Genomic DNA, 51,014 nt, shown 5'->3' with positions numbered 1-51,014 from the left:
GCGCATCTCAGCCTCTCCGGGCTGTGGACTTACACCACGCGCCGGGACATCACCTTTCAGCATGATGTTTGAATGAGAAAAGAGTGACGGACCCAGCTCGGGCCCAGGCATGCGGAGAACTGCTCAGGGCAAGGCACCCGAACCGGTATCAACGCAAAGAAAAGACGGATGAAGTGATCGCGGGCAGCGCTGGAACAAGGAGATGCCAGCTGAGGCAGCCGATATTGCGATCGATCAGGCGTACTCGCCTGCGGGCATCAACACATTCGTGAGACGGCCGAAATGAGTCGCGAAGACTGGGTGGAGGAAGAAACAGAGTTCAAAAGAAACTCAGAGCGCGACGGGGCGGCGGTGGCCCGGGTCGGCGAGAAAGCAGGGTTCATTGCGAAAGGTGTTTTCAACTGCACGCTCTTGTTGGCGCCTTCGCAATGTAAGTGTTAACCCTATATTTTCTAAACAATGCTTTCTTGTTTGCTTATGCGCTTTTCAACAGTTGCGCTTCAAAAACGCTCAGGCTGCTGGGCCGATGCTTGCAGGGCCGCGTCTTTTTCAGCTGAAGCAATCAAGGCCAGCAAGACCGCCGTGCCCACCGGCACCAAGATGACCACAAAAGGCAACCACAAGAGCAAAGGCCGGCCGGTGCGCTTGACCACGATGCCCATAAAAGCCCAGTGAGCTGCCAAGCAGCCCGCCAAGCCGAAGGACAAGAGCACGATCAGCGGCACCTGCGGCTCCGGCTCTTGAGCCGCTGAGATCAAAAACCAGATGCAGCAGGCAGCGGCCAACAAGGCAACCAGGCCCGATTCAATGGTCGACTTCAGACTTGCGTTCATGGTCGGTGTTCCAAAAATGTGACGCGGCTCAAGCCTGAATCATCTTTTTCAAGGGCGCCGGCAAGGCATAGTCCGCGAGGCGTTCGCGGGCGACCCATTGTCCATGGAACTGAGCGTCAGCAGGCCGGCGCTGCAATTCGGCCCGCTGGGTATGCAAAGTCCAGTCGAAATGGGTCAAGGCATGCTGGATGCGCGGCATGGTTTCCAGACCCTGTCCCGGACCTTGGCCGAGATCCAAGCCTTGGGCTGCAGCCTGCAGCGCCGCTTCGTCATCAAACAAGGGCAAGCTCCACAGCCCGGCCCAGACGCCCTTGGCCGGACGCTGCTGCAGCAAGACCTGACCCTCATGTTCCAGCCAGAGCCACCAGTTCTCGCGCTGGCTGCGCTTGAGCTTCTTGGTCTTGACCGGGAACTTGGTCGGCTCGCCCTGCTCACGCCCCCGGCACAACTCGCTCACCGGGCACAACAAGCATTGCGGCGCACGCGGCGTGCACACACCCGACCCCAGGTCCATCACGCCCTGGGTGTAAGCCACCATATCTTGAGACTGCGGCAGCAATTCGGTGGCCAGGCCCCAGAGTTTTTTCTCCTGGGCACTGCTGGCCATATCGCCGTCAAAAGCCAGCAAGCGTGTCAGCACGCGCTTGACGTTGCCGTCCAGAATCGCCACCCGCTCGGCAAAACAAAAAGCCGCAATCGCCGCCGCGGTCGATCGCCCAATGCCGGGCAACTCCTGCAGCGCAGCGGCCGTGCGAGGGAACGCGCCGCCATGCTGCTCGCGCACGGCCTGAGCGCAGGCATGCAGATTGCGCGCCCGGCTGTAGTAGCCCAGGCCCGCCCACATGGCGAGCACTTCGTCTAGCGTGGCCGCCCCCAAACCACTGACGGTTGGGAAGCGCTGCAGAAAGCGCTGGTAATAGCCCAAGACTGTCGTGACCTGGGTCTGCTGCAGCATGATTTCCGACAGCCAGACCCGATACGGGTCGCGGGTGTTCTGCCAGGGCAAGCTGTGCCGACCATGGCGGCGCTGCCAGGCCACCAAGGTAGGCGCAAATTGCAAAGGAAGCTCTATCTCTTTTGACATTGGGGGCAGAAAAAGGTGGACCGCTGGCCCTGAACAATGCGCCGAATCGGGCTGCCGCAAGTCAAGCAAGGCTGGCCTTCGCGACCATAAACACGTGCCTGCATCTGAAAGCTACCGGCCACGCCATGGGCATCTTTGAAGTCGCGCAGCGTGCTGCCGCCAGCGTCCAGCGCTTGCGCCAAGACGCCACGCACCGCCCGGGCCAAGCGCTCGGCACGTGGCCGACTGAGCTTGCCGGCCGGCAGGCGCGGGTCAATGCCGGCCAGAAACAAGGCTTCACAAGCGTAGATATTGCCGGCACCCACCACGATGTCGCCGGCCAGCAAAGCCTGCTTGATCGCCACTTTGCGTCCGCTCAGGCCCGCATGCAGATGCGCGCCATCAAAGCGCGCATCAAAAGGCTCCAGTCCTAAGCCCGCCAGGAGTTTGGCCGCGGCCGGCGCCTCCAAAGCCTCGGACCACACGACCGCGCCAAAACGGCGCGGGTCGGTCAGACGCAGCAAGCCGCGGTCAGTCAATAAATCAAAGTGGTCATGCGGCCCGGCTTCGCCCGCCACGCCGGGCGGAGTGAAGGCCAGCGAGCCCGACATGCCCAGATGCACAAGCAAACCACCGCCGCTCACGGGGCGGGACAAAGGCAACCACAGATACTTTCCGCGCCGAATCACCGCGCCAACTCGCCCGCCCATCAGCCGCTCGGCTTGCACACCCAAAGGCCAGCGCAAGGGCTTGCCCAGGCATGCCTGCAACACCGTGGCGCCCTCAATGGCATCGGCAAACGAGAGACGGGTGACTTCAACTTCGGGCAGCTCGGGCATGGCCGGATGATATCGGGGCAGAATGCTCCCTCGCCCCGCCAACGAGATGCGCAGGCAAGAAGTATTGATGCAGGAGCTTTCATGCCCGATTTTTTCCGCCGCAGCCCGCCCCTGGCGATTGCCACGCTGGCTGCAGCCTTGTTCAGCCCAATAGCGCCAGCCAACCCCGCGCCCAAGGTAGAAACAGCAGCCGGTGCCGCCGGCGCAGCAAGCGCGAGCCCGGCACCGGTGCGCAATTCCGCGATGGATGCGCCGCTGTTTTATCAGTTGCTGATCGGCGAATTGGAGCTGCGCAGCGGGCAGCCCGGTGTGGCGTTTCAAGTCTTGCTAGACGCGGCGCGCCGCACCGGGGATGAAGAACTGTTTCAACGCGTGATCAGTATTGCACTGCAAGCGCGCGCCGGCGACCAAGCCCTGATCGCGGCCAAAGCCTGGCGGGACACCAGCCCCAAGTCGCAAACAGCCCATCAAACGGTGATTCAACTGCTGGCTCTGCTGAACCGACCGAGTGAGGTCAGCGACGTGCTGCGCGCCCTGCTGGACATCACGCCGGTCGAGCAGCGTGCCGGCGTACTGGCCTCCCTGCCGCGCCTGTTCCAACGTGCAGCCGAACCTCGACAGGTCCTCCGCGCTTTGGAGCCGGTACTGCGCGCCAGCGCCAAACGTGTCGAAACGCGCGAGATCGCTCAGGTGGTGCTGGCAAGGTTCTATCTCGCTGCAGGTGATAACCGGCGCGCCTTGGACGCTGCGCGAGACATCGTCAAACTGTCCCCCGAATCGGAAGACGCGATGCAACTGGCGCTCGACCTGATGCCGAGTGAGCCCGACGCGGAACTGCTGGTTCAAGAACGCCTGAGCACTTCACCCGACAACCATCTGCTGCGCCTCGCCTACGGCCGGGCGCTGGCGCGAACGCAGCGCCCGGCCGAGGCCGCACGAGAGTTTCGCGCCGTCACGCTGGGCTCACCGCAAACCGCCTCGGCTTGGTTCGCGCTGGGCACCCTTGAGTTGGACTTGAAGCATGCTGAAGCTGCAGAAAAAGCCTTGCGCGAGTACCTGCGGCTGCTGGAGACCAAGCCCGGCGACAATGCCACAGGCGAAGGCTCGATCAGCAATGAGGCGCATCAACAAGCATGGCTGATGCTGGCCCAAGCGGCTGAAATGCGTGGCGACCTGAAAGGAGCAGAGGCTTGGCTGATTAAGGTGGACGCGCCACAACGCCAGTTGGAAGTCGGCTACCGCCGTGCCTCCTTGATGGCCCGGCAAGGCAGGTTGGCCGAGGCGCGCAAGCTGCTACAAGCCTTGCCTGAAGCCAGCCCAGAAGAGCTCAGAGCCAAGCTGATGGCCGAATCTCAATTGCTGCGCGATATGCAGCAATGGAAGGCTGCACATGAAGTGCTGGCGAAGGCCAATGAGCGGATCCCCGAGGATCCGGACCTCATTTACGAACAGTCGATGATGGCGGAAAAGCTCGGGCGCTTGGACGAAATGGAAACCCTGCTCAAGCGCGTCATCGTCCTCAAACCTGATCACCACCACGCTTACAACGCGCTCGGCTACTCCTTGGCCGATCGAAATATTCGACTGTCTGAAGCAAGGGAATTGATAGCCAAAGCGCTCAGCTTCGTGCCAACCGAGCCATTCATCCTCGACAGCATGGGCTGGGTGGAGTACCGACTAGGCCAAATCCCGGAGGCCCTGCGCCTGCTGCGCCAAGCCTATGCCTCTCGGCCCGACGCAGAAATCGCCGCTCACCTCGGGGAAGTCCTGTGGGTCAGCGGCGAACGATCAGAGGCCCAGCGTATCTGGCAAGAAGGCCTCGCCCGCGACCCCAAGAATGAAGCCCTGCGCGAGACGCTGAAGCGTTTGAAAGCGGCCCCATGATCAGACTGCAAGCCCTGCGACTCACGCTGACTCGCCTGCTTTGCCTGCTCATGGCCATTAGCTTGGTCGCCTGCGCGAACTTGGCACCCAAGCCTGCCCCCGCGCTCAGCGAAGGTGATGTGCGCCTGAGTGGCCGCCTCAGTGTGCAAGTCGCTGGCAGCAGCGGCCGCGCCTCCGGCGGTAATGCCGGATTCGAACTGACTGGCAACCCTGCCGCCGGTCAACTCGAACTGAGTACGCCTCTCGGCAGTTTGATGGCTCGCGCCAGTTGGCGAGACGGCGATGTCCTGCTGCAAACCCCTGAAGGTGAGCGCAACTACGCCCATCTGGACGATTTGACCCGCGAGTTGCTGGGCGAATCGATCCCTGTCGCGGCCCTGTTCGACTGGCTGCGCGGTCGCCCCTGGCCCCAAGCTCCCAGTCATGACCTGAATTCAGGTCCCGGCTTTGAACAGCTGGGCTGGCGCATTGACCTGTCCAAGCAAAGCGAAGGGCTGATCCTCGCGCATCGCCCCAGCGAGCCCGCAGTGACGCTGCGCGCTCGCATCGAATCGTCCAACTGAAACTCTTTTCTGAACCAAAAAGCCGCAATGCTTGCGATCTACGATGTCCCGGCCCCGGCCAAGCTGAATTTGTTTTTGCACGTGGTAGGCAAGCGCCCGGATGGCTACCACCTCTTGCAATCGATCTTTGCCCTGATCGACTGGGCCGACACCTTGCACTTCGAGCGCCGCAGCGATGGCGCGCTGGCTCGCCATGACCAAGGCGACGCCCTGCCCCCCGATGATTTGTGCCTGCGCGCCGCCAAGCTCTTGCAAAGCGAAAGCGGCTGCAGCTTCGGCGCCGACATCCACATCGAGAAGCGCCTGCCTGCGGGCGCCGGCATGGGCGGCGGCTCATCGGACGCCGCGTCCACCTTGCTGGCCCTGAACCGTCTGTGGCAATTGAATTGGCCGCTTTCTCGACTCTTGCCGCTGGGCTTGAAGCTGGGCGCCGATGTGCCGTTTTTCTTGGGCGGCAGCCACGCCTTCGTCGAAGGCATCGGAGAAATCTTGCATCCGATCGAGCTGCCCGAGCTGCGCCTTGCGGTGCTCAAACCGAGCGAAAGCATTGCCACTCAGAAAATATTTTCGAGTCCCCTCTTGGCAAGATCAAATTCTGTGGCTATAGTAGCGGGCTTTCCTGCACACAAATCAATTCGCAGCAACGCTCACAAAAACGAGCAAGACAAAGCAGACAATGCTGAGTCAAACAAAGTTGAAGCAATTAGTTTGGATGCCGAAGGGATCGCAAGACTTGTTGAAAGCGATGAGGGAATTTGGGGTCGAAACGATCTTCAAAAACCTGCCGAAGCAAGCTGCCCTGAGGTACTGCAAGCACTGCAAATGTTAGAGAACACATTTGGCAACAGCCGAATGACAGGATCAGGCAGCGCGGTGTTTGCCCGAGTGAATACTCGGAATCGTGAAGGAAAAAATTTAGGTGGTTCGCACCAGTCAATAGTCGCACAAACGACCTTGCCCTTCGAAATTCCGACGGGGTGGACTGGTAGAATATGCCGCAGTTTGGACAGGCACCCGCTTCAGGGCTGGGCCACAAACTGAGTCAGAAATGACATGCAAGGAATAACGCGTCAGTCAATGACACGTGAAGTTATAGGGTGCTGCAGCTCTGCAGTGTCCTGTGTAGGGGAGTCGCCAAGTTGGTTAAGGCACTGGATTTTGATTCCAGCATGCGAAGGTTCGAATCCTTCTTCCCCTGCCAAAATTTCTCGAATGGTTTTTCGTCGTAAGACATCACCCGGACACGCTGGCTGGCCACGGGTCCTTCTCAGATAAAGGGATGGCCCGTGCTGCTCAATACCGTCCTGTTCACCGGCAACTCCAATCCGGTTCTTTCCCAAGAAATCGCTACGCACCTGGGTCTTGACCTGGGCAAGGCTGTGGTCGGTCGTTTTTCCGACGGTGAAGTCACCGTCGAGATTCAACAAAACGTCCGCGCTCGCGATGTCTTCGTGGTCCAGCCCACTTGCGCGCCGACCAACGAGAACCTGATGGAACTGTTGATCATGGTCGATGCCCTGAAGCGCGCCAGCGCTCGCCGCATCACCGCCGTGATCCCTTACTACGGTTACGCCCGTCAGGACCGCCGCCCCCGCTCGACCCGGGTGCCCATTTCGGCCAAGGTCGTTGCCGACCTGCTGGAAAAAGTCGGCGTCGAGCGCGTGCTGACCATGGACTTGCACGCCGACCAGATCCAAGGTTTCTTCAACATCCCGGTCGACAACATCTACGCCTCGCCGGTGCTGTTGTCGGACCTGAAGGCCCGCAACTATTCCAACCTGGTGGTGGTCAGCCCCGACGTCGGTGGCGTAGTGCGCGCACGCGCCCTGGCCAAGCAACTCGGTTGCGATCTGGCCATCATCGACAAGCGTCGCCCAGCCGCTAACGTCTCGGAAGTGATGCACGTCATCGGTGAAATCGATGGCCGCAACTGCGTCATCATGGACGACATGATCGACACCGCCGGCACGCTGGTGAAGGCCGCTGAAGTTCTGAAGGATCGTGGTGCCAAGAGCGTGTTCGCTTACTGCACCCACCCGATTCTGTCGGGCCCAGCGATTGAGCGTATTTCCAAGTCGCAGCTCGACGAAGTGGTGATCACCAACACCATTCCTTTGAGCGACGCCGCCAAGGCTTGCGGCAAGATCCGCCAGCTATCGGTGGCCTTCTTGTTCGCCGAGACGATCCGCCGCATTTCCGATGGTGAGTCGGTCACCTCGCTCTTCTCTGAGCAAAACAACAATTTTTAAAATTTGCGATCGCAAGATCGCAATTCACCGAGCAGCCTGGTCGCGGGCGCTCAAATCCATGAGCAGCCGCAAGGCTGTTCAGCCTTTTTGGAGTCACTATGAAATTCACAGCTTTTGACCGCAAGTTGCAGGGGACCGGAGCGAGCCGCCGCCTGCGCATTGCTGGCCGCGTTCCTGCCGTCGTGTTCGGCGCAGGCGAGCCCGCCAATATCGAACTGGACCACAACGCCCTGTTCTACGCGCTGAAGAAGGAAGCCTTCCACAGCACCATCCTCGAGATGGAACTGAACGGCGTGGTCTCGCAAGTTCTGTTGCGCGACTTCCAACTGCACCCCTACAAGCCGCAAGTTCTGCACGCTGACTTCCAACGCGTGGACGGCACCACCAAGATCACCAAGAAGGTGCCTTTGCACTTCAAGGGTGAAGAGACTTCGCCTGCCGTCAAGACCGACTCTTGCACGGTCAACCACGTCATCACCGAGCTGCTGATCACCTGCCTGGCCCAGCAACTGCCTGAGTTCATCGAAGTGGACCTGAGCGGCCTGACCAAGGGTCACTCGGTGCACGTGAACGACCTGAAGCTGCCTTCTGGCGTGAAGGTTGTGACTCACGGCAAGCCGAACCCCGTGGTTGCCACCCCGGTTGAGCCTGTCACTGAAGAAGTGATCGTGGCCGCTGCGGCTCCTGCTGACGACGGCAAGGGCAAGAAGAAGGGCAAGAAGTAAATCTTCCGCTCCTCCCTGATCGACGCGACGGCCTCGACTCAGAACAAAAAGGCCCTGCGATGCGGGGCCTTTTTTTATGCTTTGCCGCAAATGTGTGAAAGACGGCAAGCGGCACTTTGCGGAATTCAGTGTTCCTCTTGCCGAGGCCATCGGGGGCACGGTTCCGCTCATGCTCAGGCCAAAGGCCTGAGCCCTCGGCAGGCACGAACAGTCCTCAGGACTGTTCATGTCCGGCCTCAGTCCTCCGGCTCTGGCGGCGCCAGACCCTCCCCCTTTACTTCGCTTCACCGTACCCCCGACGCCCTCGGCGTTTGTTCTTACGCAAGGACCAATCCTGCGGGAGCAGGACGGCTGGGCGCTCTGAAACGCGAGGTAAAGGAGGAGACCCGGGCGCAAGCCCGGGGCGGGGGACAGGAGCGGGGCAGAGCGCCCAGTCGGCCTGCTCAACCACAGCCTTTGCTCTTTTGCTAAGGCCGGCAAGCAGTCGATCCAAGTCGGATGTCCGCAAAGTGCCGCCTCCAGCCCAGCAATACCTCAGCTGAGGTCCAAATTTTCAGCCTCAACGAATATGCCAAGCCCTTTTGCTCCACCTAAACTCTGCACATGATTCGACTTTTTGTTGGCCTGGGTAACCCAGGCCCTGAATATGAAGATACCCGGCATAACGCCGGCTTCTGGTGGATAGACACGCTGGCGCGCAAGCTCGGAGCGTCGCTGCAGGTGGAGCGCAACTACTACGGCCTGTGCGCACGCGTCAACAATGCGCCGGGCGCAGCAGGACCGATCTGGCTCTTGCAGCCGATGACCTTCATGAACCTGTCCGGCAAAGCCGTGGCACCGCTGGCGCGATTTTTCAAAATTGCGCCCGAGGAAATCCTCGCCGTTCACGACGAGCTCGACCTCTTGCCCGGCGAAATGAAGTTCAAACAAGGCGGCGGCAATGGCGGGCATAACGGCTTGAAGGACATGCAAGCCCAGCTGGGTTCGGCCAACTTCTGGCGCCTGCGCCTGGGCATTGGCCACCCGGGCATCAAGAGTGAAGTTGCCGGCTATGTGTTGCGCAAACCACCGCTGAAAGAGCGCCAGGATGTGGAAGACTGCATCGCCAAATCCATGGACGCGGTAGAGCTGATGCTTTCGGGTCAGATGGACAAGGCGCTCACCAAAATTCACGCCAAACCCCCGCGCCCCAAGCCGCCAAAGCCTGCGCCGCCGGCACCTAACATTTCTACACCCAACTCCCCCATCGAAGCGCCCAAGGTCAGCAGCACACCATGAAGTCCAGGCCGACACTGATGACACTGCTCACCCTGCTGATGATCTCAGCAGGGTGCAGTCATTCATGGGCCCAGACTCAAACACGCACCAGCACCCTCTACCGCTGCGGGCCAGACGGCCGCGACCTGCGCGACTCCCCCTGCCCGAGCAGTTTGCGCGCCAGCGAATCCACGGTTCAGTACGACCAGCCCAGTGCGGCCCAAACCCAAGCGGCGAAACAACAGGCGGCAGCCGAACTCAAGCGGGCGCTGGCCATGGAGAAAGCGCGGCTCAAGCAAGAAGCCGAGGCTCGCCGCCATCTCAGCAGCCCGACCGGCATCGACGGACTGAAGCCCATCCCTGCGGTCATCCCGGCCAGCGCGCCCAAGGCGACCAACTCAGCAAAGCCCCCCAAGCCTCCAAAAGCCCAACAGGTGCCCAAACCCAAGCCCCAGCCAGCACAACCGAAGGGCAGCGAATCAACAAATCCGGGCAAAACTCCCAAGTCGCCCGCAGCCGCCGGCTAGAATCGCGCCCTGTTGGTGCTCGTACAAGCATTCATGCTTGTGCAGTTAAACGGGAATCAGGACGGTGCGCTTCCACGAAGCAAACCCAACCTGAGCTGTCCCCGCAACGGTAAGTGGACGGATCGCCTCCAAGCGTTCCAAGACCTGTCATCGCTCCACTGGCGCTTTTCATGCGCTGGGAAGGACACAGGCCTCGCCTCCACCAGCCCGGATACCGGCCAACAACGTGGTGCGCCGCTCACTCCACAAGAGCTTGCGGCAATCCGTTCCACAGGAATTCAGCGGGTGAGCTGAATCCTGGTTGTCTTTGGTTCCTGCATTTTCATGACCTCTCCTATCAGGCGCTCCGTTCGCCCCTCCGCATTCGCGACCTCGTTTGCCGCAGCACCCTTCACCTTGGCCCTGATTGCCAGCCTGGTTCAGGCATCGGTCCAGGCTCAAACCGTCCAGCCGCCCAGCAAGCTCGACTCGGTCGTGGTGACCGCCACACGCTCCAAACTCAGCCTCGACCGCGTGCTCGCCGATGTCACCGTGCTGACTCGCGTCGACATCGAACGTCAAGCCTTTGGCGGCTTGGCCAATCTGCTGCGCACGGCGGCTTGCTTTGACATCGTTCAGAACGGTGGCCCTGGCAACCAAACCTCGGTGTTCTTGCGCGGCGCCAACACCCAGCACACCCTGGTCTTGGTGGACGGCGTCCGTATGGACACGCAAGGCGGCTCCGGCGGTGCGTCGTGGGAGAACATCCCGCTGGCACAAATCGAGCGGATTGAGGTCGTGCGCGGCGCCGCCAGCGCGGTCTATGGCTCCGACGCCGTCGCAGGCGTGGTGCAGGTCTTCACCCGCAAAGGCTCGGGCGCACCCTATCTTGAATTCGGCGCCGGTATCGGCAGCCTGGGTACGGTCAAGGCCGATGCCAGCGTGAGTGGCGCGCAAGGCGCGTTGGACTATGCCTTCACCATGGCCACCGAGTTCAGCGAAGGTTTCAATGCACGCCCGGTGGCCTTCAATCCCAGAGACCCCAGCTATCTGGCCGACCTCGATGGCTGGCGCAGCCACAGCCAGAGCGCACGCCTGGGCTATGCCTTGAACGCTCAGCACCGCGTGCAGGTCTTGGCCCTGGGCAGCCAGATGAACAGCGGCTATGACGCCAGCGCCAAGCCAAAACCAGGTGTAGACGACCGAAACCTGCGCAACAGCCAGGCCCTCAGTGCCAACTGGTCCGCGCAATGGTCAGAGGCGCTGCAAAGTGAACTCAGTGCCAGCCAGGCCACCGATCGCTACGAGACCCGCCCCAGCCCCTATCTGACCGAAACTCAGATTCGCAGCTATGCCCTCAACAGCAGCCTGAAACTGGGCCCCGGCCAGCTGAACATGCTCTTGGAACGCCGCGAAGACAAGCTCATCAACTCCAGTCTGATGACGGGGGACGAAGCCGATCGCAGCCAGAATGCCATCGGTGCGGCCTATCTGCTGAGTCTGGGCGCTTGGGACGGCCAAGCCCATATCCGCCGCGACGACGACAGCGAGTTCGGCGGCATCACGACCGGCACGCTGGCCACCGGCTACCGCCTCAGCAATGAATGGCGCGTCTGGGCCAGTGGCGGCACCGCCTTCCGTGCGCCTACCCTGTATCAAAGCTTCAGCCAGTACGGCCCCATGCCGGGCAAGCCAAAACTGCAGGCCGAACGTGGCAAGAACGCCGAAGTGGGGCTGGAGTTCAAGCGTGGCGCCCATCAGTTCGGCCTGACCGTTTATGACAACAAGATCGACGATCTGATCAGTTGGGACAAGCAGTTTGTGGCCAACTGCCCGCCATCCAAGAACCCCCAACCTTGGGACGGCTGCTACGGCAATCTGGCCAAGGTAGAACTCAAGGGCGTGAGCCTGAAGGGCGCCACCGAGTTGATGGGCCTGCGCTTGTCCGGCAATCTGGATTGGCAATCGCCCAAGGATGCAAGCACTGGCCTGTTCTTGGGCCGCCGCGCTCAAAAACATGGGGGCCTGCGCATCGACAAGAGCCTGGGGGATTGGGCACTGGGCGGACAAGTGCTGGCCTATGGCTACCGCTTTGACTTCAATGACAACAGCAGCAAGCTGGGCGGCTACGCCCTGCTGAACCTGGATGCGCGCTACCAAGTCAACAAGGCTTTGGCCCTGCAGCTGAACCTGGACAACGCCTTCAACAAGACGTACCAGACCGCCGGCGGCTACGCGCAAGCGCCGCGCACCGTGTTCATGAGCCTGCGCTTCACGCCTGCGCTCTGAGGCCAAGGCGAGGCTGCACATGCAAAGCGCCGCGCATCATTTGATCGTCGGGGGCCAGCGCAGCGGCAAGTCCCGCCAGGCCGAACGCCTGGCGCAAGGCTGGCTGCAGCGTGACCCTGCGCACCGGGTGACGGTGCTGGCCACGGCGCTTGCTTTTGACGAAGAGATGCGCGCGCGCATTACCCGCCATCAAGCCGACCGGCCGGCGGGCTTTGAAACTGTCGAAGTCCCGCTGAGCCTGTCGCGCGCTTTGCAGGCTAACGCAGCGCCTGGGCGGCTCCTGCTGGTGGACTGTCTGACGCTTTGGCTGACCAATTGGCTGATGCCGATGAGCAATCAGCCCGATCTGGAGGGCTGGCAGCGCGAGCTGCAGTCCTTGACTGCGCTGCTGCCCAAGCTCAGCTCCCCGGTGCTCTTCGTCTCCAACGAGGTGGGCTGGGGTGTCTCGCCGATGAGCCGCGAGGCGCGCTTTTATGTAGACGAACTGGGACGCTTGAACCAAGCCGTGGCGGCGCGCTGCGCGCAGCTGACGCTGATGGTCGCAGGCCAAGCCTGGACGCGCCCTGTTGACGCCCAGGCTCGGCTTCAAGAGCCTCGCCTATGAAGATCAAAACCATGACGCTGATTCAACAAAGTTTGGCTTGGCTGGCTTGCGCCCTGCTGAGCACGGCTGCGCTGGCGCAAAGCCGCATCGAAATCAAGGACGACCAGGGCCAGACCACCCAATGGACAAAGGCCCCGCAGCGCATCGTCACCCTGCTCCCTTCGCTGACCGAAACGGTTTGCGAGCTGGGCGCCTGCGACAAGCTGGTCGGCGTGGATCGCTACTCCAACTTCCCCGCCCAGGTGAACCGCTTGCCCAAGCTGGGCGGCCTGGACGACACCCAGGTCGAGACCATCGTCTCGCTCAAGCCCGATGTGGTGCTGCTGGCCCCGTCCTCACGCGTCAGCGACCGGCTGCGCAGCCTGGGCTTGACCGTGGTGGCGCTGGAAACCAAGTCCTATGCCGATGTGCAAAGAGTGCTGGGCAAGCTCGGCCAGCTCTTGCAGATCAGCGATGCCCAAGCGGTTTGGCGCCGCATTGATGCCACGGTGGGCGCCGCCGCGCAGAGCATTCCGCCGCAAGTCCGTGGCACCCTGGTCTATTACGAGATTGACCGTTCGCCCTATGCCGCCGGCCCGAGCTCTTTCATGGGCGAGACGCTGACGCGACTGGGCGGGCGCAACATCATCACGCCGGAGATGGGCCCCTTCCCCAAGATCAACCCCGAGTACGTGGTGCGCGCCAAGCCGCAGCTGATCATGATCGGCAAACGCAATGTCGAGGGCCTGTACCAGCGCCCCGGCTGGGACCGCATCCCGGCCATCGCCAACAAGCGCGTTTGCGTCTTTGACGCGGAGCAAAGCGATGTGATGGCAAGACCTGGCCCCCGCATGGGCGAAGCGGCTCAGATCATGGCCCGCTGCCTGCGTGAGCTGGACAGCGGCAACTCGGCTCAGCCATGAGCACGCAGCTCGGCACGGCCCGTTTGCAAGCCTGGCCTTTGCTGGCCGGCTTGGCTCTGTGCAGTGTCTTGGCGCTGATGCTGGGCGTGGCCGTGGGCAGCACCGGCCTGGCCTTCAATTGGGTGGATGTGGATGCGGCCATGGCCGACCAAATCCTCTGGCAGATTCGCCTGCCGCGCTCCGCCGGCGCCTGGACGGCCGGGGCTCTGCTCGGCCTCTCGGGTGCCATCACCCAAGGCCTGTTTCGCAATCCGCTGGCTGACCCCTATTTGCTGGGCAGCGCCGCCGGCGCACGGCTGGGCGTGGGCATCGCCCTGGCCTTGCTGGGCGGCTCGCCCATGGGCATGGCTTGGCTGGAGCGCTTGGGCCTCACCGGCGCGGCTTTCATCGGCACGCTGGCGGGTGTCTCCCTGGCGCTCTTGATGGCGCGGGGCGTTGAGCACACCTTGCGCTTGCTGCTGGCCGGCGTCGTGGTCGGCGTGGTGCTGGGCGCCATCACCGACCTGATCAATCTGAGCAACCCCGACATCCTGCGCACCATGCAAGCCTTTGTTTTGGGCACCACCGGCTTCTTGGGCTGGAACAGCGTGATCCTGATGAGCGCGGTCTTGGCTTTGAGCTTGGCCGTGGCTCTGGGCGGCAGCCAGGCGCTGGATGCGTTGACGCTGGGCGAGTCCACCGCGCAGTCGCTGGGCGTGCGCCTGAGCCTGGTGCGGGTGGTGCTGATTCTGGCCTTTGCGCTGGCGACCGGCACCGCTGTGGCGCAGACCGGCATGATCGCCTTCGTCGGCCTGGTGGCCCCACATTTGGTTCGCAATCTCTGCCCAGCCACCCATGGCAAATTGCTGCTGCTGTCGGCCTGCGCCGGCGGCCTGCTGCTATTGAGCGCCGACATCTTGTCGCGCTGCTTGATTGCGCCGCAAGAGCTGCCGGTAGGCGTCATCACCGCAATCCTGGGCGGCGGCTATCTGCTGCGCCTGATGCACCGCCAACGCGGACGGAGGTCTTGATGAGCACCCGCCCCAAGCAACACACCGAAGCCGGCGCCAGCGCTGCCCTGCGCTGCCATGAACTCAGCGCCAGCTTGCAAGGCCAGCCAGTGCTGCACCGCATCTTGCTGGACTTGCCGCTCGCGCGTTGGACCGCCATCGTCGGCCCGAATGGCGCGGGCAAGTCCACCTTGCTGCGCGCACTCACCGGGCTGATCCCCAGCCTGGGCCAAATCGAGTTGCTGGACCGCCCGCTGCACGCTTGGCCCACCAAGGCACGAGCCCGTGCATTGGCTTGGTTAGGCCAAAACGAGGCCAGCGGCGAGGACCTGAGCGCCGAAGACGTGGTGATGCTGGGCCGCCTGCCGCACCGCGCCTGGCTGGCGCCGCCCAGCGCCAGCGACCATGCCGCCGTGCGCCAAGCCATGCAACAAACCCAGTGCTGGGATTGGCGCTGCCGCTCGCTCGGCCAGCTCTCTGGTGGCGAGCGGCAGCGGGTGCTGCTGGCGCGGGCGCTGGCGGTGCAGGCCCAAGTCTTGATGATGGATGAGCCGCTGGCCCATCTGGACCCGCCGCACCAAGCCGACTGGCTGCAGATCGTGCGCGGCGAAGTCGCCCAGGGGCACAGCGTCATCAGCGTGCTGCATGAGCTCAATATCGCCCTGCAAGCCGACTGGTTGGTGGTGATGAGCGAAGGCCGCGTCCGCCATTGCGGCCGCCCGGCCGAGGCCGCCACCCGAGAGGCTTTGCAAGAAGTCTTTGACCATCGCCTGCAACTGATCGAACTGCAAGGCCAATGGCTGGCCCTGCCCGGTGCCCCCGCGCCTTCGGCATCGGCAAGCGCGGCCATCCCCACTCCACAGCCGGCCGCCAAGGCCAGCAATGTCTTGCCCCTGAAAGCTCGCTCCCATGACTGAATGCCAGGCGCTGATGATCAGCGCGCCCTCCTCCGGCTCCGGCAAGACCAGCGTCACCGCTGCCATCGCGCGCTGGCAGCGCCGCTTGGGCCGCAAGGTGCGCGTTTTCAAGACGGGCCCCGACTTTCTGGACCCAATGATTCTGGAGCGCGCCAGCGGCCATCCGGTTTATCAGTTAGACCTCTTCATGGGGGGACTGGACCATTGCCGATCCCTGCTGGCCGAAGCCGCCGCCAGCGCCGACCTGATCTTGGTCGAAGGGGTGATGGGTCTGTTCGACGGCGACCCCAGCAGCGCCGATCTGGCCGCCGCTTTTGGCCTGCCGGTGCTGGCCGTCATCGACGCCTCGGCGATGGCGCAGACCTTCGCCGCCCTGGCCACCGGCCTGCAACGCTTCCGCCCCGATGTGAAGGTCTGCGGCGTGATCGCCAACCGCGTCGGCAGCGTCTCACACGGCAAGATGGTGGCGCAAGGCCTGCCACCCGAGTTGCCCCTGGTGGCCGCGCTGCCTCGCGATGCCAACCTGAGTCTGCCGGAACGCCACCTGGGCCTGGTACAGGCCTTGGAGCTGCCTGAATTGGAAGCCCAATTGGATGCCTGGGCCGATCAATTCGCCCGCGCGCTGGAGCCCGAGTTTGAGTTCCCGCGCGTCAGCTTTGAGAACGCGGCATCTCCCTACGCTGAAGCCCAGCCGCAGGCTCTGGCTGGGCGCCACATTGCGGTGGCCCAAGACGCTGCCTTCAGCTTCATCTACCCGGCGAACCTGGACTGCTTGCGAGCGCTGGGCGCCGAGCTGGAGTTCTTCTCACCGCTGCAGGGTCAGGTCTTGCCTGAATGCGACGCGCTCTGGCTGCCTGGCGGCTACCCAGAACTGCATGCGCAAACCCTGCGCCAGCATCCCAGTTTCTTTGCCGATCTGCGCCAGCATGTGCAAGCCGGCAAGCCCTTACTAGCCGAATGCGGCGGCATGCTGTGCCTGCTCGACCAATTGATCGACACCGAGGGGCAAACACAGCTGATGGCGGGCGTGATGCCCGGCACGGCCCGCATGCAAAGCAAGTTGGCGGCCCTGGGTCTGCAAGCCATTGCCTGGCCCGAAGGCTTGCTGCGTGGTCACAGCTTTCACTACTCGACGCTGGGCACACCGCTGCACCCCATCGCCACCGCCGAGAACCCGAATGCCGGCCGCACCGCCGAGGCGCTTTACCAGCAGGGCTCGCTGCGAGCCAGCTATATCCACCACTACTTTGCGTCCAATCCGGCGGCGGTGGCCGCGTTCTTTATTGGTGATCGCACCAAAGACACTCATGGAAATTGAAAAGCCCCCTGTCGACCGCGAACGCGTCATCCCCACGGCCGAACGTCGCGGCCTGATCCTGGTCCACACCGGCGACGGCAAAGGCAAAAGCACCGCCGCCTTCGGCCTGGCGCTGCGCGCTCACGGCCGCGGCAAAGCCGTCAAGATCTACCAGTTCATGAAAGTGCCCAGCGCCCGCTTCGGCGAGCACCGCATGTTCGAGCAGCTCGGCGTGCCGATCGAAGGCCTGGGCGATGGCTTCAGCTGGAAGAGCAAGGATCTGGAGCACAGCGCCCAATTGGCCCGCGATGGCTGGGCACGCGCGGCCGCAACGATTGCTGCGGGCGAGCATTTCTTGGTGGTGCTGGACGAAATCATGTACCCGCTGCGCTATGGCTGGCTGCCGCTGGAGCCAGTGCTGCAAGCGCTGCGCGAACGCCCCGCCCATGTACATGTGGTGTTGACCGGACGTAACGCGCCGGACGAGCTGATCGAGTTGGCCGATACCATCACCGAGATGACACTGATCAAGCACCACTTCAAGGCGGGCGTGCCGGCACAACGCGGCATCGAAGATTGAGAAAGAGGGCCTGGCCATGATGGCGCTCTTGCTCCCGCTGGCGATGGGCATCGCCTTGCTGGTGGACCGCCTGCTGGGCGAGCCACCGGTCTGGTGCCACCCGGTCGTGCGCATGGGGCGCTACCTGGACCTGTTCAGCGCAAGACTCGCCGCCATGCCGCCGGCCCAGGCCTTTCTGGGCGGCGCCATGGTCTGGCTGTTCGGCGCGCTGATGACTGCTGCGCTGGCGCTGAGCCTGGAGCTGGCTTTGATCCACAGCCTGCAGCCTTGGGCAGACTGGCCAGCGCTGCTGGGCTGCGCTCTCTTGCTGGGTCTGCTGCTGAAGCCGCTGCTCGCTTGGGCCATGTTGGTCGATGAAGTGCTGGCGGTGGAGCGGGCGCTTGGCGAGTCGCTGGCTGCCGGCCGCAGCCAATTGGCTCGGCTGGTCAGCCGTGACACCTCCGCACTGGATAAGACCGCGGTGCGCGAAGCGGCCATCGAGACCCTGGCCGAGAACCTGAATGACTCGGTGGTCGCGCCGCTGTTTTGGTTTGCCATCGCCGGCCTGCCGGGTGCGGCGCTCTACCGTTTTGCCAACACCGCCGATGCGATGTGGGGCTACCGCGACCACCGCGAATGGTTCGGCAAATGGGCGGCACGAGCCGATGATGTCTTGTCCTGGATCCCGGCGCGCATCACCGCCTCGGCGCTGATCGGCCTGCGCCCGCAGGCCTGGCTGCGCCTGATCACCGAGGCGCGTCGCACGCCCTCACCGAATAGCGGCTGGCCGATGGCGGCGATGGCGCTTCGTTTGAATCTGCGACTGGCCAAGCCCGGGGTCTATGCGCTCAACGCGACGGGTAGCGCCCCGCTGGGTGGCGAACTCTTGCGGGCCGCGGGCCTGGCCCGACGGGCCATGCTGGGCGCAGCTGTCATGCTGGCATTCGCAGCCTTGAGCCTGAGGCTGTCGACATGAGCACGCTCCTTCATGGCGGCACCGACAGCGGCCCAGCCGTGCCGCACGACTTCTCGACCAATGCCAACCCGCTGCCGCCGCCAGCCTCGCTGCTGCAGGCCATGCAAGCGGCCGACCGGCGCCGCTACCCCGATCCGCAGTACCGCCTCTTGCGCGAATACTTAGCGGCAGCACATGGCGTGGAGCCCGCTCAGGTCTTACCCACCGCAGGCGGCGCCGAGGCGATACGGCGCATCAGCCTGGCGGCGCATCTATTGGGCTTGCGTGAAGTCTGGGTGCCCGAGCCCGGCTTTGGTGACTATGCGGCGGCGGCACTTGCGCTAGGTTTGCCGCTGCGCCGATACAGCCATGTGGAGCATCTGCTCGAGGCGCTGCATGCCGAAGCGCTGGTTTGGATCTGCGAGCCCTGCAACCCCACAGGCGCCAGCCTCAGCAGCGAAGCGCTCGAAGCCCTCAGTGCGCGCGCCGGCCTGACCGTGGTCGATCGCGCCTATGAGCCCTTGCGTCTGACAGGCGCTGCGCCCCTCATGCCCAACCGCTGCTGGCAGCTGCACTGTCCCAACAAGGCGCTGAGCCATACCGGTGTGCGGGCGGCCTATTTGCTGGCGCCCGCTGCGGCAGATCCACTGAGCCTGGCCTTGAGTCAAAAACTGAGCGAGCTGGCTTCCAGCTGGGTCTTGTCGGCCGAGGGTCAGGTCTTGCTGTTGCAGTGGCGGCGGCCCGAAATTCAGACCTGGCTGGCCGAATCGCGCGAACAACTCAGAAGTTGGGGCCAGCAGCAGCGCCAAATGCTCGCCGACTTAGGCTGGCAGCAAGAAGACAGCTGCACGCCTTTTTGGTTAGCGCGCCCGCCCCAGGCCTTGCCCGAGTTGCGCGGCCATGGCATCAAACTGCGTGACGCCAGCTCTTTTGGCTTACCCAACTGGGTGCGCATCGCCACCCTGCCCCCTTCATCGCAGCTTGCGCTGCAGAAAGTGATTCAACAATGAGCGCCAAGGCCGTGATGGTGCTGGGCACGACCAGCGGTGCCGGCAAAAGCTGGCTAGCCACGGCCTTGTGCCGCTACTACGCCCGCCAAGGGCTCAAGGTCGCGCCCTACAAGGCGCAGAACATGAGCAATAACGCCCGCGTGGTGCCGGGCCTGAACGGCCGCATGGGTGAGATCGGCAGTGCCCAGTACTTCCAGGCCCTGGCCGCGCGGCGCACGCCCGAGGTGCGCATGAACCCGGTGCTGCTCAAGCCCGAGAAGGACACGGCTTCGCAAGTCATCGTGCTGGGCGAGGTCGACAGCGAATTGACGCACACTCCTTGGCGCGAGCGAAGCGAAAAGCTCTGGTTGAACGCCAAGCCGGCCCTGCACCAACTGATGGCCGAGAACGATGTGGTGGTGATCGAAGGTGCGGGCTCCCCGGCCGAGATCAATCTGCACAGCAGCGATTACGTCAATATGCGCACCGCGCTGGAAGTGAATGCCGCTTGCCTGCTGGTGACCGACATCGACCGAGGCGGCGCTTTTGCCCATTTGTTCGGCACGCATCAATTGCTGCCGGCGCATGAGCGCGCCTTGATCAAGGGTTATGTGCTGAACCGCTTCCGCGGTGATGCCAGCCTGCTGGCGCCAGGCCCCGAACAGCTGCAGGCCTTGACCGGCGTGCCCACCATGGCGGTCTTGCCGATGTGGCGTGGCCACGGCCTGCCGGAAGAAGACGGCGTGTTCGATGACGCGCCCAGCGGCGGCGCCGGGCTGCATATCGCCATCGTCGCCTACCCCCGTTTATCGAACTTGGACGAGTTCCAGCCGCTGCGCAGCCTGCCCGGTGTACGCCTGACTTGGGCGCGAACACCGGCCCAGTTGAACGCGGCAGATTGGATCATCCTGCCGGGCTCCAAGGCGGTCGCCGCCGATCTGGCCTGGCTGCGCGCTCAACAACTCGACTTGGCCATCGCCCAACACGCCGCCGCCGGCAAGCCGGTGCTGGGCATCTGCGGCGGCTTGCAGATGCTGGGCGAAAGCCTCTTGGACCCGCACCAGCTGGACGGCAATGCGCCCGGCCTGGGCCTGCTGCCGCTGGTCACACAGTTTGAGCGCGACAAATTGCTGCGCCCCTCTCAGGTGCGCTTCGGTGAGTTGACCGGGCCTTGGGCGGCACTCAGCCACGTTGAAGCAGAAGGTTATGAAATCCACCACGGCCGCACGGTGCAACACCCCAGCCTGGCGCCCGCTGCCGTCACCTTGCACAACGATGCGGGCGAGGCCATCGGCTGGCAAGCGGGCTCCGTGCTGGGCTGGTACGCCCACGGTTTGTTTGAAAAGGCCAGCGTGATGCAAGCCTTGTTCGGCGCCCAGGTGCAAAGTTTGGACAGCGTGTTCGAGGGCTTGGCCGACTACGTAGACACCCATTTCGAGCCCGGCGTTTTGATGGGCTTGTTGGATGAGCAAGGGGCTCAGGCATGACAGCCAAGACACCACAACGCATCGCCTGCTTGTCCACCGAAGCGGTGGACATCCTCTATCGCCTTGGCGCCCAAGACCACATCGCCGGCATCTCCGGCTACACCGTCTACCCGCCCGAGGCGCGTCAAGAAAAGCCCAAGATCAGCGGCTTCACCAGCATGAAGCTGGAGAAGATTCTGGCGGTGCAACCCGATCTGGTAATTGGTTTCTCAGACTTGCAAAAGCCGCTGCTGGCTGAATGCGAAGCTGCAGGCTTGGCCACGCTGCTGTTTGACCACCGCGACCTGGCCGGGATCCATGGCATGGTGCGGCAAGTTGGCGCTTTGGTGCATCGCCAGGAGCAGGCTGAGGCCTTGAGTAGCCAGTTGCAGCAAACGCAGGCCGAGATTGCCGCGGCCGGCCGCCTGCTGCCGCGCAAGCCGCGCGTCTACTTCGAAGAGTGGGACGAGCCCATGATCTGCGGCATTGGCTGGGTCAGCGAGATCATCGCCCTGGCCGGCGGCCAGGATGTGTTTGCTGAGCAGTCACGTGCCGGCTTTGCCAAGCAACGCATCGTTAGCGCCGAGGACATTCTGGCGCGCCGGCCCGAGCTGATCCTGGGCAGCTGGTGCGGCAAGCGTTTCGTGCCCGACAAGGTGTTGGCGCGCCCCGGCTTTGCCGAACTCGGCGCACGGCTGATCGAGATCAAGTCGGCCGACATCCTGGCCCCTGGGCCCAGCGCGATTGAACGCGGCGCCCGGCAGGTGCTGGCCGCCTTCCAAAACTACTTCAAAACGTGCTCAGACTGAATCGCCACATGCAAGACCTGACCCCATTGAACTCTTTCATTCCTCATGTTCCGCCGATCGACGAGCCGGCGCTAGCCGCCGCCCTGCAGCGCCGCATCGACGGCAAGACCAAACCCCTGGGTTCTTTGGGTCAACTTGAACAGCTGATGCTGCGCCTGGGCCTGATCCTGGGCAGCGAGACACCATGCTTGCACGAGCCGCAGCTGATGGTGTTTGCCGGCGACCACGGCCTGGCCGCACGCGGCGTCTCGGCCTACCCTAGCGACGTGACCTGGCAGATGGTGGAGAACTTTCTCGCCGGCGGCGCCGCCGTCAGCGTGCTGGCGCGGCAACATGGCCTGGCTTTGACGGTGGTCGATGCCGGCGTCGCGCATGACTTTGAGCCACGCCCAGGCCTCGTGAACGCCAAGCTGGGCTACGGTACGGCGGACAGTTCGACTCACCCAGCCATGAGCACAGAACAATGCGCGGACGCCATCGGCCGGGGGCGCCGCATCCTGGCGGACTCGCCCGGCAACGCGCTGTTGCTCGGTGAAATGGGCATCGGCAACACCTCCAGCGCGGCACTGCTGCTGGCGCGACTGCAAAACCTGCCGATCGAGCACTGTGCCGGCCGAGGCACCGGTCTGGACGATGCGGCGCTGTCGCGCAAGATCGAAGTCTTGCGCGCCGTCTTGCAACGCCATGCCGAGGCGACCCAGCCTTTGCAGGCTTTGGCGGCGTTGGGCGGTTTCGAAATCGCGATGATGGTCGGCGCGGTGCTGCAAGCGGCCTCGGAGCGTCGCGTCATCGTGGTCGACGGTTTCATCGCCAGCAGCGCCGTGCTTGTTGCGGCCAAGCTGCAACCGGCGGTCTTGCAGCGCTGCGTATTCGCGCATCGATCCATGGAAAACGGCCACAAGTTAATGTTGGAAGCCCTGCAGGCCCAGCCTTTGTTGGATTTAGGACTAAGGCTGGGCGAGGGGTCCGGCGCCGCCTTGGCCTGGCCTTTGCTCGGCTCGGCATGCCGTATCTTGGCCGAAATGGCCAGCTTCGAGTCGGCCGGCGTCAGCCAGCAGGGGTGAACCCAGGGTCATTCCCACCCAGGGAAGTCAGATAGTTCTCAACGATTGCTTGCAAGTCTTTGTTTACATCAGCGCCGGGCTGGCCATAATCAAGGACAGCAAGCATGAGGGCTCCCCATGACAGACTTGGTTTTCGCTGAGGAATTGCCAGACCCTTCACTCGATGAATCGGGCAGCAAGGCGCTCGAGCCCTGGGTCGTGATGATCGTCGACGATGACGTCGCCGTGCATCAGGTCACTCAGCTGGTGATGGCGGACTTTGAGTTCTCAGGGCGGCGCCTGCAGTTCCTGGATGCCTACAGCGGCGCCGAGGCCCGCGAGTTGCTGAAAACACGCAAAGACATCGCGCTGATCTTGCTCGATGTGGTGATGGAGTCCGAGCATGCTGGTCTGGATCTGGCGCGCTACATCCGTGAGGAACTGGAGAACCACCATGTGCGCATCGTGCTGCGCACCGGCCAGCCAGGCCAGGCGCCTGAAGAGCATGTCATCAAGACCTATGACATCAACGACTACAAAGAAAAGACCGAGCTAACCAAGCGCAAGCTGATCACGGTTTTTTATGCGGCGCTGCGCAGCTACCGCGACATCATGATCATCGAGCAGTCGCGCTTGGCGCTGCGCCGCTCGATCGATGCGATCACCCGCATTTACGACTCGCAAAATCTGCGGCGGTTCGCCTCGGGCGTGCTCGAACAAGTCACGCATCTCTTGGGCATCGATGCACGCGCTTTGTGCGCCAGCCGGATTTCAGCCTACGCCGCCTCACATATCGAGGGCCGCCTCAAGGTCTTGGCGGCCACGTCCGAGTATTCCCGGCTGCTGGTGGATGACGAGATTGGCAATTTGCCGCCCGAAGTTAAAACGGCCCTGGACCGCGCGCTGATTGATCAGGTGGGCTATTTCGACTCCCACCATTTTGTCGGTTACTACCGCAGCAGTACCGACAACGAAACCTTGCTTTACATGGCCTTCACCGATCCGGTGGACGCCCAAGCCCGCGAGTTGCTCGAGATTTTTTGCGCCAACGTCGCCATCACCTACGAAACCCTGCTGCTGCGCGAAGAAATCCAAGACACCCAGCGCTCCACCGTGTACATCATTGGCGAAGCGGTCGAGCGGCGCTCCAAAGAGACCGGCGCCCATGTCCGCCGGGTGGGTGAGTTGTCGGCCTTGCTGGCCGAGACCTCAGGCATGCGCTCGGCCGATGTGGAGTTCATGCGCCAGGCCTCGCCCTTGCACGATGTGGGCAAGATTGGCATCCCTGACCGGGTGCTGAACAAACCCGGCAAGCTCGACCCCGAAGAATGGGAAATCATGAAGGGCCATGCCCGCATTGGGTTCGAACTCTTGAGCAAGTCGGACAAACGCATCTTGCAACTCGGCGCCATCATTGCGCATGAGCACCATGAGCGCTGGGACGGCGCCGGCTATCCACGCGGTCTGATCGGCGAGCAAATCAATATCGCCGGGCGCATCGTCGCCTTGGCCGATGTGCTGGACGCCTTGGTCAGCCAGCGCTGCTACAAAGAGCCCTGGAACTTCGACGCCGCCCTGGCCTATGTCAACGAGCAGGCCGGGCTGCAGTTCGACCCCGGCTTGGTCAAACAGTTGATGGACAACTTGGACGCGGTGCATGCGATCTACCAGCGTTATCCGGATGCATGATCAATGAGCGCCGACCCACGCGGCGCCGCATTTGATTCAGACGAAGGTCGGCGCTTGGCCGAGGCCGCACTCCGAACCATCAGCCTTTCGACGGCGAAATCCAGCGGTGAGGCCTTCTTCCGACAACTGGTCAAGGAGCTGGCACAAGCGCTGGATCTGAAGTACGTCATCGCCGGCCGACTGCTGACCTTGGATGACGGGCAGGAAGGCATTCAGACCTTGGCCGTGTGGGCAGGCGTTGACTGGATGGACAACATCCAATACGCCTTGACCGGCACGCCTTGCGCCAATGTCACCCACCAGGACATGTGCTTCCACCCCTGTGGGGTACAGCAAGACTATCCCCAAGATCATTTGCTGACCGAGATGGGCGCACAGAGCTATATCGGCATGCCCATGGTCGGCAGCCAAGGCAAGACGCTGGGCATTTTGGTGGCGCTGGACACCCAGGAAATCAGTGAGAACAAGCGGCTGCTGGCGCTGTCCTTGTTGTCGATTTTCGCCGCTCGCAGCGCGATGGAGTTGCAGCACCAGGACCATGTGGCCGAACTCCAAGCCTATGGGCAAGCGCGCACCAAGGAGTTGGGCATCGCCACGCAGCGTTTGGTGGAGCAGGAGAAGTTGGCGGCCTTGGGGGGCTTTGTCGCGGGCTTCGCTCACGAGATCAACACCCCGATCGGCATCGCCGTGACGGCCGCCTCGGGCATGGAAGAGTTCGCCCGCAGCCTCAAGCGCAAGCTGAGCGGAGAAAAGGTGAGCCGGGTCGAACTGCTTGCCCTGGCCGACAACCTGGAGAGCGGCGCCAGCCTCGTCAATAGCAACCTGGAGCGAGCGGCCGGCCTCATTTCCAGTTTCAAGATGCTGGCCGTGGATCAAGGCAATGAAGAAGAATCGCGCCTTGACCTGCGGGACTACTTGCGCCAGTTGATCGTCGCCCATCAACCGGTCTTGCGCGGCGCCCACACCGAGGTGCAACTCGACGCACCCAAGCCGCTGCGGGTGACACTAGCCGCCGGGCTGTTTTCGCAAATCATCTCCAATCTGATCGTCAACACCCTGACTCATGCTTTTGATGAACCCCTCGAACGTTCATTGGAAGAGATTCAGGACCTGAAAGAAGAAGTGGACAGCGCAGCCCTTCCGCAGCGACGAATCGACATCGCTTTGCACGCCGAGGGTGGGCAGTTGCATCTTCACTTCGGCGACAACGGGCGCGGCGTCAGCCCCGAGGTGGCGAAGCGCCTGTTTGAGCCCTACTTCACCACCCGCCGTGGCCAAGGCGGCTCGGGCCTGGGCCTGCACATCGTCAACACCTTGTGCCAGCGCCTGGGCGGCAGCATCAGCATCGATCCGCACCACCAGCCCGGTTTGGGCTTTTTGATCGAACTGCCGCTGCGACCCTGAACATCGGTCGCAGCCAGTGCGCCGCACAGGGCAGAATCCGGGGCCGCCTTTTCCTCTCCCGCCTCATGAGCGCTTTGCTGCACGAAATCCGCCTTTTCTTCATCGCGCTGCAGTTCTTCACACGCTGCCCGATCCCGGCCTGGGTGGGGTTTGAATCACAATGGTTGCAGCAATGTGCGCGCCACTTCCCCGCGGTGGGCCTGTGCGTGGGCGTCTTCGCGGGCTTGGTGTTGTGGGCGGCACTGTGGGTTTGGCCCCCCGGCGTCGCCGTGGGCCTCAGTATGGCAGCCAGCATCTGGATGACGGGCGGATTCCACGAAGACGGCTGGGCCGACAGCTGCGACGGCCTGGGCGGCAGCGTCAGCCGCGCGCGCGCGCTGGAGATCATGAAGGACTCGCGCATCGGCAGTTACGGCGCGCTGGGCTTGATCCTGATGCTGGGCTTGAAGGCCTGCGCCCTTTTCAGCTTGGCAGAGAACGACCCCGGCTTGGCCGTGCTTGTGACCGTTTTCGCCCACGCCGCCTCACGCGCCGCGCCGGTGTGGCTGATGCACAGCCTGCCCTACGCCGGCGACGCCGATCACGCCAAGGCCAAACCTCTGGCGACGCAAGCCAATGGCCTGACCCTGGCGGTAGCCTTTGGCTGGGTTTTGGGTACGGCAGCCCTGCTGCTCAGCCTGCAATTGCAGCTGCTGCCTAGCTTCTTATTGTCAATACTGGTCGCTGCCGGGCTAACGCTTTATATGCAGGGTTGGCTGGACCGGCGCCTGGGCGGCTATACCGGCGACAACCTCGGCGCCACCCAGCAAGTGGTGGAGCTGGGCCTGCTGCTCAGCTTTCTGGCGCTTTTGAATGTCTTCTGAGTCCAGGCTCTGGGTGTGGCGGCACCCTCGACCTGAAGCGGCTGCCGGCCGCTGCATCGGCGCGGGCAGCGATTTGACTGTGCACTGGCGGCGCGCCAAACGGCTGGCGCGCAAGATCCAGCAAACAGCGCGAAGACAGCGCCTGCCGCATATCGTCTACAGCTCACCGCTGCGCCGCTGTGCCGACGTTGCGGCTTGGCTGCAGGCCTGGGGTTGGCGGCATCAGATGGACGCTGCGCTGCTGGAGCTGGACTTTGGTGAATGGGACGGCAAGGCTTGGTCCGCCATCGCCAAGGCCGAGGTCGATGCCTGGGTAGAGAACTTTGCGACCCATGCCCCCGGCGGCGGGGAATCGCTGGCCCAGCTGCTGGAACGCGCCGGCCCTTGGCAGCCCAGCGCGGGGCATGGCGTGGTGATCAGCCACGGGGGCTGGATGCTGGCCAGACGCTGGCTCGCCGAACACGGCCAGCAAATTCCAACAGCAGCGAACTGGCCCAAGCCGCCCCGCTACGGCGAGTGCTGGGGGCTCTAGGCCCCATGCCAAGCGGAGCAAGGGTGAGTATCGATGACTGGGCTAGCATTGGGGTATGACCTACGCATTCCATTCCTCCTTAGCGCGGCTCGCTCTCTGGTTCTTGGTCCTTGGCGTCTTCAGTGGCTGCGCCAGCATGAGCGAATCGCAATGCCAGCAAGCCGACTGGCGCGCCCGAGGCTTGGCCGACGGCCGCGCCGGCCACAGTGAGGCGCGCATCAACGACCATGTGGACGCCTGCAGCAAAGCGGGCATCACACCCGACCATCGCAGCTGGACGCAAGGCTGGGAGGACGGCATTCGCAGCTATTGCACCGCCAACAACGGCTGGCAAGAAGGCTCCCGTAACCAGATTTATTGGGGTGGCTGCCGAGGGCAAGCGGGTGAAGATGCCTTCCTGAACCACTATCGCCTGGGTCAGCAGCTGTATGGCCTGCTGCAGCAGGTGCAGCGCAATGATGTAGAGAGCAAACGCCTGGAACAGGTGTTGCGTGACGCAAAGACAGACGAAGCACGCAGCAAGGCGCGCGAGCAATTGCGCCGCGTCGACTACGACCAGCTGCGCCTACGCGCCTTGATCACCGGCATGCACTTGATGGCGCCCCGCTAAGAGTTCCGCTAAGAGTCCGCTAAAGGCTCGCGCCCTTTTAGATCAAGGCTTGGCGCTCGCCATTGGCCTTGGACCAATGCAAGATCTCATAGCTTTGGCGCAAGCCCGCGGTGTAGAAGGGATCGGTCTTCAACAAGGCTTCCAGCTGAGCCTTGGAGTCGGCATGCGCCACCCACAGCCCGCCCTTGGGCGTTTGCTCAGGCTCATGACGCAGAGATCCGCCCACCGGGATCACATCTCTATGGGTTTCAAGCCAGTCAATATGCGCTTTCAGATTGGCAGCGCGCACTTCGGCGTGATCGGGCTTGTCGGTAAAGATGACGGCAAAAAGCATGAAGGTCTCGCCAAGAGTCTCGGTCAGAGATTAAGGAACTTGCAGGCCGCTATTCAGGGCGGTCGAGCTTCTTGCTCAGCAAGATGGTGGACACCGTGTCGACCACGCCCTTGATGGCGCGGATGCGGTCCAACAAGCTGTCCAGCTCCTCGGTGGAGTCTGTGGTCAGCATGGCGCACAAATCAAAGCGGCCGCTGACGGCGTAGAGCTGATGGATCTCATGCCGGCGGGTCAGCTCGCGGGCCACCTCGGGCTCCAGCTTGGAGTCCACCGAGATCAAGAGCATCACCCGGATGCCGGGTGCCGCACGGCGGGCGGCCATGCTGATGGTGTAACCGGTAATGTGGCCGCCATCCTCCAGCGCTTTCAGGCGCAGTTGCACCGTGCTGCGAGCCACGCCCAAAGCCTTGGCCAACTTGACCACCGGCAGCCGGGCATTGACCCGCAAGAGCTCCATCAACTGGCGATCCAGATCATCCAGCGCGCTCAACACCACCGCGTCTTTCGAGGCTACCAATTGAGAACCACCCGTCATTTTGCTTGAATGCCATTCATTATGACTGACGTAATCAGCCCAAAGAAATCAATTTGCACATAGGGTTCGGCCGAACTGATTTCTAGAATTCCTCCAATACCCCTAGGCAAGCCAAGGCCATCAAGTCCATCGGGGAAACAAGGAGACAAGCATGCTGCAAAAAGTGATCGAAGTTAAATCGGCCAACGTTGGCGCCATCGGCGGTGTCGTTGACATGGCCACTACTGGTGCCCTTGCCCAGGCCCCCGCCTCCACCCAAAAGCTGCTGACTCGCGCAGAGCTGGACGCTTACGACCCCCGCGCCGAGTCTTGGCAAAAGCAGTTTGCCCGCCGCTACACCCACCACTCCGAGCTGAACGGCGTGCTGAATGGTGTGGAGAACGTGGACGAAACCGTTTACAGCAAGTTCGCCGTGGCCTTGACGCCCTATATGGCGCAGCTGATGGACAAGGACGATCCGAACTGCCCGATCCGCCTGCAATACCTGCCCAGCCACCACGAGCAAACCAAGCCCGGCTTCGCAACCATGCTGGACCAGCTCGGCGAAGAAGGCGACACCATCCCCGGCACCAGCATCGTGCACCGCTACCCCCGCCGCGTGCTCTTCCTGGTGTCCAACACCTGCGCCACGCTGTGCCGCTTCTGCACCCGCAAGCGCATGGTCTCGCAGCCCAGCGGCTCGGTGCACAAAGATGAGATCGAAGCTTCGATCGACTACATCGCCAGCAACCCGCAGATCCAAGACGTGCTACTGTCCGGCGGCGACCCGCTGACCTTCACCGACGAGCGCCTGGACTACATCCTCGGCGAGTTGCGCCGCCGCGCTCCGCATGTGCGCTTCCTGCGCATGGGCTCGCGCATGGTGGTGCAGCTGCCCACCCGAATCACGCCGGAGCTCTGCGCCGTGCTCGAGAAGCACCGGGTCCAGATGGTCAACATCCACATCAACCACCCCAAGGAAATCACGCCGCTGCTGCGTGAACGCGTCAAGCTGATTCAAAAAGCCGGCGTGATGATGGGCTTGCAAACCGTCTGCCTGAAGGGCGTGAACGACGACGTCGAAGTGATGCGCGAGCTCTTCATGCAAACCATCGAGATGGGTGTGCGCCCCTACTACGTCTACTCGACCGATATGGTCGAAGGCGCCCACCACTTCATCGTGCCGCACCAGCGCATGATCGAGCTGTACGAAGGCCTGCGCGGCTGGATCAGCGGCCCGGCCGTGCCGACCTTTATCGTCGACGGCCTGGGTGGCCTGGGCAAGCTGCCCATCATCCCCAGCTATGTGCGTGAAGAAGAACTGCCCGACGGCAGCGGCACCACCGTCAAGTGCCGCAACTACGCAGGCAAGACCGTGGAGATGCCAGGCCTGGGCCAAGACTACAGCCTGCCTACGCGCAGCAACTGAGGGCCGACGGCGTGCAATTCATCCCTTCGCCTTACGGCATTCACCGCGTCATCGAGCCCCAGGGCGTTTTGCCCCAGGGTGCCTGGAAGATCTCCAACACCATGGAGATCGCTGACAACGAAATCTTGATCGATGTCAGCGCGCTCAATATCGACTCGGCCAGCTTCACCCAGATCAAAAAGGAAGCCGGCGGCGACCCGGCCCGCATCGAAGCGGCGGTGCGCAGCATCGTCGAGCAGCGCGGCAAGATGCACAACCCGGTGACCGGCTCGGGCGGCATGTTGATCGGCAGCGTGGCCCAGATTGGCGCGGCGCTGGCGGGCAAGATCGATCTGCAAGTGGGCGACAAAATCGCCACCTTGGTCTCCCTGTCTTTGACACCTTTGCGCATTGATGCGGTGAAGAAGATACATGTCGAAAAAGACCAGATCGAGATCAGCGGCCGCGCGGTGCTGTTCGAGACCGGCCTCTACGCCAAGCTGCCGGCCGACATCCCCGAGAACGTGGCCCTGGCCATCTTGGACGTGGCCGGCGCACCCGCCCAGACGGCTCGGCTGGTGCAAGCCGGCGACACTGTGGTGGTGATCGGCGGCGGCGGCAAGTCCGGCACGCTCTGTGTGTACGAAGCCAAGAAGCGCGTCGGCCCGAATGGCTTGGTGATTGGCGTCTCACCTTTTGCCAAAGACTGCGAACGCATGCGCGAACACGGCTGGGTGGACCATGCTTTGCAAGTGGACGCGACCAACGCGGTGGCGCTGATGGAAGCCGTTAGCGCGGTGACCGGTGGGCGCATGGCCGATGTGGTGATCAACTGCGTCAATATCCAAAACACCGAGATGGGCAGCATTTTGGCCACTCGCGATGGCGGCAAGATCTACTTCTTCTCCATGGCCACCAGCTTCACCGCGGCCGCCTTGGGCGCCGAAGGTGTGGGCAAGGACATCGAGATGATCGTCGGCAATGGCTATGCCAAGGACCACGCGGCCTTCTCCCTGGCCTTGCTGCGCGAAAGCCCGCGTCTGCGCCAGCTTTTTGAGACGCTGTACGTCTGAGCGATGGGCATGATGAAGGCAAATTCTCAGTCCCGACTTTGGCAAGGCCTGCGCCAAGGGCAGATCGAAACCCTGGCGGTGATGGGCATGGCCAAGAACACCGGCAAGACGGTGGCGCTGAACCATGTGCTGGCCGAGGCCCATGCGGCCCAGGTGCCGGTGGGCGTCACCTCGATTGGCCGCGACGGCGAAGACCGCGACCAAGTTTTTCTCTTCCCCAAGCCGCCGGTGCTGATCTGGCCCGGCAGCCTGGTGGCCACCGCGCGTGACACCCTGGCCCGCGCCAAACTGAAGTTCAAACTGCTGGGCAGCACCGGCATTGACTCGCCGATGGGCGAGATCGTCATCGTCAAGGCCTTGGAATACGGCGAGATGGAGATCGCCGGCGCCTCGCGCAGCAGCGATCAGCTGAAGGTGATTCACCGCCTCAAGCAAGCCGGCTGCGAACTGGTCGTGTTGGACGGTGCCTTGGGCCGCAGCCATCACGCGTCGCCGGCCATTGCCGACGGCGTCATCCTGGCCACCGGCGCGGCGCTGGGCGGCGGCATCGGCGATGTGATTCGCAAGACCGGCGACCGTTTGGCCATCTTGGGTCTGCCGCAGGTGCCGGCCGAGATCGGCGCACGCGTGCAAGACGTGTTTGCACGCGGCGGCGTGGGCCTGTGGGACGGCCAAGGCCAGTTGCTGTATCGCGCCGACATCGCCAGCCTGAATGCGGCCTCGGTGCTGCTGGCCTACGCGGAGCTGGATGTGGGCACCATCGCCGTCAGCGGCGCCGTCGGGCGCCTGCTCTGGAAGGCCATGAGCCAACTGGCAATGCTGCGCAGCGGCAAAGGCCAAGGCCAAGGCCAAGGCCTGAAGATCGTGGTGGCTGATGGCACCAAGCTGTTTGTCGATGCGCTGGAGGTGCAAGCCCTGACACGCTCGGGCGGCCAGATTTACGGCTACCGCAGCATCCGAATCCTGGGTCTGACGCTGAACCCCTTCTCGCCCATGGGCGGCAGCTTTGAAGGGCATGAGTTCTTGCTCCATGCGCGCGAGGCCTTCAGCGGCTACGACGTCAGCGATGTGGTGCTGGAGTCCAGCACCACACAAGAACTCGCACAACAAGTACAACAAAATTCCGGAGACAAACACCATGTCGCAACTGCAACTTGACGCGAGTCAGATCGATCGCGCCCGCGACTCGGCGCGTCGCATCGCCCACAGCGTGTTCGATGAAATGAGCCAGTTCACCACCACCACGGTGGAGCGCGCCACGCTGCGCCTGCTTGGCGTGGACGGTGTCGATGAGAACTACGTGCCCTTGCCCAACCGGGTGGTCAGCCATTTGCAAGAGCTTGACCTGCTGCAGCATGGCGCTGCCTGGATCATGGCCGGCGCCATGCAAGAACATGGCCTGACGGCCCAGCAAGTGGCCGAGGCCGTGGCCAAGGGTTCGCTGGTGCTCACCTTGCCCAAGGACGGCGACGCCGCCCGCCGCGCCGCCGAAGCGCATGCCAAGACCATGTGCGAGCACATCGCCGCACACCGCCACTACCGCGCGGAGGAAATCAAAACCGTTGGCGAGGCCAAGACGCCCTGGCTCTACCTGATCGTCGCCACCGGCAATATCTATGAAGATGTGACGCAGGCCTGCGCTGCCGCCGAACAAGGCGCCGACATCATTGCGGTGATCCGCTCCACCGGCCAAAGCCTCTTGGACTATGTGCCTTACGGCGCCACCACCGAAGGCTTTGGTGGCACCTATGCCACGCAAGAGAACTTCCGCCTGATGCGCAAGGCGCTGGACGAAGTGGGCAAGAAGCTGAACCGCTATATCCGGCTAACAAATTACTGCTCTGGCCTGTGCATGCCCGAGATCGCCGCCATGGGCGCGATGGAGCGGCTGGACATGATGCTGAACGATTCGATGTACGGCATCATCTTCCGCGACATCAATATGAAGCGGACCTTCATCGACCAGTTCTTCTCACGCATGGTCAATGCCTACGCCGGCATCATCATCAACACCGGCGAAGACAACTACCTGACCACCGCCGACGCCTTTGAAGCGGCCCACACGGTGCTCGCCTCACAGCTGATCAACGAGCAGTTCGCCTACCTCTCCGGCCTCAAGCCCGACCAGATGGGCCTGGGCCACGCGTTCGAGATCAACCCCGAGCTGGAGAACGGTTTCTTGTGGGAGATTGCACACGCCCAGTTGGTGCGCCAGGTCTTCCCCGAAGCCTCGCTGAAGTACATGCCGCCCACCAAGCACATGACCGGCAATATCTTCAAAGGCCATATTCAAGACGCCTTGTTCAATATGGTCAGCAGCATGACCGACCAGAACATTCACCTCTTGGGCATGATGACCGAGGCCATCCACACGCCCTTTATCCAAGACCGTTTCTTGGCGATCCAAAACGCCAAGTATGTGTTTGGCACGATGAAGGACCTGGGCTCCGAAATCGAGTTCAAGCGCGGCGGCAAGATCGAAGCGCGCGCCCAAGAGGTGTTGGCCGAAACCGAAACCATCCTGGCCGAGATCGAGAAAATTGGCCTGCCCTCCGCCATCAGCAAGGGCACTTTCGCCGAGATCTCGCGCACGCCCACCGGCGGCAAGGGCCTGGACGGCGTGATCGCCAAAGCCCCGGACTACTTCAACCCCTTCCCCCAACTGATGATGCCGGAGCTGAAGCAATTGCAAGCCCAGCAAGCACAACAAGCGCAGGGAGGACTGTGAGATGAGCGAGCAACACAACACCCCCGCCGAGACCAACGACCAGATCCCCGCCCAATGGGTCAAGCCCTATGGCGACACCCTGGACGACGGCCGCGTGCAAGTCTCTTTCACCTTGCCGGTGCCGCTGGATGAGACCGCCAAGGAAGGCGCCAAGATGCTGGCCCTGCAGATGGGCCTGGAAGAACCCGCCGTGGTGCACTCAGAAGCCATGGGCTCGGGCTTCTCCTTCTTCGTGGTTTACGGCCAGTGCAAGCACCGGGTCGATCTGAGCAAGCTGAAGGTCGCCAAGCCGGACTTTGAGGTCTTGGACAAGGACGGCGTCAACGCCCTGATCGCCGAGAAGATGGGCCGCCGCATGGTGGTGGTGGGCGCCTGCATCGAGACCGATGCCCACACCGTCGGCATCGACGCGATCATGAATATGAAGGGTTACAACGGCCACAAAGGGCTGGAGAGCTATCACGAGATCCGCGCCATCAATATGGGGGCGCAGGTGGACTCGGAGGAACTGGTCAGCCGCGTGATCGAAGAGAAGGCCGATGTGATCTTAGTCTCGCAAGTGGTGACGCAAAAGAACATCCACCTCGACAACCTGACCAAGCTGAGCGACCTGCTGGAGGCCGAGGGCCTGCGCGACCAGGTGATCCTGATCGTCGGCGGCCCGCGCATCAGCCATGAGTTGGCCAAGGAGCTGGGCTATGACGCCGGCTTTGGCACCAAGACTTATGCCGAGGATGTGGCATCGTTTGCCATTCATGAATGGATCAAAAGGAAGGCCGCATGAGCACGTCAAACCCGGAAATCACCAGCCTGATTCGCCTGCGCATGAGCGCGCACGATGCCCATTACGCCGGCAATCTGGTCGATGGCTCGCGCATGCTGAATCTTTTCGGCGATGTGGCCACCGAGTTGCTGATCCGCAGCGACGGCGATGAAGGCCTCTTTGTCGCCTATGACAAAGTCGAGTTCCTGGCCCCGGTGTTTGCAGGCGACTACATCGAAGCCACCGGCAGCATCGTCAGCCTCGGCAAGTCCTCGCGCAAGATGGTGTTTGAGGCGCGCAAGGTCATCAGCGCTGCCAACATCCCCGGCCAAGTTTCAGCGGCCGATGTCCTGGCCGAGCCCATCGTCGTTTGCCGCGCCTCGGGCACTTGCGTGGTGCCCGTCGCCCTGCAGCGTGGCCCGGCCAGCAAGAGCTAAGCGTACCTAACGCCATGGACAAGCTGATCATCACCGCCGCGCTGACCGGCGCCGAAGTCACCCGCGAGCAGCAACCCGCGCTACCCATCACGCCTGACGAGATCGCCGAGGCTGCCGCCGAATGCGCACGCGCCGGCGCGTCCATCGTTCATGTGCATGGTCGGCTGGCCGATGGCAGCTCCACACAAGACAAAGAGGTCTACCGCCAGATCATCGAGAAGACCCGCGAGCGCTGCGATGTGATCGTGCAGGTTTCCACCGGTGGCGCCGTGGGCATGACACCGCAGGAGCGCCTGGCGCCGGTGACGCTGAAGCCTGAGATGGCCACTTTGTCGATGGGCACGGTCAACTTCGGCGGCGATGTGTTCATGAACCATCCGGCCGATATGGAAGTCTTTGCCGCCGCGATGCAGGAGCACGGAGTCAAGCCCGAGTTCGAAATCTTCGACAGCGGCATGCTCACCACCACGCTGCGCTGGCTCAAAAAAGGCATCGTCCAAGGCCCGCTGCACTTCGACTTCGTCTTGGGCATTCCGGGCGGCATGGCGGGCACGCCCGAAGCGCTGATGTATCTGCGCTCGCAGCTGCCCGCCGGCAGCAGTTGGACCGTGGCCGGCATCGGCGCGGCTCAATTGCCGCTGGGCGCCTTGGCCATTGTGCTGGGCGGCCATGTGCGCGTTGGCTTTGAAGACAACGTCTACTTCCGCAAGGGTGAGTTGGCGCGCAGCAATGCACAACTGGTCGAGCGCATGGCCTTGATCGCCCAGCAACTCGACCGCCCCGTGGCCACACCCGACGAGGCCCGCGCCATGCTGGGCATCAGCAAGCGCTGAGTTCGAGCGACTTTGCTCAGGCCTTGACGGCGGTCAGCCGCAGGTACTTGCCCATCAAGGTCTCTTTGTCTTCCACATGCGCCGGGTTCACCGGGATGCAGGCGACCGGGCAAAGCTGCACGCACTGCGGCTCATCAAAGTGGCCGACACACTCGGTGCACTTGTTGTGGTCGATTTGGTAGAACTCCTCGCCCATCGAGATCGCTTCGTTGGGGCATTCGGGTTCGCAGACATCGCAGTTGATGCATTCGTCGGTAATCATCAGCGCCATTGCGCACCCTCCTCCAAACCGACGAATACGGGCAGCGCTTGCAAGCGCAGCCCGCGTGCAAGGGCGCAAGGCATGCCTTGCGGATTCCCCTTGCCCGTGTCAGTGATCATCAGAGCCATGTCGATCCCCTCAGCTTTTCGCCTGCAAGCGCTGCTTCAAGCGCTCCAGCACCAAGGGTGACACGAACTTGGAAACATCGCCGCCCAAGGTGGCAATCTCGCGCACAAAGGTGCTGGAGATGAACTGATACTGGTCCGAAGGCGTCAGAAAGACGGTTTCGGCCTCCGGCATCAATTGGCGGTTCATACCGGCCATCTGGAACTCATACTCAAAGTCGCTGACGGCACGCAGGCCGCGCACCAGCACCGTACCCTGATGCTCGGCCACAAAATTGCGCAGCAAGCCTTCAAAAGGCAGCACTTCCACATTCGGGTATTTGACCGCCAACTCACGCGCCATCTCCAAGCGCTCGGCGATGTTGAACATGGTCCTTTTGTGATGACCAGCGGCCACAGCAATGATCAGCCGCCCAAACAAACGGCTGGCACGGCGCATCAGGTCTTCATGCCCAAGCGTCATCGGGTCAAAGGTGCCGGGGTAAACAGCGGTAAGAGCGGTGGCGGAGGTCACGCGGGAATCCAGATGAAGGAGAGACTGCGATTATCCCTGCTTGGCGCTTCGGTTGATGCTGGAGTCTTTCTGCCCGGATCTGCTCCTCGTTTAGGCGAAGATCAGGCCACTTGCGGGCTCTACGCCGCTCCTGTCCCCCGCCCCGGGCTTGCGCCCGGGTCTCCTCCTTTACCTCGCGTCGCAGAACCCCCAAGCGTCCTGATCCAACACTGCCGTGCTCCCTCGACGCGGACGCACATCGGGGGAACTGCCGAGTGGCGTCGGGGGTGTGATTCCGCGAGGTAAAGGAGGAGCCGGCGCCTGCAAGGCGACGGCGGGGGACAGGAGCGGAATTGCGCCCCCGGCGGCGCTCGGCACCACGCACGTCCACAAAGTAAGTTCGGCTCCGTGCACCTTGCAGTCAACACTCTTGCATTGACGACAAAATCACTCAACTTGGCGACCTACCCTTGCCCCAAGAGGCGAGCCTTCTCAGGGACTCTTGCGCAAAAGCTGAAAGTGCACCGCGCCGGCCCGCCCCGAGCGCCAGGCTTCCAAGCCCAGTTCTGGCGGCGGCACGATCACTTCTGCTGCCTCCAGGTACACAAAGCCACCGGGTGCCAACAGCGGCGCCGCTGCGCGCAAGGCCGGCAAGAACAAGTCATGCTGAAACGGCGGGTCCAGCAGGATCAACTCAAAGCGGGCCGGCGCGGAGCGGCCCATCCAACTGAGCGCGTCGCTGCATTCCACCCGCAGATTGGCGGCCTTCAGGCGTTCGCGACTGCTGTTCAGGCTGCGCGCCAATTCGGCGTCACGTTCCAGCAACAAAACCTCGGTCGCACCGCGCGAAGCGGCTTCAAAGCCCAGGGCGCCACTGCCGGCAAAGGCGTCGAGCACACGCCAGCCATCCAGGTCTTGGCCCAGCCAATTGAACAAGGTCTCGCGTACCCGGTCGGGCGTGGGGCGCAGGCCTGGCTTGTCGGCCACCGGCAGTTTGGAGCGTTTCCACTGGCCACCGATGATGCGCACCTCGCGCGCGGCCATGCGCGGGCCACCGGCCGCGTTTTGAGTTTGAGCGGCGATGGCCTTGGCGGCGCCGCTGGAGCGGGGTCGATTCATGCTCAGACCCGCACCGGAATGCCGCGCGCGGCCATCAAGGCCTTGGCCTCGGCGACGGTGTGGTGGCCGTAGTGAAAAATGCTGGCGGCCAGCACCGCATCGGCGCCACCGATCTGCACGCCATCGGCCAGGTCTTCCAGCGAACCGACGCCGCCGGAGGCAATCACCGGCACAAGCACCGCATCGCTGACGGCGCGGGTCAGTTCCAGATCGAAGCCGCTGCGGGTGCCGTCACGGTCCATGCTGGTGAGCAGGATTTCGCCGGCACCGTACTCGGCCATCTGGCGCGCCCAGGCCACCACGTCGAGGCCAACGTTCTTGCGGCCGCCGTGGCTGTAGATGTCCCAGCCGGGGCCACGTGCCGCGAGATCCTCACCTTGCCTGCGCTTGGCATCGATGGCGACGACGATGCACTGCGCACCGTACTTGTCGGACGCATCCCGTATCACTTGAGGGTTAGCAATCGCCGCGGAGTTGAAGGACACCTTATCGGCGCCGGCATTCAAGAGCCGCCGCACATCGGCCACTTCACGCACGCCGCCGCCCACCGTCAGTGGGATGAAGACCTGCGAGGCCACCGCTTCGATGATGTGCAGAATCAAATCGCGCCCATCGCTGGTGGCGGTGATGTCCAGAAAGGTCAGCTCGTCGGCGCCCTGCTCGTTATAGCGCGAGGCGATCTCCACCGGGTCGCCGGCATCGCGGAGCTCGGTGAAGTTGACGCCCTTGACGACGCGACCGCCGGTCACGTCCAGGCAAGGGATGATGCGTTTGGCCAGCATGGGAATAGCACTCTCGCGTTAAAACAAAAAAGGTCGTGCCGGGAACGACCTTGTTGAGCCAAGGGTCTAGGCGGCTCAGCCCAAAGAAAGCTCGTCAGCGCGCGCCTGAGCGGCCGTCAGGTCCAGGTCACCGGTGTAGATGGCGCGGCCGCAGATCACGCCCTCCACGCCTTCGTCTTCCACGGCGCACAAGGCTTCAATATCCGCCATATTCGACAGGCCACCCGAGGCGATCACCGGAATGCTCAGCGCTTGCGCCAGCTTGACCGTCGCTTCGATATTGATGCCGCTGAGCATGCCGTCGCGGCCGATGTCGGTGTAGATCACGCCTTCGATGCCGTAGCCCTCGAACTTACGCGCCAGATCGACCACCTCATGGCCGGTCAGCTTGCTCCAGCCATCGGTGGCGACCTTGCCGTCTTTGGCGTCCAGGCCAACGATGATGTGGCCACCAAAGGCGGTGGCCGCGTCTTGCAAGAAGCCAGGGTTTTTCACCGCAGCGGTGCCGATGATGATGTAGGACAGGCCGGCGTCCAGATAACGCTCGATGGTGTCCAGGTCACGAATGCCGCCGCCGAGCTGCACCGGAATCTCGCCATTCACCTCGCGCAGGATCGCCTTGATGGCCCCCTCGTTGACCGGCTTGCCGGCAAAGGCACCGTTCAGATCCACCAGATGCAGACGCCGCGCGCCAGCATCGATCCAGCGCCGGGCCATGGCCGCCGGGTCTTCGCCGAAGGTGGTGGAGTCATTCATATCGCCTTGCTTCAGGCGAACACAGCGACCGTCTTTCAGGTCGATAGCGGGGATCAGCAGCATGGCCGAGAGGGTGGGTTAGAAAGAAGGAGGTGGAAGGAGAGGGAGAAAAAAGCGGGGCCGAGTTTCAAGTGGTGAGTTCTGCGGGGCCTCAGCGCCGAAACCCGGGCGGGTTTCATCAAGGCTTCCAATGCAGGAAGTTGCGATACAGGGCGAGACCGAAGGCAGCACTTTTCTCGGGGTGGAACTGGGTGGCGAAAATGTTATCCCTAGCCAAGGCGCAGGTAAAGCGCAGGCCGTAATCGGTTTCACCGGCACTGTGGCGCGCATCTAACGGCGCCGCATAGAAGCTGTGCACGAAGTAGAAGTAGCTCTCATCCGGCACGCCGGCCCAGACTGGATGCGCCAAGCTTTGCTTGACCCGGTTCCAACCCATTTGCGGCACCTTGTAGCGGCTGCCGTCGGGCTGGATTTGCCCTTCCAGTTGGAAGCGCTTCACCCGCCCCGGGATCAGCCCCAGGCCCGGCGTGTCCTGCTCTTCGCTGTGGTCCAAGAGCATTTGCATGCCGACGCAGACGCCCATCAAAGGCTTGTTGGCGGCAGCGTGCAGCACGGCTTCTTGCAGGCCGGAGTCGCGCAGCTCGCGCATGCAGTCGCGCATGGCCCCCTGCCCAGGCAAAACCACCCGCTCGGCGGCATAGACCTCGTCGGGGTTGGCAGTAATGACCACATCCATGCCCGAGTCTTGCGCCACATGCAGCACCGCTTGCGAGACCGAGCGCAGATTGCCCATGCCGTAGTCGACGACGGCCACCGTCATGTTCATATCAAAGACTGCCCTTGGTGGAAGGAATCACGCCGGCCGAGCGCGGGTCCAGCGTCATCGCCATGCGCAGCGCGCGGCCAAAGGCCTTGAAGATGGTCTCACACTGATGATGGGCGTTATGGCCCTTCAAATTGTCAATGTGCAGCGAGACCAGGGCATGGTTGGAAAAGCCCTGGAAGAACTCATAGGCCAGCTGCGTATCAAAGGCGCCGATAGCGCCGGAGGTGAATTTCACATCCATCTCCAAGCCTGGGCGGCCCGAGAAGTCGATGACCACGCGAGACAGCGCTTCGTCCAGCGGCACATAGCTGTGGCCATAGCGGGTCAGGCCTTTTTTGTCGCCCACCGCCTGCGCCACCGCCAGGCCTAGCGTGATGCCCACGTCTTCCACCGTGTGGTGGCCGTCGATGTGCAGATCACCCTTGGCGTCGATATCAAGATCGATCAAGCCGTGGCGAGCGATCTGGTCCAGCATATGGTCAAAGAAACCGATGCCGGTGTTCAGCTTGGCTTCACCGCTGCCGTCCAGATTGACGCGCACGGTGATCTGAGTTTCCTTGGTATTGCGGGTGACTTGCGCAATGCGCTGACTTTCGCTCATGACAATGATTCCTCTAGTTGACCCCCAAGGTCGCCTTCCGGCGCCCGCCCCCCGGAGGGGGAGCAAGGAAGCTCGGGGCGGCCCAGCGCTTCCTTGAGTGCGGCCAGCATGGCCGTGTTTTCGTCGGCGGTGCCGATGGTGATACGCAGGCAATTGGCCAGCAAGGGATGCGCGGCCGATGAGTTCTTGATCAACACGCCGCGCGCCTTCATGCCGGCAAAGGTCTGCGCCGCATCTGCCACCCGAACCAGCAACATATTGCCCTGGCTGGGAAAGACCTGCACGCCGGGCAGTGCCTGCAAGGCCGCAAAGACCCGCTCCCGCTGGGCGCGCAACTCGGTCGCTTGAGCCGCGTAAACATCGGCATGCTCCAGCGCAAACAGGCCGGCCTCGGCGTTCAAGACGCCGATATTGAAGGGCGGGCGCAGCTTGTCGATCTCGGCGATCAAGGCCGCTTGGCCGATCAGGTAACCAATGCGCACGCCGGCCAGGCCAAACTTGCTCATGGTGCGCATCACCAGCACCTGCGGGTACCGCGCCAACAGCGCCATCGAGTCAGACTCAGCAAAGGGCTGGTAGGCCTCATCCATCACCACCAAACCGGGCGCGGCTTCAATGATTTGCTCGATGGCGGCCATGTCCCACAAATTGCCCGTCGGGTTGTTCGGGTAGGACAAATACACCAAGGCCGGTTGGTGAAGCTCAATGGCCGCCAGCATGGCCGGCAGATCGAGTTCAAAGTCCTCGGCCCGCAAAGGCACACCGACGAACTCAAGATTTTGATAACGCGACGACAGCTCGTACATCACAAAGCTGGGCAGCGGCGACAGCACCTTGGCGCCGGGCCGGCTGATGGCCATGCTGAGCATGGTGATCAACTCATCGGAGCCATTGCCCAGGGTGATGGCGCAGCCGGCTGGCATGCCTGCGTGAGCGGCCAAGGCACGGGCCAAGTCTTGGGTTCGTTCGGCGGGATAACGATTGATCGCCACGGCACCCAAGCGTGCCCCCAGCTGGGCTTGTAGTTCGGCGGACAGGCGGAAGGGGTTCTCCATCACATCCAGCTTGACCATGCCAGCGCTGGCAGCGACCGGGTAAGCATGCATGGCGCGCACATCATCGCGAATACAGCTCAGGGCTTGGTTCAGGTCGGCGGTCTTCATGCGCTCAAACGCTCCGTTCCACACAGCTTGGGGTTGAGGATGGTGACGCTGTCAAACACCGCTTCATGCGCCAGATCGAGGCTCAAGAGCCAGGCGCAGCCTTGCGCCTTGGCGGCGGCGACGATCAGGGCGTCGGCATAAGGCAGGCCAAAGCGACTCTCGATGGACCAGGCGCTCTCCACCGTGGCGTGGTCAATCGCCCAAGGCTGCCAGCGTTGATAGCGGCGTACTTCAGCGCGGGCATCGCCATTCGGCATGGCGGGCTGAATGCGGGTGGTCACCCAGCGATAAAAATCGTTCAAAACCTGGGTCGAAACTCGGCCACTGCGGCGCAGCCACAGATGGCGCAGCCAGTGCATGGCTTGTTCACGCGCGGCCTCGTCTGCACCGTCTTCGCTGAGGATGAGCACCGAGGTGTCAACAAAGACCAAACTCGCCAAGTCGCTCACCGGGCCTCCTCGCCACGCTGCGGATAAGGCTCACCGTTCGACACCCAGCTGCGCTCGCGGTGCACCCAGTCTTGCAGCGCGCGCTCGTAAGCATCGTCATGCCTCATCTTCTCCGCCAGCATCTCGCCCACCAGGCGCGACACGCTGGTGTTTCGCCTGGCGGCCTCGAGACGGGCCCACTCGGCGACGGAATCTTCCATGGTGACGGTCACGTTCTTCACGACCGCAGTCTACACGAACTTCGTGCACCACGAAGTTCGTGCGATGTAGTCAAACAAAAATCTACAGATCACCGGAGTTATTACCGACAAACCCCTTCAGGCGGCAAGTTTCTGCAGGCGGCTTGGGTCCAAACCCTGGTCGAATGCGACACAAGCACTCACCCTTGACTCAGGATTGGATTCACGATGTCATGGTTCGATCTTTCGGCTCAGTCCTTGCGCACCCGGTTTGCTTTGATGATCGGGGCCAATCTCGTGGCCACCGCCGTGTTGCTGGCCCAAGCGGTCTACAGCTTTGAGCGCTTGCATATGGATGCCGAGCGCAGCTTTGTAGCCAAAGACGTGGTGGCCGACATCCTGCCGCCGCCCATGTACTTGATCGAACTGCGTCTGCTGCTCTCAGAAGCTGTGGAAGGCAGCATCAGCCTCGAACAAGGCAAGCAGGAACTGAAACGACTGCAGTCGGAGTACCAAGCCCGCGTCCAGTATTGGACCGAGAACCCGCCCTATGGCCTGGAGAAGCAGCTCCTGGGTGAACAGCACCACTCGGCGCAACAAATGCTGGAGCAAGCAAAAAGCCTGGTACTCGACGCGCTGGAGCGCAAAGATGCTGAGGCCGCCAAGACCGGCTTGCAAACGGTGCATCAAAGCTATTTGCAACACCGCCGCGCAGTGGACAGCACGGTGACCGCCGGCACCAGCTTCGCCGCCGCAGCGACCGAGAGCTTCAGCCAAGCGCGCCGCAATGGCATTTTGGCCATGGTGCTGGTGGGCGGCTTGGCCGCCTTGGGTGTGGGCGGCAGCCTATGGGCGCTGCAGCGCACCATCATGGGTTCGCTCAAAAAGGCCTCCAGCATCGCCCGGACCGTAGCCGATGGCGATTTTCGCATGCAAGAGTCGGCCGGCCGGGGCAAGAACAGCACACCCATGCCCAGCCGCAATGAGTTGCGCAGCTTGCGCCATGACATCCACCAGATGGTGCTGAAGTTGCGCGAGCTGATCTCTCGGGTGCAGCAAGGTGCGCAGCATGTGGAGACCAACTCGCGCAGCATTTCGCAAGCCAACGCCGAGTTATCCGCCCGCGCGCTGCTGGAAGTTCACGATCTGGAGCAGGCCAGCGAGGCGCTGAAGGCCATGGATCAACAAGCCAAACTCGGCGCCAGTTCCGCAAGCCAAGCGAATGAGCGCTCCAGCCAGGCAGCAAAGCTGGCGCGACAAGGCAGTGCGGATATGCAGGCCGTGGTCGGCGCCATGCAAGAGATCGAACAAAGCAGCCGGCGTATTGCCGACATCACCGGCGTGATCGACAGCATCGCCTTTCAAACCAATATCCTGGCCTTGAATGCGGCGGTTGAAGCGGCCCGTGCCGGCGAGGCCGGGCGCGGCTTTGCGGTGGTGGCCAGCGAGGTGCGAACCTTGGCCAAGCGGAGCGCCGATGCGGCGTTGGAGATCAAGCAACTGATCCAGGGCAGCAGCACCCAGGTGGAGCGCGGCTCCGGCGCGGTGCAGCACACGCGCAGCACTATCGACGAGATGGTCGAGCAGGTCGCCGAGGTCAGCCGCTTGATTCAGGGCAGCAGCCATGAGTTGCAGCAGCAACTCGGCTCCATCGCCTCACTGCATCAGTTGCTTGACGGCATCTCCCATCGCATCCGCGAGAACAGCGAGATGGTGGACCGCACCGCCTCGGAATCCGCGGAGCTGCAAACCGAAGGCATCGATTTGAACGAGGCCGCGCAGCGCTTCAAGCTCTGAGCCTGAGCGGGCGAGTTGCCTGCCTGCTTTTTCTGCCTGCCCGGTTCAGCGCTTCAAGCGCATTTCTGCCGCGCGGGCATGGCCTTGCAGGCCTTCGCCGTAGGCCAGCTCGGCCGCAATCGGGCCGAGCTTCTGTGCCCCGGCTTCGCTGACCTCGATCAGGCTGCTACGCTTTTGGAAGTCGTACACGCCCAGCGGAGAGGAAAAGCGCGCCGTGCCCGAGGTGGGCAGCACGTGGTTGGGGCCGGCGCAGTAGTCGCCCAAGCTTTCGCTGGTGTAAGCGCCCAAGAAGATCGCACCGGCATGGCGCAGCAAAGGTTCCCAACGCTGAGGCTGCTCGCTGGACACTTCCAAATGCTCGGGCGCAATGCGGTTGGAGATCTCGCAGGCCTCTTCCATCGAGCGCGTCAGGATCAAAGCGCCCCGCCCTTCCAGTGAGGCACGAATCACCTCTTTGCGCGGCATCTCGGGCAACAAGCGCTCGATCGAGGCGCGCACCAGGGCCAGGTACTCGGCATCGGGGCTCAGCAAAATGCTTTGCGCCAATTCGTCATGCTCGGCCTGGCTGAACAGATCCATGGCCACCCAGTCCGGCGGCGTTGTGCCATCGGCCAGGACGAGAATTTCACTGGGGCCGGCAATCATGTCGATGCCGACCTGGCCGAACACATGCTTTTTGGCGCTGGCCACATAGGCATTGCCGGGGCCGGTGATTTTGTCCACTCGGGGCACGGTCGCCGTGCCATAGGCCAAGGCCGCCACGGCTTGCGCGCCGCCCAGCGTGAAGGCCCGGTGCACACCGGCCACATAGGCGGCCGCCAGCACCAAGGGGTTCTTTTCGCCGCGAGGCGTGGGCACCACCATGATGATCTCGGGCACACCAGCCACTTGGGCAGGGATGGCGTTCATCAGCACCGAGCTGGGATAGGCTGCCTTGCCGCCGGGCACATAAATGCCCACGCGGTCCAGCGGCGTGACCTTTTGGCCCAACAGCGTGCCGTCTTCGTCGCGGTAGCTCCAGCTCAAACCGCAAGCCTCTTTCTGGCGCTCGTGATAGCTGCGAACCCGGGCGGCAGCGGCCTCCAGCGCCGAACGCTGGGCCGGGGTGATGGCCTCAAACGCAGCCTTCAATTCTTCGCGCGTCAGCTCCAAATCGGCCACGCTGGCGGCACTCAAATGGTCAAAGCGCTGCGTGTACTCCAGCACGGCGGCGTCACCGCGCGCCTTCACATCGGCCAGGATCTCGGCCACACGGCCTTCGATGGCGGCGTCGGTCTCGGCGGACCAATGCAGCACGCGCTGGAACTCGGTTTCGAAGTCGGCTGAGGCGGTGCTGAGTTGGCGCAGATTCATGGCGGCTTGGGCGTGGCTTGTGTCTTCAGGCTTGGATGGCGGAGGCAAAGGCGTCGATCATGCGACGCAGCGGCTCGCGCTTGAGCTTGAGCGCCGCCTGGTTGACCACCAGGCGCGAGGAGATTTCCATGATGTGTTCCACCTCGACCAAATGATTGGCGCGCAAGGTATTGCCGGTGGAAACCAAGTCCACGATGGCATCGGCCAAGCCGGTCAGCGGCGCCAACTCCATCGAACCATAGAGCTTGATCAGGTCGACGTGCACACCCTTGTCGGCGAAATGCTGGCGGGCGATCTCCGTGTATTTGGTGGCCACGCGGATGCGCGAGCCCTGCTTGACCGCCGCGGCGTAGTCGAAGTCGTCGCGCACCGCCACGCTCATGCGGCAGCGGGCGATGTTCAGGTCCAGCGGCTGGTACATGCCGTCCACGCCGTGTTCGATCAAGACATCACGCCCGACCACACCGAGGTCGGCGCCGCCATGCTGCACATAGGTCGGCACATCGCTGGCGCGCACCAACACCACCCGCACATCAGGGCTGTTGGTACCCAGAATCAGCTTGCGCGAAGTCTCCGGGTCTTCCAACACCTGAATGCCTGCAGCCTTCAGCAACGGCAGGGTTTCTTCAAAAATGCGGCCTTTAGACAGGGCTAAGGTAATCATCAAGAGAGCACTCGGGTGAAAGGACGAGGCGAAAAGCCCGGACTGGGACGGGGCCAGGTCTTGCGCTGGACGAGAGAGTCAGTGCCCCGTGGCTTGAGGCTTGGGGTCCGCCGCCCATTCGGCCGGCGTCAGCGTCTTCATCGACAGCGCGTGGATCTGCTCGCGCATGCGTTCACCCAGCGCTTGGTACACCCGCTGATGGCGGCGCACCCGGCTCAGGCCCTCAAACTCGGCGGAAACAATGGTGGCAAAGAAATGCCGTCCGTCGCCCTCGACTTGCAGGGTTTCGCAGGGCAGCCCGGAGGCGATGTATTGCTGGACTTCAGCGGGAGTAGGGTCGGCCATAGTGCAAGGATTCTAGTTTGTGAGCTTTTGCCGCTCGTTGAAGCAGGGGATCAGCTGCGGATCTTGTAACCGCGGCGCAGCAATTCCAAGGCAATGCCGGCCACCAGACAGAAGCTGGCGCCGACCACGCCCAGGCTGATCCAGGGCGAGACATCGCTGACGCCGAAAAAGCCATGGCGGAAGCCATCGATCATGTAGAAAAACGGGTTCAGATGGCTGACGCCTTGCCAGAAAGCGGGCAAAGAGCCGATCGAATAGAACACACCCGACAAAAAAGTCATGGGCATGATGATGAAGTTCTGGAACGCGGCCAGTTGATCAAACTTCTCGGCCCACAGGCCCGCAATCAAGCCCAAGGTACCCATCATCGCTGCGCCCAGAATCGCAAAGGCCAAGATCCACAGCGGCTGATCAAAGCCCGGCGGCGCAAACCATACCGTCACCGCCAACACGCCCAGGCCTACCGCCAAGCCGCGCACCACCGCCGCACCCACATAGGCCACAAACCAGGCCCAGTGCGACAGCGGCGTGACCAGCAGAAACACCAGATTGCCGGTCACCTTGCTCTGGATCAGGCTGGATGAGGAGTTAGCAAAAGCGTTTTGCAAAACGCTCATCATCACCAGACCCGGGATTAGGAAGCTGGTGTAGCCCACCGTGCCATAGACCTTGACATGGTCTTCCAAGACATGGCCGAAGACGAGCAGATACAACACCGCCGTCAAGACCGGCGCCGCCACGGTTTGGAAGCTGACCTTCCAAAAGCGCAGCACTTCTTTGTAGAACAGGGTGCTGGCGCCCTTCAATGCAATAGCGCTGCTCATCACGCGGCCCCTTTCTGCGAACTTGCAGGTTGTTGTTCTTCTTTTTGCATGATCTCGAGGAACACATCCTCCAGATCGGCACGGCCAATCTCCAGGTCTTCAATCGGGCAGCCGGCGGCGCGCAAGGTGGACAAAATGCCTTCCACTTCGGAGGCGTCATGTGCCTTGATCTGCACGATGCGCCCCGTGATGCGCGAACGATCCAGCAGCGGCGCCGGCAGTTGCGCATCGGTCTTGAAGCGCAACATGGTCGAGGCCCGGCCCTTGAGCAGCTCGGAGGTACGCTCCAGCGCCACCACCCGCCCCTGCTTGAGCATGGCAATGCGGCCGCACAAGGCTTCGGCTTCCTCGAGGTAGTGGGTGGTCAAAAGCACCGTGTGGCCCTCGCGATTCAGCCGCGCGATGAACTGCCAGAGCGTCTGGCGCAGCTCCACATCGACGCCGGCAGTCGGCTCGTCCAGCACGATCACCGGGGGGCGGTGCACCAGGGCCTGAGCCACCAGCACGCGGCGCTTCATGCCGCCGGAGAGCTGGCGCATATTGGCCGAGGCCTTGCTGCTCAGGCCCAGGTTTTCGAGCAACTCGTCGATCCAGGCCTCGTTGTTCGTCACGCCGAAGTAGCCGCTTTGAAAACGCAGCGCTTCGCGCACATTGAAGAAGGGGTCGAAGACCAGCTCCTGCGGCACGATGCCCAGCGAGCGCCGCGCGGCGGCGAAGTCACTCACCACATCGTGACCCAGCACCTGGACTTGGCCACCGCTGGCCTGGGCCAGGCCGGCCAAGATGGAGATCAAACTGGTTTTGCCGGCGCCGTTGGGGCCAAGCAGGCCGAAGAACTCGCCTTGCTGAATGTCGAAAGAGACGCCATCCAAGGCCCGGACTTGGCCGCCACGATAGGTCTTGCTGACGTTCTGAAAAGAAATGGCCGGCACGGAGCCGGCACTGCGCTGAAGGGGTGATTGCATGCTGCGATTGTAGGAACAGGGACGCAAAGGCGCCGCCACAGGGTTTCTATGCGCCCAAGTCACCCCCTATAGCTCCTCTATGGAGCCAAATCCCTAGAGAACTGCACAAGCTTGATGCCAGAATCAAGACAGCAGGAGACAAGCCCACCCATGGCCACCAAAAAACAGCCCCGCCGAACCGCCGAACGCATCCTCGAGGTCACTCTCGACTTGTTCAACCACTTCGGTGAGCCGAATGTGTCGACCACGTTGATTTCGGCCGAGCTCGGCATCAGCCCCGGCAATCTGTATTACCACTACCCGGCCAAAGACGAGTTGATCAACTCGCTCTTCAATCGCTATGAGCGCGAACTCAGTGAGCTCTTGGGCGCCGCTGAGAATGTGCGTCATGTGGAGGACGCTTGGTTGTTCTTCCACATGTTGTATGAATTGGTTTGGAAACACCGTTTCCTGTACCGCGATCTGAACGATCTGCTGTCCAAGAATCGGCGCTTGGAGATGCACTTCCAGAACGTGTTGAACCAGAAGGGGCTGGCCATGCGCAATGTGCTGGCGGGACTTCAGCATGGCGGTGGACTGAAGATGGAGGCGAGAGAAGCCGCACCCACCGCCAATGCCATGGTGGTGCTGCTCAGCTACTGGCTGAGCTATGAGTATGTACGTGATCCGCGCCATGCCCTGGAGCCCGAGCAGGCCAATGCGGCCTTGATGCGCGGCGCCTTCCATGTCTTGAGTTTGCTGCTGCCCTATCTGGAGCCCGAGTCCAAGGAACATCTGTTCGCGCTTGCCAACAAGTACCAAAGCTGAAGGAGACACCACCATGGCCAAATGGACCGCCTTTCCCTATGACAACACCGCGTTTCAATACAGCGCCGCAAGCCTGAAGAAGAACTGGGCTCGCCTGCATGCCGGCGACGCGGAGCCTTGGCCCAAGGACGCCGCCGTGGTGGAGGCCTGGATTCACTTCCATGCCGGTGAATTCCAGAAAGCCTGTGAGGCGGGCTTAGCGGCCGGTGGCGCCGGCATCACCGTCGCCAACAAGGCGCAGGCCATCTACGCCAACTACCTGGAAAAGAAAGAAAAGGTGAAGTTGGAGATGTTCCTTGAAGTGGCCGAGCGCGCCGCCGCCCTGCAGGCCGAGGAGCCCAAGAACGCCAATGCTTACTACTGGCAAGCCTATGCGATTGGCCGCTACGGCCAGGGCATCAGCGTGGCCAAGGCCCTGGCGCAAGGCCTGGGCAGCAAGGTCAAGAATGCCTTGGAAACCACCATCGAGTTGGCGCCCAAGCATGCTGACGCGCACATTGCGCTAGGCGCCTTCCATGCCGAGGTGATCGACAAGGTGGGCAAGCTGCTGGGCAAGACCCAAGGGGCCGACACCGCCACCGGCCTGAAGATGTTCGAGCAGGCGCTGAAACTCAACCCAGGCTGCGCGATCGCCATGATCGAGCGCGCCAATGGCTTGGTGATGCTGGAAGGCGACAAGCGCATGAAGGAAGCCGAAGCGCTCTACGCCGACGCCGCCGCTTGCGAAGCCATGGATGCGATGGAATATCTGGACATCGCCGTGGCCCGGGAGGAAATGGAAGACTGAGCACTTTGCAGGCGCCGGCCGTGAGATTGTTCACGCTTGAGGCCTGATATACGGGACTTAACCCCCGCACTTGCGGATGGCCAAAGCCGGCCAAACTGCCTTAAGCTGCGGCTATCGGATCGGTTTCAACAGCCCCCGAGAAGTCTCCGGGAATACCCTGAACTCCGCAACAAATGAGGTTGAACACCATGAAGCGCACCCTGATTACCCTGATCCTGGCTCCTTTGGCTGCAGCCTCCTGGGCCGCTGGTCCTGAAGTGACCGCCCTGCGCGCCGAATGCGCCGCCAAGATGAGCGCCGCTGCCGATGTGAGCACCACCGCCGCCAGCGAGTACCAATTCGTTTACCGCAAGGGCGAGTACCGCGGTGAAAAGCAAAACGGCAAGACCGTGGCCTGCAATGACTCGCAGTACAGCGCCTTCTTGGCCAGTGCTGACCCCACCCGCGTGATGGCCGCCTACCCAACCGCCGCAGGCAAGCCCAATATCAAGCCGAACCTGAAGCCCAATCTGGCAGACCAAGCCACCAAGGCGCCCGCCAAGTAATTGGCCGGCTGGCATCGTCGTCTAAGGGCGCCTGAGGCGCCCTTTTTCATTCTGTCGTCCATTGTTGCCACATCGCCAACTTTGAACTTGCGCGACCGGCACTGCAGCCCGGCCAGCCGCCTGGCTCATGGCTCGGGGGCCGTCACTACGTGTCGGCTTCCCTGCGCTGCTCGCATCTTGGGGCCGGCGCAGAACTTGTATGGTTGAGGTGCTGGGGTGGAGAGCCTCGACGAACTATCGGCCAAA

The 51,014-nt window shown here is 62.7% G+C and carries 56 protein-coding genes, 1 tRNA gene and 1 riboswitch; of the genes, 36 read left to right on the top strand and 21 right to left on the bottom strand.

Annotated features, from left to right (window positions below):
- Positions 1-500 precede the first annotated feature (500 nt).
- Genes ACOVRJ_RS00460 through mutM form a run of 3 tightly spaced genes read right to left on the bottom strand, consistent with a single transcriptional unit; the run spans position 501 to position 2,735 of the window.
- Complete coding sequence (locus ACOVRJ_RS00460) at positions 501-833, bottom strand: hypothetical protein (RefSeq protein WP_422041941.1); 333 nt, start codon at positions 831-833, stop codon at positions 501-503.
- A gap of 28 nt (positions 834-861) precedes the next feature.
- Positions 862-1,917 carry an A/G-specific adenine glycosylase gene (gene mutY, locus ACOVRJ_RS00455; RefSeq protein ID WP_422041940.1) on the bottom strand — a complete coding sequence of 352 codons (1,056 nt, stop codon included), beginning with the start codon at positions 1,915-1,917 and terminating at the stop codon, positions 862-864.
- Positions 1,902-2,735 (bottom strand): bifunctional DNA-formamidopyrimidine glycosylase/DNA-(apurinic or apyrimidinic site) lyase, encoded by an 834-nt coding sequence (gene mutM / locus ACOVRJ_RS00450; protein ID WP_422041939.1) that lies wholly within the window; start codon positions 2,733-2,735, stop codon positions 1,902-1,904. Before mutM ends, mutY begins: the two co-directional genes overlap by 16 nt.
- Before the next feature lie 81 nt (positions 2,736-2,816).
- On the opposite strand from mutM, the gene ACOVRJ_RS00445 reads away from it, so the two are divergent.
- From ACOVRJ_RS00445 to ACOVRJ_RS00325, 25 genes are all read left to right on the top strand, one after another.
- The gene (locus ACOVRJ_RS00445) at positions 2,817-4,619 is read left to right on the top strand and encodes a tetratricopeptide repeat protein (RefSeq protein ID WP_422041938.1); all 1,803 of its coding nucleotides are present in this window, start codon (positions 2,817-2,819) and stop codon (positions 4,617-4,619) included.
- The gene (locus ACOVRJ_RS00440; protein ID WP_422041937.1) at positions 4,616-5,182 is read left to right on the top strand and encodes an outer membrane lipoprotein LolB; all 567 of its coding nucleotides are present in this window, start codon (positions 4,616-4,618) and stop codon (positions 5,180-5,182) included. Before ACOVRJ_RS00445 ends, ACOVRJ_RS00440 begins: the two co-directional genes overlap by 4 nt.
- 27 nt (positions 5,183-5,209) lie before the next feature.
- Entirely contained in the window at positions 5,210-6,223 is a 1,014-nt protein-coding gene (gene ispE / locus ACOVRJ_RS00435; protein WP_422041936.1) for a 4-(cytidine 5'-diphospho)-2-C-methyl-D-erythritol kinase, read from the top strand.
- An 83-nt stretch (positions 6,224-6,306) separates the two neighbouring features.
- Positions 6,307-6,383, top strand: a tRNA-Gln gene (locus tag ACOVRJ_RS00430).
- 85 nt (positions 6,384-6,468) lie between these two features.
- Positions 6,469-7,431: a ribose-phosphate pyrophosphokinase gene (locus ACOVRJ_RS00425; RefSeq protein WP_318013463.1), complete on the top strand. Its 963-nt coding sequence runs from the start codon at positions 6,469-6,471 to the stop codon at positions 7,429-7,431.
- A 98-nt stretch (positions 7,432-7,529) separates the two neighbouring features.
- On the top strand, positions 7,530-8,156 hold the full coding sequence (locus tag ACOVRJ_RS00420) for a 50S ribosomal protein L25/general stress protein Ctc (protein ID WP_422041935.1): 627 nt from the start codon (positions 7,530-7,532) through the stop codon (positions 8,154-8,156).
- Positions 8,157-8,759: 603 nt separating this feature from the next.
- Complete coding sequence (gene pth, locus ACOVRJ_RS00415) at positions 8,760-9,434, top strand: aminoacyl-tRNA hydrolase (RefSeq protein WP_422041934.1); 675 nt, start codon at positions 8,760-8,762, stop codon at positions 9,432-9,434.
- Positions 9,435-9,451: 17 nt separating this feature from the next.
- A complete protein-coding gene (locus tag ACOVRJ_RS00410) occupies positions 9,452-9,940 on the top strand; it encodes a hypothetical protein (protein WP_422041933.1) in 489 nt (162 codons plus the stop codon).
- Positions 9,937-10,177: riboswitch (cobalamin riboswitch) on the top strand. Its footprint overlaps the gene before it by 4 nt.
- Positions 10,178-10,264: 87 nt before the next feature.
- The gene (locus ACOVRJ_RS00405; RefSeq protein WP_422041932.1) at positions 10,265-12,208 is read left to right on the top strand and encodes a TonB-dependent receptor domain-containing protein; all 1,944 of its coding nucleotides are present in this window, start codon (positions 10,265-10,267) and stop codon (positions 12,206-12,208) included.
- 19 nt (positions 12,209-12,227) lie between these two features.
- Positions 12,228-12,812, top strand: coding sequence for a bifunctional adenosylcobinamide kinase/adenosylcobinamide-phosphate guanylyltransferase (gene cobU / locus ACOVRJ_RS00400; RefSeq protein WP_422041931.1), 585 nt, complete (start codon positions 12,228-12,230; stop codon positions 12,810-12,812).
- Complete coding sequence (locus ACOVRJ_RS00395) at positions 12,809-13,714, top strand: ABC transporter substrate-binding protein (protein ID WP_422041930.1); 906 nt, start codon at positions 12,809-12,811, stop codon at positions 13,712-13,714. Before cobU ends, ACOVRJ_RS00395 begins: the two co-directional genes overlap by 4 nt.
- Positions 13,711-14,724 carry a FecCD family ABC transporter permease gene (locus ACOVRJ_RS00390; protein ID WP_422041929.1) on the top strand — a complete coding sequence of 338 codons (1,014 nt, stop codon included), beginning with the start codon at positions 13,711-13,713 and terminating at the stop codon, positions 14,722-14,724. Before ACOVRJ_RS00395 ends, ACOVRJ_RS00390 begins: the two co-directional genes overlap by 4 nt.
- The gene (locus ACOVRJ_RS00385) at positions 14,724-15,620 is read left to right on the top strand and encodes an ABC transporter ATP-binding protein (protein WP_422041928.1); all 897 of its coding nucleotides are present in this window, start codon (positions 14,724-14,726) and stop codon (positions 15,618-15,620) included. Before ACOVRJ_RS00390 ends, ACOVRJ_RS00385 begins: the two co-directional genes overlap by 1 nt.
- A complete protein-coding gene (locus ACOVRJ_RS00380; protein ID WP_422041927.1) occupies positions 15,613-16,938 on the top strand; it encodes a cobyrinate a,c-diamide synthase in 1,326 nt (441 codons plus the stop codon). The genes ACOVRJ_RS00385 and ACOVRJ_RS00380 overlap by 8 nt, the downstream gene beginning before the upstream one ends.
- A complete protein-coding gene (gene cobO, locus ACOVRJ_RS00375) occupies positions 16,928-17,497 on the top strand; it encodes a cob(I)yrinic acid a,c-diamide adenosyltransferase (protein ID WP_422041926.1) in 570 nt (189 codons plus the stop codon). The genes ACOVRJ_RS00380 and cobO overlap by 11 nt, the downstream gene beginning before the upstream one ends.
- A gap of 19 nt (positions 17,498-17,516) precedes the next feature.
- Positions 17,517-18,452 carry an adenosylcobinamide-phosphate synthase CbiB gene (gene cbiB, locus ACOVRJ_RS00370; RefSeq protein ID WP_422041925.1) on the top strand — a complete coding sequence of 312 codons (936 nt, stop codon included), beginning with the start codon at positions 17,517-17,519 and terminating at the stop codon, positions 18,450-18,452.
- Positions 18,449-19,441 carry an aminotransferase class I/II-fold pyridoxal phosphate-dependent enzyme gene (locus tag ACOVRJ_RS00365; RefSeq protein WP_422041924.1) on the top strand — a complete coding sequence of 331 codons (993 nt, stop codon included), beginning with the start codon at positions 18,449-18,451 and terminating at the stop codon, positions 19,439-19,441. Before cbiB ends, ACOVRJ_RS00365 begins: the two co-directional genes overlap by 4 nt.
- The gene (locus tag ACOVRJ_RS00360; protein WP_422041923.1) at positions 19,438-20,907 is read left to right on the top strand and encodes a cobyric acid synthase; all 1,470 of its coding nucleotides are present in this window, start codon (positions 19,438-19,440) and stop codon (positions 20,905-20,907) included. The genes ACOVRJ_RS00365 and ACOVRJ_RS00360 overlap by 4 nt, the downstream gene beginning before the upstream one ends.
- On the top strand, positions 20,904-21,695 hold the full coding sequence (locus ACOVRJ_RS00355; RefSeq protein WP_422041922.1) for an ABC transporter substrate-binding protein: 792 nt from the start codon (positions 20,904-20,906) through the stop codon (positions 21,693-21,695). The genes ACOVRJ_RS00360 and ACOVRJ_RS00355 overlap by 4 nt, the downstream gene beginning before the upstream one ends.
- 8 nt (positions 21,696-21,703) lie before the next feature.
- Complete coding sequence (gene cobT / locus ACOVRJ_RS00350; RefSeq protein WP_422041921.1) at positions 21,704-22,759, top strand: nicotinate-nucleotide--dimethylbenzimidazole phosphoribosyltransferase; 1,056 nt, start codon at positions 21,704-21,706, stop codon at positions 22,757-22,759.
- Between the two features lie 117 nt (positions 22,760-22,876).
- Positions 22,877-24,427, top strand: coding sequence for a DUF3369 domain-containing protein (locus ACOVRJ_RS00345; protein ID WP_422041920.1), 1,551 nt, complete (start codon positions 22,877-22,879; stop codon positions 24,425-24,427).
- 3 nt (positions 24,428-24,430) lie between these two features.
- Positions 24,431-25,831 (top strand): ATP-binding protein, encoded by a 1,401-nt coding sequence (locus ACOVRJ_RS00340; RefSeq protein WP_422041919.1) that lies wholly within the window; start codon positions 24,431-24,433, stop codon positions 25,829-25,831.
- Between the two features lie 65 nt (positions 25,832-25,896).
- The gene (locus tag ACOVRJ_RS00335; protein ID WP_422041918.1) at positions 25,897-26,694 is read left to right on the top strand and encodes an adenosylcobinamide-GDP ribazoletransferase; all 798 of its coding nucleotides are present in this window, start codon (positions 25,897-25,899) and stop codon (positions 26,692-26,694) included.
- Positions 26,684-27,226 (top strand): histidine phosphatase family protein, encoded by a 543-nt coding sequence (locus ACOVRJ_RS00330; RefSeq protein ID WP_422041917.1) that lies wholly within the window; start codon positions 26,684-26,686, stop codon positions 27,224-27,226. Before ACOVRJ_RS00335 ends, ACOVRJ_RS00330 begins: the two co-directional genes overlap by 11 nt.
- Before the next feature lie 136 nt (positions 27,227-27,362).
- A complete protein-coding gene (locus ACOVRJ_RS00325; protein WP_422041916.1) occupies positions 27,363-27,836 on the top strand; it encodes a DUF2799 domain-containing protein in 474 nt (157 codons plus the stop codon).
- Between the two features lie 37 nt (positions 27,837-27,873).
- Here the strand turns inward: ACOVRJ_RS00325 and ACOVRJ_RS00320 are convergent, their stop codons facing one another.
- Together ACOVRJ_RS00320 and ACOVRJ_RS00315 are read right to left on the bottom strand one after the other, a co-directional pair.
- On the bottom strand, positions 27,874-28,170 hold the full coding sequence (locus tag ACOVRJ_RS00320) for a YciI family protein (protein ID WP_422041915.1): 297 nt from the start codon (positions 28,168-28,170) through the stop codon (positions 27,874-27,876).
- A gap of 49 nt (positions 28,171-28,219) precedes the next feature.
- Positions 28,220-28,705, bottom strand: a complete 486-nt coding sequence (locus ACOVRJ_RS00315; protein ID WP_422041914.1) for an Lrp/AsnC family transcriptional regulator — start codon at positions 28,703-28,705, stop codon at positions 28,220-28,222.
- Between the two features lie 151 nt (positions 28,706-28,856).
- Here ACOVRJ_RS00315 and ACOVRJ_RS00310 point away from each other — a divergent pair, with 151 nt between their 5' ends.
- The 7 genes from ACOVRJ_RS00310 to ACOVRJ_RS00280 are packed head-to-tail and all read left to right on the top strand — an operon-like array spanning position 28,857 to position 35,926.
- Positions 28,857-30,113: a KamA family radical SAM protein gene (locus tag ACOVRJ_RS00310; RefSeq protein WP_422041913.1), complete on the top strand. Its 1,257-nt coding sequence runs from the start codon at positions 28,857-28,859 to the stop codon at positions 30,111-30,113.
- Positions 30,114-30,124: 11 nt separating this feature from the next.
- Positions 30,125-31,165, top strand: a complete 1,041-nt coding sequence (locus ACOVRJ_RS00305; protein WP_422041912.1) for an L-erythro-3,5-diaminohexanoate dehydrogenase — start codon at positions 30,125-30,127, stop codon at positions 31,163-31,165.
- Positions 31,166-31,177: 12 nt separating this feature from the next.
- Entirely contained in the window at positions 31,178-32,323 is a 1,146-nt protein-coding gene (locus ACOVRJ_RS00300; protein ID WP_422041911.1) for a hypothetical protein, read from the top strand.
- The gene (locus ACOVRJ_RS00295) at positions 32,304-33,893 is read left to right on the top strand and encodes a lysine 5,6-aminomutase subunit alpha (protein WP_422041910.1); all 1,590 of its coding nucleotides are present in this window, start codon (positions 32,304-32,306) and stop codon (positions 33,891-33,893) included. The genes ACOVRJ_RS00300 and ACOVRJ_RS00295 overlap by 20 nt, the downstream gene beginning before the upstream one ends.
- Before the next feature lies 1 nt (position 33,894).
- Positions 33,895-34,677: an OAM dimerization domain-containing protein gene (locus ACOVRJ_RS00290; RefSeq protein ID WP_422041909.1), complete on the top strand. Its 783-nt coding sequence runs from the start codon at positions 33,895-33,897 to the stop codon at positions 34,675-34,677.
- On the top strand, positions 34,674-35,093 hold the full coding sequence (locus ACOVRJ_RS00285; protein ID WP_422041908.1) for a hotdog domain-containing protein: 420 nt from the start codon (positions 34,674-34,676) through the stop codon (positions 35,091-35,093). The genes ACOVRJ_RS00290 and ACOVRJ_RS00285 overlap by 4 nt, the downstream gene beginning before the upstream one ends.
- Positions 35,094-35,107: 14 nt before the next feature.
- Positions 35,108-35,926 (top strand): 3-keto-5-aminohexanoate cleavage protein, encoded by an 819-nt coding sequence (locus ACOVRJ_RS00280; RefSeq protein WP_422041907.1) that lies wholly within the window; start codon positions 35,108-35,110, stop codon positions 35,924-35,926.
- A 16-nt stretch (positions 35,927-35,942) separates the two neighbouring features.
- Here the strand turns inward: ACOVRJ_RS00280 and ACOVRJ_RS00275 are convergent, their stop codons facing one another.
- The 11 genes from ACOVRJ_RS00275 to ACOVRJ_RS00225 all read right to left on the bottom strand — a co-directional run bounded on the left by ACOVRJ_RS00275 (position 35,943) and on the right by ACOVRJ_RS00225 (position 42,723).
- Complete coding sequence (locus tag ACOVRJ_RS00275) at positions 35,943-36,197, bottom strand: YfhL family 4Fe-4S dicluster ferredoxin (protein WP_422041906.1); 255 nt, start codon at positions 36,195-36,197, stop codon at positions 35,943-35,945.
- Complete coding sequence (locus tag ACOVRJ_RS00270) at positions 36,188-36,316, bottom strand: hypothetical protein (protein ID WP_422041905.1); 129 nt, start codon at positions 36,314-36,316, stop codon at positions 36,188-36,190. Before ACOVRJ_RS00270 ends, ACOVRJ_RS00275 begins: the two co-directional genes overlap by 10 nt.
- Before the next feature lie 10 nt (positions 36,317-36,326).
- The gene (gene coaD, locus ACOVRJ_RS00265; protein ID WP_422041904.1) at positions 36,327-36,827 is read right to left on the bottom strand and encodes a pantetheine-phosphate adenylyltransferase; all 501 of its coding nucleotides are present in this window, start codon (positions 36,825-36,827) and stop codon (positions 36,327-36,329) included.
- A gap of 471 nt (positions 36,828-37,298) precedes the next feature.
- The gene (rsmD, locus tag ACOVRJ_RS00260) at positions 37,299-37,925 is read right to left on the bottom strand and encodes a 16S rRNA (guanine(966)-N(2))-methyltransferase RsmD (RefSeq protein WP_422041903.1); all 627 of its coding nucleotides are present in this window, start codon (positions 37,923-37,925) and stop codon (positions 37,299-37,301) included.
- Positions 37,926-37,927: 2 nt separating this feature from the next.
- The gene (gene hisF, locus ACOVRJ_RS00255; RefSeq protein ID WP_422041902.1) at positions 37,928-38,707 is read right to left on the bottom strand and encodes an imidazole glycerol phosphate synthase subunit HisF; all 780 of its coding nucleotides are present in this window, start codon (positions 38,705-38,707) and stop codon (positions 37,928-37,930) included.
- A 75-nt stretch (positions 38,708-38,782) separates the two neighbouring features.
- The gene (gene hisA / locus ACOVRJ_RS00250; RefSeq protein WP_339597660.1) at positions 38,783-39,526 is read right to left on the bottom strand and encodes a 1-(5-phosphoribosyl)-5-[(5-phosphoribosylamino)methylideneamino]imidazole-4-carboxamide isomerase; all 744 of its coding nucleotides are present in this window, start codon (positions 39,524-39,526) and stop codon (positions 38,783-38,785) included.
- Between the two features lie 115 nt (positions 39,527-39,641).
- A complete protein-coding gene (hisH, locus tag ACOVRJ_RS00245; protein ID WP_422041901.1) occupies positions 39,642-40,289 on the bottom strand; it encodes an imidazole glycerol phosphate synthase subunit HisH in 648 nt (215 codons plus the stop codon).
- 1 nt (position 40,290) lies between these two features.
- The gene (gene hisB / locus ACOVRJ_RS00240) at positions 40,291-40,890 is read right to left on the bottom strand and encodes an imidazoleglycerol-phosphate dehydratase HisB (RefSeq protein ID WP_339597662.1); all 600 of its coding nucleotides are present in this window, start codon (positions 40,888-40,890) and stop codon (positions 40,291-40,293) included.
- Entirely contained in the window at positions 40,887-42,053 is a 1,167-nt protein-coding gene (hisC, locus tag ACOVRJ_RS00235) for a histidinol-phosphate transaminase (RefSeq protein ID WP_422041899.1), read from the bottom strand. Before hisC ends, hisB begins: the two co-directional genes overlap by 4 nt.
- Positions 42,050-42,502 carry a PIN domain-containing protein gene (locus ACOVRJ_RS00230; protein WP_422041897.1) on the bottom strand — a complete coding sequence of 151 codons (453 nt, stop codon included), beginning with the start codon at positions 42,500-42,502 and terminating at the stop codon, positions 42,050-42,052. Before ACOVRJ_RS00230 ends, hisC begins: the two co-directional genes overlap by 4 nt.
- Complete coding sequence (locus tag ACOVRJ_RS00225) at positions 42,499-42,723, bottom strand: CopG family transcriptional regulator (RefSeq protein ID WP_263537953.1); 225 nt, start codon at positions 42,721-42,723, stop codon at positions 42,499-42,501. The genes ACOVRJ_RS00230 and ACOVRJ_RS00225 overlap by 4 nt, the downstream gene beginning before the upstream one ends.
- Before the next feature lie 186 nt (positions 42,724-42,909).
- Between ACOVRJ_RS00225 and ACOVRJ_RS00220 the strand changes: the two genes are divergently transcribed.
- Positions 42,910-44,478, top strand: a complete 1,569-nt coding sequence (locus tag ACOVRJ_RS00220; protein WP_422041896.1) for a methyl-accepting chemotaxis protein — start codon at positions 42,910-42,912, stop codon at positions 44,476-44,478.
- Positions 44,479-44,523: 45 nt separating this feature from the next.
- On the opposite strand, the gene hisD is transcribed toward ACOVRJ_RS00220, so the two are convergent.
- The 5 genes from hisD to ACOVRJ_RS00195 all read right to left on the bottom strand — a co-directional run bounded on the left by hisD (position 44,524) and on the right by ACOVRJ_RS00195 (position 48,596).
- Positions 44,524-45,831, bottom strand: coding sequence for a histidinol dehydrogenase (hisD, locus tag ACOVRJ_RS00215; RefSeq protein ID WP_422041895.1), 1,308 nt, complete (start codon positions 45,829-45,831; stop codon positions 44,524-44,526).
- Between the two features lie 25 nt (positions 45,832-45,856).
- The gene (hisG, locus tag ACOVRJ_RS00210) at positions 45,857-46,495 is read right to left on the bottom strand and encodes an ATP phosphoribosyltransferase (protein ID WP_422041894.1); all 639 of its coding nucleotides are present in this window, start codon (positions 46,493-46,495) and stop codon (positions 45,857-45,859) included.
- 78 nt (positions 46,496-46,573) lie between these two features.
- On the bottom strand, positions 46,574-46,840 hold the full coding sequence (locus tag ACOVRJ_RS00205; RefSeq protein ID WP_422041893.1) for a BolA family protein: 267 nt from the start codon (positions 46,838-46,840) through the stop codon (positions 46,574-46,576).
- Between the two features lie 50 nt (positions 46,841-46,890).
- Entirely contained in the window at positions 46,891-47,664 is a 774-nt protein-coding gene (locus ACOVRJ_RS00200; protein WP_422041892.1) for an ABC transporter permease, read from the bottom strand.
- Entirely contained in the window at positions 47,664-48,596 is a 933-nt protein-coding gene (locus tag ACOVRJ_RS00195) for an ABC transporter ATP-binding protein (RefSeq protein ID WP_422041942.1), read from the bottom strand. The genes ACOVRJ_RS00200 and ACOVRJ_RS00195 overlap by 1 nt, the downstream gene beginning before the upstream one ends.
- A gap of 183 nt (positions 48,597-48,779) precedes the next feature.
- Between ACOVRJ_RS00195 and ACOVRJ_RS00190 the strand changes: the two genes are divergently transcribed.
- The 3 genes from ACOVRJ_RS00190 to ACOVRJ_RS00180 all read left to right on the top strand — a co-directional run bounded on the left by ACOVRJ_RS00190 (position 48,780) and on the right by ACOVRJ_RS00180 (position 50,768).
- Positions 48,780-49,436 (top strand): TetR/AcrR family transcriptional regulator, encoded by a 657-nt coding sequence (locus tag ACOVRJ_RS00190; RefSeq protein ID WP_422041891.1) that lies wholly within the window; start codon positions 48,780-48,782, stop codon positions 49,434-49,436.
- A gap of 13 nt (positions 49,437-49,449) precedes the next feature.
- The gene (locus ACOVRJ_RS00185; protein WP_422041890.1) at positions 49,450-50,223 is read left to right on the top strand and encodes a hypothetical protein; all 774 of its coding nucleotides are present in this window, start codon (positions 49,450-49,452) and stop codon (positions 50,221-50,223) included.
- Positions 50,224-50,411: 188 nt separating this feature from the next.
- Positions 50,412-50,768 carry a hypothetical protein gene (locus ACOVRJ_RS00180; RefSeq protein ID WP_422041889.1) on the top strand — a complete coding sequence of 119 codons (357 nt, stop codon included), beginning with the start codon at positions 50,412-50,414 and terminating at the stop codon, positions 50,766-50,768.
- Positions 50,769-51,014 lie beyond the last annotated feature (246 nt).

This window comes from Roseateles sp., assembly GCF_049240545.1.
Taxonomy (GTDB): domain Bacteria; phylum Pseudomonadota; class Gammaproteobacteria; order Burkholderiales; family Burkholderiaceae_C; genus Paucibacter_A.
This window is presented reverse-complemented; position numbering and strand designations above follow the sequence as displayed.

Coding starts and splice junctions, on each gene's coding strand:
- ACOVRJ_RS00460 (WP_422041941.1), bottom strand. CDS start 833: ATGAACGCAAGTCTGAAGTCGACCATTGAATCGGGCCTGGTTGCCTTG.
- mutY (WP_422041940.1), bottom strand. CDS start 1,917: ATGTCAAAAGAGATAGAGCTTCCTTTGCAATTTGCGCCTACCTTGGTG.
- mutM (WP_422041939.1), bottom strand. CDS start 2,735: ATGCCCGAGCTGCCCGAAGTTGAAGTCACCCGTCTCTCGTTTGCCGAT.
- ACOVRJ_RS00445 (WP_422041938.1), top strand. CDS start 2,817: ATGCCCGATTTTTTCCGCCGCAGCCCGCCCCTGGCGATTGCCACGCTG.
- ACOVRJ_RS00440 (WP_422041937.1), top strand. CDS start 4,616: ATGATCAGACTGCAAGCCCTGCGACTCACGCTGACTCGCCTGCTTTGC.
- ispE (WP_422041936.1), top strand. CDS start 5,210: ATGCTTGCGATCTACGATGTCCCGGCCCCGGCCAAGCTGAATTTGTTT.
- ACOVRJ_RS00420 (WP_422041935.1), top strand. CDS start 7,530: ATGAAATTCACAGCTTTTGACCGCAAGTTGCAGGGGACCGGAGCGAGC.
- pth (WP_422041934.1), top strand. CDS start 8,760: ATGATTCGACTTTTTGTTGGCCTGGGTAACCCAGGCCCTGAATATGAA.
- ACOVRJ_RS00410 (WP_422041933.1), top strand. CDS start 9,452: ATGACACTGCTCACCCTGCTGATGATCTCAGCAGGGTGCAGTCATTCA.
- ACOVRJ_RS00405 (WP_422041932.1), top strand. CDS start 10,265: ATGACCTCTCCTATCAGGCGCTCCGTTCGCCCCTCCGCATTCGCGACC.
- cobU (WP_422041931.1), top strand. CDS start 12,228: ATGCAAAGCGCCGCGCATCATTTGATCGTCGGGGGCCAGCGCAGCGGC.
- ACOVRJ_RS00395 (WP_422041930.1), top strand. CDS start 12,809: ATGAAGATCAAAACCATGACGCTGATTCAACAAAGTTTGGCTTGGCTG.
- ACOVRJ_RS00390 (WP_422041929.1), top strand. CDS start 13,711: ATGAGCACGCAGCTCGGCACGGCCCGTTTGCAAGCCTGGCCTTTGCTG.
- ACOVRJ_RS00385 (WP_422041928.1), top strand. CDS start 14,724: ATGAGCACCCGCCCCAAGCAACACACCGAAGCCGGCGCCAGCGCTGCC.
- ACOVRJ_RS00380 (WP_422041927.1), top strand. CDS start 15,613: ATGACTGAATGCCAGGCGCTGATGATCAGCGCGCCCTCCTCCGGCTCC.
- cobO (WP_422041926.1), top strand. CDS start 16,928: ATGGAAATTGAAAAGCCCCCTGTCGACCGCGAACGCGTCATCCCCACG.
- cbiB (WP_422041925.1), top strand. CDS start 17,517: ATGGCGCTCTTGCTCCCGCTGGCGATGGGCATCGCCTTGCTGGTGGAC.
- ACOVRJ_RS00365 (WP_422041924.1), top strand. CDS start 18,449: ATGAGCACGCTCCTTCATGGCGGCACCGACAGCGGCCCAGCCGTGCCG.
- ACOVRJ_RS00360 (WP_422041923.1), top strand. CDS start 19,438: ATGAGCGCCAAGGCCGTGATGGTGCTGGGCACGACCAGCGGTGCCGGC.
- ACOVRJ_RS00355 (WP_422041922.1), top strand. CDS start 20,904: ATGACAGCCAAGACACCACAACGCATCGCCTGCTTGTCCACCGAAGCG.
- cobT (WP_422041921.1), top strand. CDS start 21,704: ATGCAAGACCTGACCCCATTGAACTCTTTCATTCCTCATGTTCCGCCG.
- ACOVRJ_RS00345 (WP_422041920.1), top strand. CDS start 22,877: ATGACAGACTTGGTTTTCGCTGAGGAATTGCCAGACCCTTCACTCGAT.
- ACOVRJ_RS00340 (WP_422041919.1), top strand. CDS start 24,431: ATGAGCGCCGACCCACGCGGCGCCGCATTTGATTCAGACGAAGGTCGG.
- ACOVRJ_RS00335 (WP_422041918.1), top strand. CDS start 25,897: ATGAGCGCTTTGCTGCACGAAATCCGCCTTTTCTTCATCGCGCTGCAG.
- ACOVRJ_RS00330 (WP_422041917.1), top strand. CDS start 26,684: ATGTCTTCTGAGTCCAGGCTCTGGGTGTGGCGGCACCCTCGACCTGAA.
- ACOVRJ_RS00325 (WP_422041916.1), top strand. CDS start 27,363: ATGAGCGAATCGCAATGCCAGCAAGCCGACTGGCGCGCCCGAGGCTTG.
- ACOVRJ_RS00320 (WP_422041915.1), bottom strand. CDS start 28,170: ATGCTTTTTGCCGTCATCTTTACCGACAAGCCCGATCACGCCGAAGTG.
- ACOVRJ_RS00315 (WP_422041914.1), bottom strand. CDS start 28,705: ATGACGGGTGGTTCTCAATTGGTAGCCTCGAAAGACGCGGTGGTGTTG.
- ACOVRJ_RS00310 (WP_422041913.1), top strand. CDS start 28,857: ATGCTGCAAAAAGTGATCGAAGTTAAATCGGCCAACGTTGGCGCCATC.
- ACOVRJ_RS00300 (WP_422041911.1), top strand. CDS start 31,178: ATGAAGGCAAATTCTCAGTCCCGACTTTGGCAAGGCCTGCGCCAAGGG.
- ACOVRJ_RS00295 (WP_422041910.1), top strand. CDS start 32,304: ATGTCGCAACTGCAACTTGACGCGAGTCAGATCGATCGCGCCCGCGAC.
- ACOVRJ_RS00290 (WP_422041909.1), top strand. CDS start 33,895: ATGAGCGAGCAACACAACACCCCCGCCGAGACCAACGACCAGATCCCC.
- ACOVRJ_RS00285 (WP_422041908.1), top strand. CDS start 34,674: ATGAGCACGTCAAACCCGGAAATCACCAGCCTGATTCGCCTGCGCATG.
- ACOVRJ_RS00280 (WP_422041907.1), top strand. CDS start 35,108: ATGGACAAGCTGATCATCACCGCCGCGCTGACCGGCGCCGAAGTCACC.
- ACOVRJ_RS00275 (WP_422041906.1), bottom strand. CDS start 36,197: ATGGCGCTGATGATTACCGACGAATGCATCAACTGCGATGTCTGCGAA.
- ACOVRJ_RS00270 (WP_422041905.1), bottom strand. CDS start 36,316: ATGGCTCTGATGATCACTGACACGGGCAAGGGGAATCCGCAAGGCATG.
- rsmD (WP_422041903.1), bottom strand. CDS start 37,925: ATGAATCGACCCCGCTCCAGCGGCGCCGCCAAGGCCATCGCCGCTCAA.
- hisF (WP_422041902.1), bottom strand. CDS start 38,707: ATGCTGGCCAAACGCATCATCCCTTGCCTGGACGTGACCGGCGGTCGC.
- hisA (WP_339597660.1), bottom strand. CDS start 39,526: ATGCTGCTGATCCCCGCTATCGACCTGAAAGACGGTCGCTGTGTTCGC.
- hisH (WP_422041901.1), bottom strand. CDS start 40,289: ATGAACATGACGGTGGCCGTCGTCGACTACGGCATGGGCAATCTGCGC.
- hisB (WP_339597662.1), bottom strand. CDS start 40,890: ATGAGCGAAAGTCAGCGCATTGCGCAAGTCACCCGCAATACCAAGGAA.
- hisC (WP_422041899.1), bottom strand. CDS start 42,053: ATGAAGACCGCCGACCTGAACCAAGCCCTGAGCTGTATTCGCGATGAT.
- ACOVRJ_RS00220 (WP_422041896.1), top strand. CDS start 42,910: ATGTCATGGTTCGATCTTTCGGCTCAGTCCTTGCGCACCCGGTTTGCT.
- hisD (WP_422041895.1), bottom strand. CDS start 45,831: ATGAATCTGCGCCAACTCAGCACCGCCTCAGCCGACTTCGAAACCGAG.
- hisG (WP_422041894.1), bottom strand. CDS start 46,495: ATGATTACCTTAGCCCTGTCTAAAGGCCGCATTTTTGAAGAAACCCTG.
- ACOVRJ_RS00205 (WP_422041893.1), bottom strand. CDS start 46,840: ATGGCCGACCCTACTCCCGCTGAAGTCCAGCAATACATCGCCTCCGGG.
- ACOVRJ_RS00200 (WP_422041892.1), bottom strand. CDS start 47,664: ATGAGCAGCGCTATTGCATTGAAGGGCGCCAGCACCCTGTTCTACAAA.
- ACOVRJ_RS00190 (WP_422041891.1), top strand. CDS start 48,780: ATGGCCACCAAAAAACAGCCCCGCCGAACCGCCGAACGCATCCTCGAG.
- ACOVRJ_RS00185 (WP_422041890.1), top strand. CDS start 49,450: ATGGCCAAATGGACCGCCTTTCCCTATGACAACACCGCGTTTCAATAC.
- ACOVRJ_RS00180 (WP_422041889.1), top strand. CDS start 50,412: ATGAAGCGCACCCTGATTACCCTGATCCTGGCTCCTTTGGCTGCAGCC.